The 54,984-nt window shown below is 43.9% G+C and carries 52 protein-coding genes and 1 pseudogene; 27 read left to right on the top strand and 26 right to left on the bottom strand.

Features of this window, described 5'->3' with window-relative positions:
* Positions 1-156: pseudogene (locus tag C4S61_RS18165) on the top strand (IS5/IS1182 family transposase); the annotation flags it as partial.
* Between the two features lie 214 nt (positions 157-370).
* Here C4S61_RS18165 and C4S61_RS18160 read toward each other — a convergent pair.
* The 3 genes from C4S61_RS18160 to C4S61_RS18150 form a co-directional block, all read right to left on the bottom strand.
* Positions 371-1,351, bottom strand: a complete 981-nt coding sequence (locus tag C4S61_RS18160; RefSeq protein ID WP_103926219.1) for a pyruvate dehydrogenase complex E1 component subunit beta — start codon at positions 1,349-1,351, stop codon at positions 371-373.
* An 85-nt stretch (positions 1,352-1,436) separates the two neighbouring features.
* Positions 1,437-2,807, bottom strand: coding sequence for an NAD-dependent succinate-semialdehyde dehydrogenase (locus C4S61_RS18155; RefSeq protein ID WP_103926218.1), 1,371 nt, complete (start codon positions 2,805-2,807; stop codon positions 1,437-1,439).
* Positions 2,804-3,199, bottom strand: a complete 396-nt coding sequence (locus tag C4S61_RS18150; protein WP_103926217.1) for a rhodanese-like domain-containing protein — start codon at positions 3,197-3,199, stop codon at positions 2,804-2,806. The genes C4S61_RS18155 and C4S61_RS18150 overlap by 4 nt, the downstream gene beginning before the upstream one ends.
* A 69-nt stretch (positions 3,200-3,268) precedes the next feature.
* Between C4S61_RS18150 and C4S61_RS18145 the strand changes: the two genes are divergently transcribed.
* Positions 3,269-3,775 carry a metallophosphoesterase family protein gene (locus C4S61_RS18145; RefSeq protein WP_103926216.1) on the top strand — a complete coding sequence of 169 codons (507 nt, stop codon included), beginning with the start codon at positions 3,269-3,271 and terminating at the stop codon, positions 3,773-3,775.
* Positions 3,776-4,071: 296 nt separating this feature from the next.
* Entirely contained in the window at positions 4,072-5,175 is a 1,104-nt protein-coding gene (locus C4S61_RS18140) for a Gfo/Idh/MocA family protein (protein WP_103926215.1), read from the top strand.
* A 32-nt stretch (positions 5,176-5,207) separates the two neighbouring features.
* Here C4S61_RS18140 and C4S61_RS18135 read toward each other — a convergent pair whose 3' ends face one another.
* Complete coding sequence (locus tag C4S61_RS18135) at positions 5,208-5,432, bottom strand: DUF3820 family protein (protein WP_103926214.1); 225 nt, start codon at positions 5,430-5,432, stop codon at positions 5,208-5,210.
* A gap of 180 nt (positions 5,433-5,612) precedes the next feature.
* On the opposite strand from C4S61_RS18135, the gene C4S61_RS18130 reads away from it, so the two are divergent.
* A complete protein-coding gene (locus C4S61_RS18130; protein ID WP_103926213.1) occupies positions 5,613-6,641 on the top strand; it encodes an LLM class flavin-dependent oxidoreductase in 1,029 nt (342 codons plus the stop codon).
* Between the two features lie 54 nt (positions 6,642-6,695).
* Here C4S61_RS18130 and C4S61_RS18125 read toward each other — a convergent pair whose 3' ends face one another.
* The 4 genes from C4S61_RS18125 to C4S61_RS18110 form a co-directional block, all read right to left on the bottom strand.
* Positions 6,696-7,118: a rhodanese-like domain-containing protein gene (locus C4S61_RS18125; protein ID WP_103926212.1), complete on the bottom strand. Its 423-nt coding sequence runs from the start codon at positions 7,116-7,118 to the stop codon at positions 6,696-6,698.
* Between the two features lie 155 nt (positions 7,119-7,273).
* Positions 7,274-8,512, bottom strand: coding sequence for a glutamate-5-semialdehyde dehydrogenase (locus tag C4S61_RS18120; protein WP_103926211.1), 1,239 nt, complete (start codon positions 8,510-8,512; stop codon positions 7,274-7,276).
* The gene (gene proB / locus C4S61_RS18115) at positions 8,505-9,587 is read right to left on the bottom strand and encodes a glutamate 5-kinase (RefSeq protein ID WP_103926210.1); all 1,083 of its coding nucleotides are present in this window, start codon (positions 9,585-9,587) and stop codon (positions 8,505-8,507) included. Before proB ends, C4S61_RS18120 begins: the two co-directional genes overlap by 8 nt.
* A 231-nt stretch (positions 9,588-9,818) precedes the next feature.
* On the bottom strand, positions 9,819-10,691 hold the full coding sequence (locus C4S61_RS18110) for a geranylgeranylglycerol-phosphate geranylgeranyltransferase (RefSeq protein WP_103926209.1): 873 nt from the start codon (positions 10,689-10,691) through the stop codon (positions 9,819-9,821).
* Between the two features lie 228 nt (positions 10,692-10,919).
* On the opposite strand from C4S61_RS18110, the gene C4S61_RS18105 reads away from it, so the two are divergent.
* Positions 10,920-12,290, top strand: coding sequence for a Gfo/Idh/MocA family protein (locus tag C4S61_RS18105; protein ID WP_103926208.1), 1,371 nt, complete (start codon positions 10,920-10,922; stop codon positions 12,288-12,290).
* A 220-nt stretch (positions 12,291-12,510) separates the two neighbouring features.
* Here the strand turns inward: C4S61_RS18105 and C4S61_RS18100 are convergent, their stop codons facing one another.
* From C4S61_RS18100 to sucD, 6 genes are all read right to left on the bottom strand, one after another.
* On the bottom strand, positions 12,511-13,125 hold the full coding sequence (locus C4S61_RS18100) for a DUF4230 domain-containing protein (RefSeq protein WP_103926207.1): 615 nt from the start codon (positions 13,123-13,125) through the stop codon (positions 12,511-12,513).
* Positions 13,126-13,206: 81 nt separating this feature from the next.
* On the bottom strand, positions 13,207-14,157 hold the full coding sequence (locus C4S61_RS18095; RefSeq protein ID WP_103926206.1) for a carbon-nitrogen hydrolase family protein: 951 nt from the start codon (positions 14,155-14,157) through the stop codon (positions 13,207-13,209).
* Between the two features lie 168 nt (positions 14,158-14,325).
* Positions 14,326-15,186 carry an ROK family protein gene (locus C4S61_RS18090; protein ID WP_103926205.1) on the bottom strand — a complete coding sequence of 287 codons (861 nt, stop codon included), beginning with the start codon at positions 15,184-15,186 and terminating at the stop codon, positions 14,326-14,328.
* Between the two features lie 102 nt (positions 15,187-15,288).
* Positions 15,289-17,616, bottom strand: a complete 2,328-nt coding sequence (locus C4S61_RS18085) for a PIG-L family deacetylase (RefSeq protein WP_103926204.1) — start codon at positions 17,614-17,616, stop codon at positions 15,289-15,291.
* A gap of 244 nt (positions 17,617-17,860) precedes the next feature.
* The gene (locus C4S61_RS18080; protein ID WP_103926203.1) at positions 17,861-19,315 is read right to left on the bottom strand and encodes a DUF294 nucleotidyltransferase-like domain-containing protein; all 1,455 of its coding nucleotides are present in this window, start codon (positions 19,313-19,315) and stop codon (positions 17,861-17,863) included.
* Positions 19,316-19,436: 121 nt separating this feature from the next.
* On the bottom strand, positions 19,437-20,318 hold the full coding sequence (gene sucD, locus C4S61_RS18075; RefSeq protein ID WP_103926202.1) for a succinate--CoA ligase subunit alpha: 882 nt from the start codon (positions 20,316-20,318) through the stop codon (positions 19,437-19,439).
* A 113-nt stretch (positions 20,319-20,431) separates the two neighbouring features.
* Between sucD and C4S61_RS18070 the strand changes: the two genes are divergently transcribed.
* The 5 genes from C4S61_RS18070 to C4S61_RS18050 are packed head-to-tail and all read left to right on the top strand — an operon-like array spanning position 20,432 to position 27,532.
* Positions 20,432-23,890: a sensor histidine kinase gene (locus C4S61_RS18070; protein WP_146064438.1), complete on the top strand. Its 3,459-nt coding sequence runs from the start codon at positions 20,432-20,434 to the stop codon at positions 23,888-23,890.
* A gap of 50 nt (positions 23,891-23,940) precedes the next feature.
* On the top strand, positions 23,941-25,116 hold the full coding sequence (locus C4S61_RS18065; RefSeq protein WP_103926200.1) for a hybrid sensor histidine kinase/response regulator: 1,176 nt from the start codon (positions 23,941-23,943) through the stop codon (positions 25,114-25,116).
* 2 nt (positions 25,117-25,118) lie between these two features.
* The gene (locus C4S61_RS18060) at positions 25,119-25,751 is read left to right on the top strand and encodes an ATP-binding cassette domain-containing protein (RefSeq protein WP_103926199.1); all 633 of its coding nucleotides are present in this window, start codon (positions 25,119-25,121) and stop codon (positions 25,749-25,751) included.
* Complete coding sequence (locus C4S61_RS18055) at positions 25,748-27,067, top strand: ABC transporter permease (protein ID WP_103926198.1); 1,320 nt, start codon at positions 25,748-25,750, stop codon at positions 27,065-27,067. The genes C4S61_RS18060 and C4S61_RS18055 overlap by 4 nt, the downstream gene beginning before the upstream one ends.
* 27 nt (positions 27,068-27,094) lie before the next feature.
* Complete coding sequence (locus tag C4S61_RS18050) at positions 27,095-27,532, top strand: hypothetical protein (protein ID WP_103926197.1); 438 nt, start codon at positions 27,095-27,097, stop codon at positions 27,530-27,532.
* A 526-nt stretch (positions 27,533-28,058) separates the two neighbouring features.
* Here the strand turns inward: C4S61_RS18050 and C4S61_RS18045 are convergent.
* Positions 28,059-28,880: an aminotransferase class IV gene (locus C4S61_RS18045; protein ID WP_103926196.1), complete on the bottom strand. Its 822-nt coding sequence runs from the start codon at positions 28,878-28,880 to the stop codon at positions 28,059-28,061.
* Positions 28,881-29,122: 242 nt separating this feature from the next.
* On the opposite strand from C4S61_RS18045, the gene C4S61_RS18040 reads away from it, so the two are divergent.
* Positions 29,123-29,545, top strand: coding sequence for a hypothetical protein (locus C4S61_RS18040; RefSeq protein ID WP_146064437.1), 423 nt, complete (start codon positions 29,123-29,125; stop codon positions 29,543-29,545).
* On the opposite strand, the gene C4S61_RS18035 is transcribed toward C4S61_RS18040, so the two are convergent.
* The 3 genes from C4S61_RS18035 to C4S61_RS18025 are packed head-to-tail and all read right to left on the bottom strand — an operon-like array spanning position 29,542 to position 31,156.
* On the bottom strand, positions 29,542-29,991 hold the full coding sequence (locus tag C4S61_RS18035) for a c-type cytochrome (protein WP_103926194.1): 450 nt from the start codon (positions 29,989-29,991) through the stop codon (positions 29,542-29,544). The two genes, C4S61_RS18040 and C4S61_RS18035, sit on opposite strands and share 4 nt — an antisense overlap.
* A complete protein-coding gene (locus C4S61_RS18030; RefSeq protein ID WP_103926193.1) occupies positions 29,988-30,617 on the bottom strand; it encodes an SCO family protein in 630 nt (209 codons plus the stop codon). The genes C4S61_RS18035 and C4S61_RS18030 overlap by 4 nt, the downstream gene beginning before the upstream one ends.
* Positions 30,618-30,622: 5 nt before the next feature.
* A complete protein-coding gene (locus C4S61_RS18025) occupies positions 30,623-31,156 on the bottom strand; it encodes a CopD family protein (RefSeq protein ID WP_103926192.1) in 534 nt (177 codons plus the stop codon).
* Between the two features lie 54 nt (positions 31,157-31,210).
* On the opposite strand from C4S61_RS18025, the gene C4S61_RS18020 reads away from it, so the two are divergent.
* From C4S61_RS18020 to C4S61_RS17985, 8 genes are all read left to right on the top strand, one after another.
* Entirely contained in the window at positions 31,211-31,615 is a 405-nt protein-coding gene (locus C4S61_RS18020) for a hypothetical protein (protein WP_103926191.1), read from the top strand.
* A complete protein-coding gene (meaB, locus tag C4S61_RS18015; RefSeq protein ID WP_103926190.1) occupies positions 31,612-32,598 on the top strand; it encodes a methylmalonyl Co-A mutase-associated GTPase MeaB in 987 nt (328 codons plus the stop codon). The genes C4S61_RS18020 and meaB overlap by 4 nt, the downstream gene beginning before the upstream one ends.
* 3 nt (positions 32,599-32,601) lie before the next feature.
* Positions 32,602-33,354 (top strand): DUF3298 and DUF4163 domain-containing protein, encoded by a 753-nt coding sequence (locus tag C4S61_RS18010; protein ID WP_103926189.1) that lies wholly within the window; start codon positions 32,602-32,604, stop codon positions 33,352-33,354.
* Between the two features lie 136 nt (positions 33,355-33,490).
* On the top strand, positions 33,491-34,591 hold the full coding sequence (locus tag C4S61_RS18005; RefSeq protein WP_103926188.1) for an endo-1,4-beta-xylanase: 1,101 nt from the start codon (positions 33,491-33,493) through the stop codon (positions 34,589-34,591).
* A gap of 508 nt (positions 34,592-35,099) precedes the next feature.
* Complete coding sequence (locus C4S61_RS18000; protein WP_103926187.1) at positions 35,100-35,828, top strand: class I SAM-dependent methyltransferase; 729 nt, start codon at positions 35,100-35,102, stop codon at positions 35,826-35,828.
* Positions 35,829-36,162: 334 nt separating this feature from the next.
* Positions 36,163-36,741, top strand: coding sequence for a YceI family protein (locus tag C4S61_RS17995; RefSeq protein ID WP_103926186.1), 579 nt, complete (start codon positions 36,163-36,165; stop codon positions 36,739-36,741).
* An 11-nt stretch (positions 36,742-36,752) separates the two neighbouring features.
* The gene (locus tag C4S61_RS17990; protein WP_103926185.1) at positions 36,753-38,042 is read left to right on the top strand and encodes a hypothetical protein; all 1,290 of its coding nucleotides are present in this window, start codon (positions 36,753-36,755) and stop codon (positions 38,040-38,042) included.
* Between the two features lie 12 nt (positions 38,043-38,054).
* Positions 38,055-38,579, top strand: a complete 525-nt coding sequence (locus C4S61_RS17985) for a hypothetical protein (RefSeq protein WP_103926184.1) — start codon at positions 38,055-38,057, stop codon at positions 38,577-38,579.
* Between the two features lie 239 nt (positions 38,580-38,818).
* Here the strand turns inward: C4S61_RS17985 and C4S61_RS17980 are convergent, their stop codons facing one another.
* The gene (locus C4S61_RS17980; protein ID WP_103926183.1) at positions 38,819-39,631 is read right to left on the bottom strand and encodes an alkaline phosphatase; all 813 of its coding nucleotides are present in this window, start codon (positions 39,629-39,631) and stop codon (positions 38,819-38,821) included.
* A 698-nt stretch (positions 39,632-40,329) separates the two neighbouring features.
* Here C4S61_RS17980 and C4S61_RS17975 point away from each other — a divergent pair.
* On the top strand, positions 40,330-41,220 hold the full coding sequence (locus C4S61_RS17975; RefSeq protein WP_103926182.1) for an alpha/beta fold hydrolase: 891 nt from the start codon (positions 40,330-40,332) through the stop codon (positions 41,218-41,220).
* A gap of 204 nt (positions 41,221-41,424) precedes the next feature.
* Positions 41,425-42,627, top strand: coding sequence for an NAD(P)/FAD-dependent oxidoreductase (locus C4S61_RS17970; protein ID WP_103926181.1), 1,203 nt, complete (start codon positions 41,425-41,427; stop codon positions 42,625-42,627).
* 98 nt (positions 42,628-42,725) lie between these two features.
* Here C4S61_RS17970 and C4S61_RS17965 read toward each other — a convergent pair whose 3' ends face one another.
* Positions 42,726-43,112, bottom strand: a complete 387-nt coding sequence (locus C4S61_RS17965; protein ID WP_103926180.1) for a type II toxin-antitoxin system VapC family toxin — start codon at positions 43,110-43,112, stop codon at positions 42,726-42,728.
* On the bottom strand, positions 43,112-43,315 hold the full coding sequence (gene vapB, locus C4S61_RS17960) for a type II toxin-antitoxin system VapB family antitoxin (RefSeq protein WP_103926179.1): 204 nt from the start codon (positions 43,313-43,315) through the stop codon (positions 43,112-43,114). Before vapB ends, C4S61_RS17965 begins: the two co-directional genes overlap by 1 nt.
* 672 nt (positions 43,316-43,987) lie before the next feature.
* Between vapB and C4S61_RS17950 the strand changes: the two genes are divergently transcribed.
* Positions 43,988-44,392, top strand: a complete 405-nt coding sequence (locus C4S61_RS17950; RefSeq protein ID WP_103926177.1) for a helix-turn-helix domain-containing protein — start codon at positions 43,988-43,990, stop codon at positions 44,390-44,392.
* 130 nt (positions 44,393-44,522) lie between these two features.
* Positions 44,523-45,107, top strand: a complete 585-nt coding sequence (locus C4S61_RS17945) for a hypothetical protein (RefSeq protein ID WP_103926176.1) — start codon at positions 44,523-44,525, stop codon at positions 45,105-45,107.
* Positions 45,108-45,403: 296 nt separating this feature from the next.
* Here the strand turns inward: C4S61_RS17945 and C4S61_RS17940 are convergent, their stop codons facing one another.
* Positions 45,404-45,952, bottom strand: coding sequence for a gliding motility protein GldB-related protein (locus C4S61_RS17940; RefSeq protein ID WP_103926175.1), 549 nt, complete (start codon positions 45,950-45,952; stop codon positions 45,404-45,406).
* Positions 45,953-45,980: 28 nt separating this feature from the next.
* The gene (locus tag C4S61_RS17935) at positions 45,981-46,313 is read right to left on the bottom strand and encodes a hypothetical protein (RefSeq protein WP_103926174.1); all 333 of its coding nucleotides are present in this window, start codon (positions 46,311-46,313) and stop codon (positions 45,981-45,983) included.
* Positions 46,314-46,833: 520 nt separating this feature from the next.
* Between C4S61_RS17935 and C4S61_RS17930 the strand changes: the two genes are divergently transcribed.
* Complete coding sequence (locus C4S61_RS17930; RefSeq protein WP_235010091.1) at positions 46,834-47,799, top strand: DUF1593 domain-containing protein; 966 nt, start codon at positions 46,834-46,836, stop codon at positions 47,797-47,799.
* 90 nt (positions 47,800-47,889) lie between these two features.
* Entirely contained in the window at positions 47,890-48,249 is a 360-nt protein-coding gene (locus C4S61_RS22375) for a hypothetical protein (RefSeq protein ID WP_235010089.1), read from the top strand.
* Between the two features lie 160 nt (positions 48,250-48,409).
* On the opposite strand, the gene C4S61_RS17925 is transcribed toward C4S61_RS22375, so the two are convergent.
* Positions 48,410-49,471 carry a serine hydrolase domain-containing protein gene (locus tag C4S61_RS17925; RefSeq protein WP_200820618.1) on the bottom strand — a complete coding sequence of 354 codons (1,062 nt, stop codon included), beginning with the start codon at positions 49,469-49,471 and terminating at the stop codon, positions 48,410-48,412.
* A gap of 285 nt (positions 49,472-49,756) precedes the next feature.
* On the opposite strand from C4S61_RS17925, the gene C4S61_RS17920 reads away from it, so the two are divergent.
* On the top strand, positions 49,757-50,374 hold the full coding sequence (locus tag C4S61_RS17920; RefSeq protein WP_103926173.1) for a Crp/Fnr family transcriptional regulator: 618 nt from the start codon (positions 49,757-49,759) through the stop codon (positions 50,372-50,374).
* A 46-nt stretch (positions 50,375-50,420) separates the two neighbouring features.
* Here C4S61_RS17920 and C4S61_RS17915 read toward each other — a convergent pair whose 3' ends face one another.
* Both C4S61_RS17915 and C4S61_RS17910 read right to left on the bottom strand, forming a co-directional pair.
* Positions 50,421-51,791, bottom strand: coding sequence for an alkaline phosphatase family protein (locus tag C4S61_RS17915; RefSeq protein WP_103926172.1), 1,371 nt, complete (start codon positions 51,789-51,791; stop codon positions 50,421-50,423).
* 76 nt (positions 51,792-51,867) lie between these two features.
* Positions 51,868-54,657, bottom strand: a complete 2,790-nt coding sequence (locus C4S61_RS17910; protein WP_200820617.1) for an outer membrane beta-barrel protein — start codon at positions 54,655-54,657, stop codon at positions 51,868-51,870.
* A 152-nt stretch (positions 54,658-54,809) separates the two neighbouring features.
* Between C4S61_RS17910 and C4S61_RS17905 the strand changes: the two genes are divergently transcribed.
* Positions 54,810-54,984: DUF4372 domain-containing protein (locus C4S61_RS17905; protein WP_146064379.1), on the top strand; the 175-nt coding region annotated here is incomplete at its 3' end.

Below are 54,984 nucleotides of genomic sequence, written 5' to 3'. Positions count from 1 at the left end.
GAACGGTATAAAATTGAAGCCAAAAACGGAGAGTTAAAAAACGCACATGGATTTGGAAGGGCAATAGCTTACGGGATAAATAACATGGAAATGCAAGCCGCCATAGCTTTATTCACCGTCAATGTTAAAAGAATCTTAAAACTAGCCCAGTTATAATCAAAAAATAGTTTACAATCGCTGAAAATCATCAAAATTAGCTCAGTATAGGCTTTTTATAGAGAAAATTTAAAAGCAAGCGGCGAAAAAAAAGAAAGCGACTAAGTCACTCTTGTCCGTGACCTAATCGCTCTCAAAATTTTACCTTCAATTTTAGCTACTTTTTCAGTGGCCTCCAAAGATGAGTCGGGATTTTTAAGTTTTTAAGGGTGTATTAAGACTTATAGGTTACTTTTTTAATTGCTTCAATGGTTCGCCTCACGTTTGGAATCGTTGCTTCTATATAGCTAGGTGAATAACTCAACGGAACATCCATTGAATTGACTCGAATGATCGGAGCGTCCAAGTGATCAAATGCATGGCGCTGGAAATGATAGGTCAATTCAGAGGAAATGGCAGCGAGCGGATTGGCTTCTTCTACCACTACCACTCGATTCGTTTTCTTCAATGACTCAACACAGGTGGCATAATCGATAGGACGGACAGATCTCAAGTCGATTACTTCGCATTCTACACCTTGTTTGGACATTTCTTCAGCGGCTTCCAAGGCAACTTTCATCATTTTTCCAAATGAAATCAACGTCACGTCTTTTCCTTTGCGTTTGATGTCTGCCACACCGATCGGGAGGAGGTATTCACCTTCCGGCACTTCCCCTTTGTCAGAATACATCAACTCAGATTCCATGAAAATCACCGGATCCGGGTCGCGGATAGCCGCTTTGAGTAGTCCTTTGGCATCGTAGGGATTGGATGGGACGATGACCTTCAAGCCTGGAGTATTGGCAAACCAATTTTCAAAGTTAGAAGAGTGCGTAGCACCAAGTTGGCCTGCATTTCCTGTAGGTCCTCGGAAGACAATCGGAACTGAATAGGCTCCGCCTGACATCGCGTACATTTTTGCGGCGCAGTTGATGATTTGATCGATCGCAACGAGAGAAAAGTTAAACGTCATGAATTCGATGATCGGACGAAGACCACTCATGGCTGCACCGACTCCCAAACCTGAAAATCCCAATTCGGAAATTGGAGTGTCATAGATTCGTTCGGGACCAAATTCATCAAGCATACCTTGTGAAACTTTGTAAGCCCCGTTGTATTCGGCGACTTCTTCTCCCATCAAAAATACGTTCTTATCACGTCTCATTTCTTCGGACATCGCTTCTCTCAAAGCTTCCCGAAATTGTATTTCTCTCATTTGTAATGACAAATTTTTGGAGCGTAAAAATAGAAAGGAATCGGGCAAAAGCAAAGGTTGACTTTACCTTTATCCCGATTGGTTTTTAGCCCAGATAGACGGTTTTAGCATTGACAAACTCCAAAATCCCCTGACGTCCCAGCTCGCGGCCGAATCCGGATTTCTTAATTCCTCCAAAGGGAAGAGCCGGCTGGGATGCCACCATAGCATTGAGGAAAACTGCCCCACTTTCGATTTCCCCTGCCAGTGTTTCCCCTTTTTTCAAGTCACTGGTCCAAATGGAAGCTGCCAATCCAAATTCCGTCGCATTGGCTATTCTGATTGCTTCAGTGGCATTTTTTACTTTGAAAAAAGTAGCTACCGGACCAAAGAGTTCCTCTGAATATGCAGGTGAACCTTCCGGGATGTCGGAGAGAATAGTCGGAATAAATTCGGCACTTCCTTTAATGGGTTTTTGACCTCCAAGGTGGATTTTGGCCCCCAATTCTACTGATTTTTCGATCTGTTCATAGAGTTCCGAGGCTAGGTCCGGCCTTGCCATACAGGCATAATCCGAAGATTCCTCCATTGGATCTCCGGATTTGAGTTGGATGATATTTTCTGTAAAAAGTTTCAAAAACTCCTCATAGACCGATTCTTCGATTATAAATCGTTTGGCCGCAATGCAGCTTTGACCAAAATTTACCATCCGGGCTTTGACCGCGGTCTCGGCAGCTAATGGGATATCCGCATCTGCCAATACGATGAAGGGATCACTTCCTCCAAGTTCCAACAAAGACTTTTTGATGTTTTTTCCGGCTGAGCCTGAGACTGCGGCGCCGGCCTTTTCACTTCCTGTCAGTGAGACCGCCTTGACCCGATCATCTTCTAATAGTGACAAAGTAGCCTTAGAATCGATCAAAAAGCTTTGGAAAACCCCCTCAGGAAATCCTGCTTCGCGAAAAATCGATTCGATTGCCAGGGCACACTGCGGGACATTTGAGGCATGTTTTAGGATACCGACATTCCCCGCCGTCAGCGTCGGTGCCGCAAATCTGAAAACCTGCCAAAACGGAAAATTCCAAGGCATTACGGCCAGAATTGCTCCTAAGGGCTGATGAATGATTTTGGCTTTTTTTCCGTCAGGAAGTTTTATTCTTTCAGGAGAAAGGAATTCTTCGGCATGCTCGGCATAGTAGTCACACGCCCAGGCACATTTCTCTACCTCGGCCCTTGATTCCCGGATAATCTTCCCCATTTCTAAGGTGATCAGCCGGGCATATTCCTCTTTGTTTTTGCGCAGAATTTCTCCGGCCCTTTTTATTAGACTCGCTCTTTCAGAAACCGGAATCCTTTTCCAGGATTGAAAAGTGCTTTCTGAAAGTTCCAATTTGGTTTCTATTTCTCCTGGGGAAAGTGGGGCAAACTCTTTAATCACTTTACCATTCCAAGGATTTATCGATTGGATTTTACTCATTTTTCTACGGGTTTTCCTGCTGCATTCCACGCGGTAATACCACCTTCGAGCATGTAAACTTTCTTAAATCCTGCCTTTTGCATCTGATCAGCGGCTTTTCTGGTTCTGGAACCTGATCTGCAATAGAGAAGGTAGGTTTTGTTTTTATTTAGTGCTTCGATTTCCTGCGAAAAGTTTTCTCCAAGAAAATTGATGTTCAAGGCACCGGGCAGCTGTCCCTCTGAAACTTCCTCAGGCGTACGGACATCGATCAGCATATTCTTTTTCTTCGTGGTCATTTTTTCAAATTCCTCAATGGAAATAACTTTGATTGAGTCCTTTTCAACAGTTTGTGCTAAAGAAACAAAACCTATAAGTAGGAAGGTAAATAGAAGGATGATTTTGGTTTGCATATGTTTTTGTTGAATTAGTGAATAAGGTCTACCATATTGAACCGAAAAACTACTCGCTTTCGTTTCAAAATGCCTATAAAGATCGGATTGATTTCAGACTCCCACAGTTACATTGATCACAAAACGCTGACTTATTTGCAGGATGTCGACGAAATCTGGCACGCAGGAGATATCGGATCTTTGGATGTGATGGAGGCTTTGCCTCAAGGGAAACCCGTTCGTGGGGTCTTTGGCAACATCGATGATCAATCCATCCAAGAACGCTATCCGGAATGGCAGCGGTTTGAGTTGGGAGGGGTGAAGATCCTGATGACACATATCGGTGGCAAACCGCCCCGCTATGCGAAAGGTGTCAAGCAGAAAATCAAGGAATCAGAGGCACAGCTATTCATCTGTGGGCATTCGCACATCTGCAAGGTTGAATTTGATTCTACTGTCAACTGTCTCTACATGAATCCCGGTGCGATGGGGCGACATGGATTTCACATCATGCGTACAATGCTGCTTTTTGAATTGGAAGCAGGCAAAATCCAGAATTTACGGGTTGTGGAGCTGGGAAAAAGGGGAGGGATTTAAGTTGTGAAAGTGATTATGAGTAATTTAAAGTGTTAGCAGACGATAATTAGTTACACCTCGACTTCGCCCGGAGTCCGGTAGATTAGATTAGAGTTGAGGGAAAGGACATGAGGCGAAGCCGCATTTCCCCTCCCTAATACCTAAAATTGGTGGCCGGGCGAAGTCGAGGCCATTTTTCAACTAGTCCTTCGTGAGAAAGTGACTATTCGGAACCCAAAAAGTCAATAAAATTTCCCAGTTTTCTGATCATCAAAAAGTCCTAAATACAACCCTCAATTTTAACTACATCCCCTTTTATGAAGCCAATATTCCTACTCTTCTTCTTATTCTTTGCTATCAATCAAATAAACGCCCAAGACAAACCGCTGAAAATCGGAGTTGCAGGGCTGAATCACGGCCACGTAGGTTGGGTTTTCACCGCCAACAAGAGAGCCGATATTGAAATCGTGGGCATCGCCGAGCCCAATCGGGAACTGGCGGAGCGCTACATGAAGCAGCACGGATTATCGATGGACATGGTGTTTGATACCCTGGAGGAAATGCTGGAAAAGACCCAGCCTGAAGCAGTGACGGGGTTCGGATCAACCTTCGCACACTTGGAAATCGTGCAGAAATGTGCGCCCAGAGGGATTCATGTGATGGTAGAGAAGCCTTTAGCAGTAAGTTTGGAACATGCCTTGGAAATGAAAGCTTTGGCTGAAAAGCACAACATTCACCTCTTGACCAATTACGAGACGACTTGGTATCCCAGTAATGAAAAGGCTTATGAAATCCTCCATTCCGGACAAATCGGGGAAGCGCGGAAAATCGTCGTGCGTGACGGGCATCGTGGCCCAAAGAAGATAGGAGTTGGACCGGAATTTTTGGAATGGCTGACAGATCCGGAGCTAAATGGAGGAGGAGCTTTGATGGATTTCGGGTGCTATGGAGCAAATCTCAGCACTTGGCTGATGAATGGCGAACGGCCGATTTCAGTCACTGCTGTGACTCAGCAACTCAATCCTGCTGATAATCCCAAAGTGGATGATGAAGCGACCATTATTCTAACCTATCCTGATTCTCAAACTATCGTTGAAGCCTCCTGGAATTGGCCTATCGGCCGCAAGGACATGGAAATTTATGGATTGACGGGAGCAGTATTTGCGGATAATGGAAGTCAACTTAGACTTCGAATTGCCGAGGGATATGATGGGTTTTCGGAGGAAAAGTTTGATTTGGAACCTCGAAAGTCGCCTTTTGATGATCCGTTTATGATGCTGCTTTCAGTAGTGAGGGGAAAAGTAAAGTTGGACAACTTTGATCTGAGCAGCTTAGAAAACAATATGATCGTGATGGAAATCCTGCAGGCAGCAAAAGAAAGTGCGGAGGGCGGAAGAACTGTTTATTTATCCAAAAAATAAATCTGAAAGTGATTTGCCCCTGTAATCTCAAATTATACGCGGCCATATCGCTGCTTTAACTCAGCCAAAATCCCCTCCAATCCATTCAGGCGAATTTCATAGAGTGTACTTAACCACATGCCAAGTTTTCCATCGGGAAATCCTTTTTGGTGCAACCAAACCAAGTAGTACTCCGGAATATCACAAAGAAGTCTGCCTTTGTATTTGCCAAAGGGCATGGTCTTGGTCACAATATCGATTAGGATTTCTCTGTCCATGATGTAAAAGTAATGTGATTTACTTCAGGATTTTAATTTTTAGAATTGCGCTCTTTTGGATTCCAATCCATCTTCTGGCTCTGATTTTAGATGTTTTTTGTAAATAACCTGCCTTACCAAAGATGAATTTTTTCAATTCCTTATTAGTTACTGTTCCAAATAAAAGAAAGGAATAATTCCATGGAAATTGGAATAGACAGTTTTGCTGCGTTTCCCACAGACGGAAATGGGACTATAAAAGGCACTGCGCAGGAAGCGATCATGGCTTTACTTGCCAGAATCAAACTTGCGGATGAAGTAGGTCTGGATGTCTTCGGAATCGGAGAGCACCACCGCAAAGAGTTTTTGGACTCTGCCACAGCCATTATTTTGGCTGCGGCAGCTGCGCAAACCCATAAAATCAAACTGACCAGTGCGGTTGCTGTCCTGAGTGCAGCAGATCCGGTACGGATTTTTCAGGAATTTGCCACTTTGGATCTGGTATCAAATGGCCGGGCAGAGCTTGTGGTCGGAAGGGGTTCATTTACCGAAGCTTTTCCGCTTTTCGGACTAAGATTGGAGGATTATGACAAGCTTTTTGCCGAAAAACTGGGTTTATTGCTTCAGATCAACGAAAATGAGGTGGTAAACTGGTCGGGGAAATTTCGGCCTGCTCTTAACGATCAGCCTATTTACCCTCGGCCACTTCAGAAGCAACTGCCGATTTGGTTAGGGGTCGGAGGAACGCCGGGTTCATTTGTCCGGGCAGGTTCGCTTGGACTTCCGTTGATGGTGGCTGTGATCGGTGGGGAAACTCACCGGTTTCGTCCTTTGATTGACCTCTATCGGGAAGCGGGTGAAAAGGCCGGACATCCAAAGGAAAAGCTTAAAGTTGGCCTGCATTCGCTTGGGTTTGTTGGCAAATCTCATGAAGAAGCAGTCGAAACCTACTATCCAGGCTATGCTGAGACGTTTACCCGCATTGGAAAAGAGCGAGGCTGGCCGCCAGTGACCCGTGGACAGTTTGAGGCTCAGAATTCCAGAAGGGGGGCTTATTTAGTCGGCGAACCCGTGGAAGTAGCTGAAAAAATCCTTCGCCACAGTGAGGCTTTGGGTGGGATTGACCGATTCACCTTTCAGATGGACAATGCAGGACTAAGCCACGAACAGCTTAGCGAATCGATTGAATTGATCGGGAAAGAAGTGTCTCCTTTGGTGAAAAAGGGATAAGAATCAGGCGTTAATAACGATGAGAATCTAATTCAAGGCTTGCCAGTTGTTGGGTTATTCCTGCACAATCGGCAAGCCTTTTTGTGCCCAAGCCTGAATCCCTCCACTGAGGTGATAGACTTTGGTAAAGCCTTGTTGTAGTAGCATTTCAGCGGCTTCTCTGCTTCTTGATCCTACTGCGCAATAAATAAAGATTTCTTTATCCATTGGAAGTTCGTCCACTTGAGACTGGAAGCTCGGCAGGAAATAGTCCATTTCCAGCGCTCCGGCAATTTTCCCCGCTGCAATTTCCTCCGGAGTACGTACATCTATGATGATTCCCTGAGCGCTTTTTGACTGAAATTCAGTAGGATTCAAGTTAACAACCGTAGTAGTTGTCAATTCCTGAGGGGATGATGTCTCTGGACTGGCTTTTTTTGATTCACAGGAAGAAAATGCCAGAATTCCAACAGAAAGAATGAAGAGAGTCTTATTCATAGTGCTTTGGTTTGAAGCAAAAATGAGAAATCAGCATGATAGTAAATGTGAGTTTTGATACTTTGGAGAAGTTTTAGCTCGATATTGTCCTGGCTAGCCGACAAAAATCGGTAGAAATTGATCTGTACTCAGAACAATTTCAAATTTGACTCATTTTACCTAATGTGCCCATTTCCCCGCACCACCCACTTGTAGCTCGTGAGTTCGCGGAGTGCCATCGGGCCTCGGGCGTGAAGTTTTTGAGTGCTGATGCCGATTTCGGCACCCAGGCCAAATTGATTTCCGTCCGTAAAAGCCGTGGATGCATTGGCATAGACTGCCGCAGCATCCACTTCCATCAGGAAGCGCTCGATGTTTTCCTGACTTTCAGAAATGATGGCCTCGGAGTGCTTCGAAGAATAACTGGCTATGTGGTCTAAGGCTTCATTCAAACTCCCCACTGTTTTGATCGCCATTTTCAGACTGAGAAATTCTGTTCCGAAATGGCTTTCATCCGCTTTCTGAATCAATTCGTGCCGCTGAAGGTGTGCAAAAGCCCTGTCATCCGCAAAGATTTTCACGTTGTCCAGCATCAGCGGATGAACCAATTCCCCTAATTCGTCTAGCAGTTCTTCATGGATAATCAGGCAGTCGAGTGAATTGCAGACGCTGGGACGTCTGGTTTTGGCATTGTGGATGATTTTTTTTGCTTTGGCCAAGTCAGCCGATTCATCTACATAGGTGTGCACGATTCCTGCTCCTGTTTCTATGACCGGAACTTTGGCATTTTCCCGTACAAAGTTGATCAAGCCCTGAGATCCACGGGGAATAATCACATCCACATAACCCACTGCTTCCAGTAGCGCTTTGGTTGCTGACCGATCAGGAGGGAGCAACTGAAAGGCAGAAACAGGCAATGCATGCTTGGTCAGCACCTGATGAATCAAATTCAGGATTGCCCGATTTGAAAAGTCTGCATCTGAACCGCCTTTAAGCACCAATCCATTTCCCGATTTGATCGCAAGGGAAAAAACATCGAAAGTCACATTTGGTCGGGCCTCGTAGATAATTCCAATGACTCCAAGTGGAACGGTAGTTTTGGTGAGTAGAAGACCATTCTCCAACTTATTTTCTTCCAAAATCCGGTGAAGTGGACTGGGAAGCGATTTTACCTGTCTGATTTCGGAGGCAATTCCTTTGATTCGGGCATCAGTAAGTAGGAGTCTGTCATACATCGGGTGGGAGGGGTCCATGCGCTCCAGATCTTTCTTGTTTTCTTCCAAAAGAAAATCCACCTCTCGCACAGCTAGGGTCGCCAGATCTTCGAGGATCAGATTGACCAAGTCGTCACTGGTTCCAGTCAGTCTGCGGCTGTTTTTTTGTACTTGTTCAAAAACCGAAGTGTACTCATTCATGATCGAAAAGGTAGAGGTAGTCGTAGTGAATCAAGGCTTTTTGATTCTTGAGTCCCAATCGCTCCAACGCACTTTTGGAGGAATATTCTGCTCTTCCAAGCCCGATTTTTTTACCCAATTCATCACAGATCAAGAGAATGTCTCCTTTTGAAAATTCCCCTGCTATTTTGGTGATACCGACAGGTAAAAGACTCCGAATCACAGCTGAAGTTAAGGAATTCTTGGCGCCTTCACTGATGGTGACTTCGCCTTTGTAATATTGAGCGCCATGTGCCAGCCATTTTTTTGGTGCATTTTTGACCTTCTGCGGTTCAAACCACGTGCAGCGTAGTGTCTTGGTGGTAAATTGATCCAACACTCCGTCACGCTTTCCGTTGGCAATAATGACCTGAATTCCCAGGTCTGCGGACTTTTTTGCCATCGTATACTTGGTCAGCATACCGCCTCGGCCAAAAGATGATTTGGTCGCCGAGATGTAATTTGAGACCTCCGGCATCTGGAAGACGACTTTTTCAACCAGCTCCGAACCGGGTTCGGCCGGGTTTCCGGTGAAAATTCCATCCACATTTGTCAATAACATCAAGGTATCCGCATTGATCATCGCAGCAGTCAGGCTCGCCAATTCGTCGTTGTCAGTAAACATCAATTCGGTGATCGTCACGGTGTCATTCTCGTTGAGGATTGGCAAAATCCCCTGCTGGAGCAGCACTTCGATGCAGTTCTTCATATTCAGGTAATGCTTCCGGTCTCGGAAATCTTCCTTGGTCACGAGAATCTGAGCGATGGGCTGATTCAGGATTTCAAATAATTGCTGGTATTGATTGATCAGCCGGATCTGTCCCGTTGAGGCCCATATTTGCTTTTTAAAGACCGGATTGAGCTTTTCCGGAAGCGGAAGAGCCTGCCTGCCAAAGGCGACTGCTCCTGAGCTTACCAGGACTACTTTTTTGCCCGCGGAAATGAGCCCTTGGATTTGGTTGACCAGGTGCTGCATCCTGTCCAAGTCCGGTAGCCCGTTGGACTGGGTGAGTACATTTGAGCCGATTTTTATGACCAGTACCTTACTTTCCAGCATTTGTTAGAAAATTTGTATTAAAGTTAGGTGTTAGCTAGATTTTATTGAGTAAAAGGTTTAAAAAATTGGAAAATTGGAAAATTGGAAAATTGGAAAATTGGAAAATTGGAAAATTGGAAAATTGCATTTGGATGTGCCTTGCTCAGATTTGGGAGAAACGCCTAACACTACTTTACTCCCTCGTAAATCGTGAACTTGTGCTGAGCGCAGTCGAAGCATCGTAAATCAAACTTACAAAAAGCCCATACTTAGTGTGCCCACCAGCATCAGGATTTTGGCGATGGTGCTGAGCTGTGTGAAATGATCTTTGCGATCCGCAAAATAGATTTTTCGCATAAACCACATAAAAACAACTCCCAAGATCCCGAAATAGATGAAAAGGATCGGATTGTTGATCTTAAAAGTGACGATCAAAATCGAGCAGATAAATGCAAGGGCAATGACAAAAATCACCTGCTTGGTCTTTCTAAATCCAATCACAATGGGCAGGGTTCGGCAGCCATGCTTCCGATCTCCCGGTCGGTCTTCGATGTCCTTGATGATCTCCCGAATGAGATTAAGGAAAAATGCGAAAATGGCATAGGTCAGCACCAAAAGTTCAGCCTTTCGGTAGTAATAACTCACCAAATAGATCGATAATCCTGTCAGAAACGCCACTGTCAGATTTCCAATAAAGGGGCCTCTCTTCAGTCGGTTACTGTAAAGCCACAGAAGAAACGCCGCCAGAAAATTAATCACGGCAATGCGTGGAGAGACTAAATATCCCAGTCCAATCGCAGTGAAATTAAGTAGACTATGTAGAAAAATAACAACCCTACGCTTGATCCCTTTGCCGACCACTACCTCACTTGGACGATTGACATAGTCGATTTTGACATCATAGTAATCGTTGATCATGTATCCCGCAGCCGTGATCATCACAGTGGATAACACCAAAAGATACAGGCGGTAATCCTGCAGAACCGGCAGTCCGGTGCGGGTAGTCTCTACCAGAAAAAATGCGGTCATCAATTGGGCAAAAGCCACCAACAGCAAATTGATAGGTCTACTGATGCGGAATAGACCGCTAATTGATATGCTTCGCTCCACACTGTTGGTGTTCATGCTTTAAAATTAGCCTAATTCAATTTCCTTTCTCAGGATATTTCCTTCTACCCAGGAATAAAATCGATTCCGTAATTTTAACTATGCTTTTTTTGAGTTTTCCCTAACTTCCTATTCGTTAAATCGAATCAACCCAAAGAATTATGAAATGTCTGCCTTAATAAATCCACACACTGGAAGAATAATTTTGTCAGACCCACATGACCGCTAAAAAACAACTACAAGGCTATGAATAAAGCAGAAAATCAATCCAGAAGGGACTTTATTGCCAAAACCGGAGGATTACTGGCAGGATCGATTTTGATTCATCCAGTTGCGGAAGCACTTTCAATTTTTAACCGGCCAGGAGAAAAAATGAAACTTGCCATGGTAGGTACCGGAGTTAGAGGACTTGCCATGTGGGGTCGGGACGTAATCCGATCCTACCAAAATCAAGTGGAATTTGTCGGGCTTTCGGATATAAATGAGGGACGCTTGAAGTATGGACAAACGTACATGGGCTTGGATTGCCCACTTTTCCTGAATGCAGATGAAATGCTCAGTAAGGCTAAGCCGGATGTACTGATTGTCACTACCATGGACAGTACGCATCATGAATTCATCGTCAAAGGACTGATGGCAGGAATGAACGTGATATCAGAGAAGCCAATGACTACAGATGAGGTGAAAATGCAGGCGATTTTGGATGCTGAGCGTCAATCCGGTAAAAAATTGATTGTCACATTCAATTACCGCTATTCTCCACACCGTCAGAAACTCTATGAATTGCTCCGGGCAGGAGAGATTGGTACCATCACTTCGGTGGATTTTCATTGGTATCTGGATACTTCCCATGGGGCGGACTATTTCCGTCGTTGGCATGGGAAGCGTGAATTTGGAGGAACACTCCTTGTCCACAAGTCAACACACCATTTTGACCTACTCAATTGGTGGCTGGATTCTGATCCCGAGGAAGTTCACGCCTTTGGGGCCTTGGAATTTTATGGAAAAAACGGTCCTTTCCGATCCACGACTTGCCGTGGTTGTCCACATGCCTCGAAATGCGACTTCTATTGGGATATCACCAAGAGCGAACACCTCACCAAACTCTATGTGGATAATGAAAAATACGATGGCTACCATCGGGATGGCTGTGTATTCCGTGAGGAAATCGACATCTACGATAAGATGGCGGTGCAAATCCGATACAAAAACAAGGTTCAGGTCAGCTATTCTCTGACGACTTATTCCCCCTATGAAGGCTACCGTATTGCCTTCAATGGAACCAAAGGTCGACTGGAGGCCTGGATCAAAGAAAGTCAGCCTTGGGATGAAAAAAATGAAGATGAATTGGTATTGGTGAAAAACTTCGGGGAGCGCTACATCATCACAGTACCTCAAGGAGGTGGTGGACATGGAGGAGGAGATACTCGGCTAAAAGACAAACTATTCCTCGATACCAATGCTCCGGATCCATGGAGACAGTCAGCCGGAAGCCGTGATGGCGCGATGTCCTGTCTGGTAGGAATTGCTGCCCGCAAGTCAATTGAGGAGGGTAGGCCGATCAAAGTACAGGATCTGACAGATATTCCGCTTCAGGTGAGTGGGAGAGGAGCTTAGCGATTTCGGATTGCAGATAGTTGATTTAGGATTTATCCCGTGGGGCTCAGACTTCGCGGGATTCATTTGGCAGGGTTTTCCAAATCGGTCAGTCGACTCCAGTCAGCCTTCCGTCACCGGTCTCCTGTCCTTTCAAATATCGAATGACGAACACTGAATATCGAATGTTGAAGATAAGCCTTCACATCGGTCATCGGTCATCCAACACCGGAATAGAACCCTATCTTTTAATCAACTCTAACTCCTCCTGATCTTCAATAATCTCTCCCTGATACATCAGCGTCCATTCCATGGACTTGGTGAGGACCAAGAGGTTGGTCAACTCTACCATCAGCCGCTCGCGTGAATTTTCCATCAGGTCAGATTTTTCAATTTGTGCCCGGATTTGGGCGCTAACGGAGTTTTTGATTTTGTTGTAATCTTTGGCCTCGAATGAATTGAAGTAATCCTGGGTCACATCGTAATATTCGATGTCCGGGTAGATGTTGAGTACCGGATCGGGGATTTTTTTCAGGATCAGCGTTTTATTTTCTTGGTCAATTTCCACTTCCAGCTGTCTTAAATCATATTCAACCGTTGCTTTAGCATTGACCACGACCAAGGCTTTTTTATCTGATGTCCAGAGATTTAAAAATAAATTTTGGGAATTTTTGAAGGTAAATACTTTGGAATAGTAACCTTCGGTGACAATCAGTTTGCCCACTTGGTTCACTTGCTTTTGGATTAGCTCAGAGCTAGCACGAAGCTCTTCCCGCTCTTGTTTGCCTTGGTAGAAAAACCAAAATCCGACAAATAAAATCAGGGCAATAAGAAAACCGAATCCAAATCTATTCATAGTGAACCATAAAAATTGAATCTTGAAGTTGTAGTATTTTCAGGGGTCATCCAACTAATTTACTTTAGAAGGGAATTTGATTTATTCAAAATCCACACTGCTTTGACGTTCCCGATTCACTTTAAGTTGCAAGACATCCGGTCTGGAATAGTGCCCGACGGGATCAAAATTTTGTCTTTCTTCCAAAACCCGATTAAAATCTAAAGTTTGATAGAAAATCTCTTCCTGATCTGCCACAGGTTCCAAAATCCACTTTCCGTCCGGACCTGCAATACAGCTTCCGCCATTTCCGAGTGTCTCCGGACAGTTTTCCAAAATCAGATCCAAATGAGGCGTATTGGCTGGAAAGTCACTTTTTCGCATCAAACTCGATACAGAGATCACAAATGAACGACCTTCTTGTGCGATCATTCGGGTGATATTTTCCGTGTTTCTCACAGCACCCGGCCACACGCCGATGTGGAGATTTTCACCCAAACCGTAGAGTGCCGTTCTGGCCAAAGGCATCCAATTTTCCCAGCAGTTCAATCCCCCGACGGTGAAGCTTTTGAGCGGATGAACCCGTAGTCCGTTACCATCTCCGGGTGACCAGGTGAGTCGCTCGTCATAAGTGGGCTGGAGTTTGCGGTGCACGGAGCAGATTTCTCCCAGCTGATTGATGTAGACCAAGGAACAGTACAGACTGTGTCCACCACGATCCTGTGGTCGCTCGATGATTCCCAGGTAAATGGCGATGCCGTGTTTTTTTGCCAAACCCTGAATTCCCTTCAAGTCACCGGATTCGATTTGAACTGCATTTCTGACATAATGGGCGTGGATTTCTTTTTGGACTTTGTTGTCCCAGGCTGCGGAATGGGTGATCGAAAGCCACCAGGGATAACCCGGGATGAGACCTTCGCCGAATACAATCATTTCGGCTCCATTTCCAGCTGCCTCTGAAATCGATAGGTTGACTTTTTCTAAAGTGGCAGTTTTATCAAGCCAAACTGGGGATATTTGGGCGATGGCAACTTTCAGTAGGGGATCAGTCATAGCTATTGGTTTATGATCTGAAAATAAGTTGAAAATTGGAAAGTGGCTCACTGTTCAAATTAGTGTCTCTGATTTTCTTGGACTTATTTTGGGGTTAGGTAGCGAAAGTAAAAAAAGCGATCTCCTGAGAAACCGCCTTTTTGAATAATTAAACCAAATTTTATGTTTTTAAATGCTGACCATGTCTTCTTCGACGTCGACTAGGGCCACTGCCCCATGGATGGCGGTTTCGTCCAGTTCAGAGATTAAGATTTTCAGATTAGCCAAGACTGATGGGTAAGCAAAAGTTTCGAGGGACTTCAAAAGTGATTTTTTGAAAAGTGGATAGGTCTTGCGTATCGATCCTCCGAGGACAATGGCTTCGGGTGCCAACGAATACATGATCACCTTGAACAATTCTCCCAAGTGATGACCAAACTCATCGTAAGCCTTCATGGCTATGGGGTCACCGTACAAGGCAAGTTTTGCAAGGGCTTTTGGCTTTGAATTGTAGAAGTGGTGAAAGAATTTCCCGGAGCAATAGTATTCGTAGTTGTGATCTAAATAAGGCGCACTGCACCATTCGCCTGCTGCTGAAAAAAGCCCGGAATAGAGGTGTCCATTGATGACTATCCCACCCCCAGTGCCTGTCCCCAGGGTGATACCAACCAGATTCTTAAACGGCTTGCCTACACCGTATTTATGTACTCCGATGGCAAAACAGTTGGCATCATTATTTACAAACACGGGCTTGGAAAAGCGCTCGGTCAGAAATTTTTTCAATTCTACATGCTGAAAGGAGGGAATATTAGCCAAACCCAAAACAATTCCTTTCGGTGTGTCCACAAGTCCGGGTATGCCGATCCCAATGCCTACAAAATCATAATGGGAATAGGTATCTATAAAGTCTGCAATTGTTTCAAGGATAAACTCTTTACTTTCTAAAGCTGGGGTGGGAATGCTTCGAATGTCCTCAAGATGTCCTTTGATCCGAATACCACCTTTGATGCCGGTGCCTCCGATATCTAATCCTAAAATGGCTTTTTCCATTCGTTTTGGGCAATTGTGTGGTTGACTATAGGTTTAATGCAGAAAGCCGCCAAGAAAAATCCCGACCGCTCTCAAATTTAGGTATGTGGCTTTTTTATATACTTAAAGCATGCCTTCTATGGATTTCTCCAATTCTCTGGCGGTAGCTAAAAACTCATCCACATTCATATCACGAAAGAAAATGAGTCCATGACTGGCCCTTACTTTGGCCCTTTCATGCAGATAGAAGTAGTTTTTGCCCAGCAAAAGCTGAATGTCATTTAACTGTCTCACCCATATTCGTTTCGCTACTGTACTAAACTTCCCATTGTGAGAATAGCTTGGAAAAGACGCATTCACCTGACTCAGGTAGCAATTGGAAAATGAGTCTTCCATTACTGACATGTCTCCGAGGGAAACCGGGACGATTACATTTGCCTCATGGGGTTCAAACTTGAACCAGACATTTCTGTACCCCAGAATTCTCAGGTTACTGGTGTCGTGTTCTTCTCCCCATTTTTTTACCGCTTCGGCCGTTGCCTGAAGCACTTTATAATGAGTATCCGGACCGGAACCCTCCGGATCAAGGGTTAAACTAATCTTGGTAGGTTTAATTTTCCGCAACATTTCCACGATCGGTTCCACATCGCGTGTTTTGTCTGGCTGTTCGGTGAAAATATCTCCGGTGTAGAATCCAAGTCGGAGGTGGTGGACATTTTTCACTTGAACACCGAAGTGAGCCCAAACCAGTTCTTCTTCAAACTCCCGGATCATACCTTTCAGCTTTTGAATTTTTGCCGGGTTTTTTTCTCCATCGTAGGAATTTTTGAGAATGCTAATTACCTCGTTGATTATATCCCGAAGTTGGGTTTTATTTTGTACTCCATAGGTGGTGACCAAGGCTCGCACCACACGATGACAAAGTCCGCGCATACGTGCATCGAGATTTTCTGAGGCAACATTGGTTAAAAAGTGGTAGACGTCTTTGTCTGTCTTTAGACTGTAGCCCACCTCGAAGAAGTCCTCGTAGTTGACCATCTGAATTTTTCCCTCATCCAGTAATTTTTTGGTGTGCTGAAGTGTATCAATCACAAATGTGTTTGTCACCGCTGTAAAACCCGAGGTTAATACCGAAAAGTGAACCTCATTGGTTGCTTCACTTAGCTGATTGGTGACATGCGGAAGGATTCCCAGCGAAATGTCATCATGATGAGGCCCTGTATGAAGTAAAACTTCATCAGTTTCCTTTTCCAGCCCTTTTTCCAGTTTGGCTTCTATACTTCTCATGACTTGAATGACGGTGTCTTCAGAAAGTCCTGGAATCTGTTTGGTGTATTTGTCCGCTTTCAGATCCTCTAAGTTGATCCGGTGACCGTATTTGTTCAATTTTTTGCAAAGCCCAATGATTGCGCGCTCTGTTTTTTCAAAGGTCCATTCCCCTTTTTGGAAATAGGCATCCATCGAGTCAGTCAGCTTCACCGCTGCACCTTTGGTGAGGTAGAAACGCCCATTTTTCAATTTCTGAAGGACTGTGGCAGGATAGATATTGGTCATTTTAGTCTCCAGCGAATCTCGGACGATACCTGCCTTAGCTTCTCCTGCTGCAATGATGATTCCCACCGCCTCATGATTGTAAACGATGGTTTCCAACCCGATGGTGATGACCAGTCGATTGGAAGAAACCTCGATTCCACCCAAATCTCCCGCTGCCACAGCTTGAGTTTCAAAGTTGGTATCGGTCAGTCGGGTCACCGAAAAGAGGTGCGAGCCTCGGGTATTGAACGCAATGTGGCCGTCAGGCCCGATGCCTCCCAAGAAAAATCCGATTCCGCCCTTGTCCCGAATCCGTTGTTCATACTCTCCGCACCACTGATCGATCATGTAAACGGACTGTTGTTGGAGCTTCTCCAGATCATTGACCGGATCCCGGAATCTTAGAGACAGATCTACTTTGAGATCGGGGAATACTTCTTTGAAATGCAGTCCATTGGCCAACGGGATTTCATCGGAATTGATCAGGATTGCCTTTTCTTTGGAAAGTCCAAAGCCATTGATGTAGAACTTATTGACGTAGTCGTAAAAGCTGTTATGCTGCTTGGATGAAATCGGGTAAAATTCATCGATTTGGACGAACGTGAGATCTTTCAAAATCGGCTTTTTGGTTGCACTTAGACCATATTTTTCACGGATATCCTTTCCTTTTTTGCTTTCCCAGTTTTCAAGTAAAAATTGAGTCCACTTGATGAAAAACTCGGGAGTTTTCCCCGTTGGCAAGCTGATGACACCGTCAGGATTGGCTGCTGCCCATTCCAAAAATCGGCAGGCCGTGAGCAATCCAAGTTTGGGAAAGTTGTCTACGGTCAGGTAAGGAATCAGGGTCGAGATTTTTTCAACTCCAGATTCAGCCAAAAAGGCTTTTTCTACTTCGGAGAAGGGATGCTTATTGAGCATGCTGATGGGACGGTTTAGTGGGTGTGAGATTTATTGTTTTTACTTTTCTGAATTTCAAACGATTCTTGCCATTAGAATCGACTTCTTGCCAAATTAAAATTTCGAAATTAATTTTTCACGAAACTTTAGTGAGATTTTCAAGACTTGATTTACAATTTATTCTTCCAGACAAAATTAAAAAACTTCGGTAAATAAAAAATAACTTTTATAAAAAATTTATAAAAGTATTTCTGAAAGTAAGAAATTATAGACTTCGGGTGAAGGATAATTTGATTCGGGCCTGGAATTCTTTGATAACTTTAAAAATCTCAATCAGGGTTACTTGTTGCACTTTCGTCAGTTCTTTGATCCTTAAATAATTTTTGGGTTTGAGCTTTTTATCCAATATGGATCGTGCCTGGTTCTCCAATCTCAGGTTCATGAGGTATTCGAAGGCATGGGTAAGTTCTAGGGCTTCTTTTTCGGTAAATACGCCTCTTTCTTGTAATACCTCAAGTCGACTGGTGGTGTTTGTTTCAAAAATGCGGTGCTTCAGCGCATACACCCGAGCGAGATCAACAATCGGTCGCATGGTTTGCTTGAGATTAAGCTGCTTTTCCCCGTCGATTTCTTCGGTTTTGATTTTTCTAAAAAAGGTCAGTGGGGGTTCGTATTGTAGGGCGTTATGGCCCAGATTGATGAAAAATCGCTCCGGAGCTTTTTCGAGCAATTCGCCCATATAGCTTTTCAATTCATCCAAAAGAGAAAACTCGCCATAAATAGCTCTGCAATCAAAGAAAGTGGAATAGTTCATGGCTGTCTCCTGGGAGGCATCAGAAATCCAGGAATCGTAATTTCTTTTCCAATGTGAAAGTGAATGGGTCCACTTTGGGTTCATTGCCATGAGTTCGCCCTCGCAAAATACAATCCCGATCTGATCCAATGCAGTCGAGACCCGGGTGGCAAAGTCCAGAAAATAGGCCCGAACTTCCTCACGGTGTTCATTGGCTTTATCTTCATAGATAATGGCGTTATCTTGATCGGTCTTCAGTGTGAGCTCTCCGCGTCCTTCACTGCCCAATACAAAAAACACAAACTTTGCCGGAGCCGAACCTATTTCTTTGAACACCCGCTCTATGACTCGCTGGGTAACGGTGTCAGCTACCGTGGTGATGATCTGATTGATGAGGCTTGCTTTCATCCCCCTGGAGCTCAATAAGTGGATGATTTCTGGCATCCGCGCCCATTTGTGCTCTAATTCTGTGATCTGTCTGGCCTCTTTGACTGATTGGATAAACATAAAAGGACCCTGACTTTGCTCGGTGAGTATCTTAGTTCGGCTGATCCATCCGATATAGTCCTCCCCCTCCTTTACCAACAGATAGCGAGACTTGGTCTGAAACATCAGGATAAGTGCTTCCACTAAGCTCGTGTCGGGATGGATGCTGACCATGTCGAATTCCATGATCTGCGAAACCGGAATTTCGGATGGTAATCGCTGCGCTAGCAATCGATCTCGAAGGGTAATATCGGTGATGTACCCAACGATCTCCTGGGGGGAATTGCCTATAAAAAGGCAGCTTACCTTTTCTTTTGCCATCAAGGCTGCACAATGATAGACAGGATCACCAGGCGATGCCAATCTTAAGTGTCGAACCTGGAGGTCTCGGACATTTTTGGAATAAAACTGATCGGATATAAAACTGGCTGGATGGTGCATTCAATGAAAATACAAAAAGTGGACAGCTTTATCGCTGTTGAAAAACAAAACCGCCTCGAATTTTATAATCCGAGGCGGTTTCTGTTTTTATTTTCCGAGTCAAACCCCGGTCATTTTATCCTTAGACCGTAACTCCTAGCACCTTAGCCATAACGGCTCCGATTTCCGCTGGAGATTCTGCTACATGGATTCCGTTTTCTCTCATAATTCTGATTTTGGCGGCTGCCGTATCATCCGCTCCACCAATGATTGCACCGGCATGTCCCATTCTACGGCCTGGAGGTGCTGTCTGTCCTGCAATGAATCCCACGACTGGCTTTTTGTTTCCATTTTTGCGGATCCATTTTGCAGCTTCTGCTTCGTAGTTTCCACCAATTTCTCCAATCATGACAATCGCATCAGTCTCAGGATCATTCATCAGCATTTCTACGGCTTGCTTGGTGGAAGTGCCAATGATCGGATCACCTCCGATACCAATTGCAGTAGATACACCCAAGCCGGCTTTAGCCACTTGATCTGCAGCTTCGTAGGTCAAAGTTCCGGATTTGGACACGATCCCGATTCTACCTGCTTTGAACACAAAGCCAGGCATGATGCCCACTTTGGCTTCTCCCGGAGTGATGACACCCGGACAATTAGGGCCGATCAGCACGCAACCTCTTTCCTTGATGTAAGGCTTGGCAATCATCATGTCGGCTACCGGAATTCCTTCCGTGATGGTGATGATTACATTGATTCCTGCGTCAGCGGCTTCCATGATGGCATCGGCTGCAAATGCAGGGGGTACAAAAATTATGGAAACATCTGCACCTGTCTTTTCAACTGCTTCCTCTACTGAATTGAAAACAGGTCTTTCCAAATGAGTCGATCCGCCTTTGCCGGGAGTCACACCGCCTACCACGTTGGTTCCGTATTCGATCATTTGTTGTGCGTGGAAGGAGCCTTCAGACCCGGTGAATCCCTGAACGATCACCTTGGAATTTTTATTGACAAGTACACTCATGCTTCGATTTTTTAAGTTTGGCACAAAATTAAGAGAAACCACCCGCTGACAAAAGAAAAGCGAAACAATCTCAGCGGAATTTGGTGACCGGAATCTTTTCCTATTTTCGTTTTATGCTTTACCGGTTTACAACAGCCTTACTTTTGACATTGGGTTTTTTCCTGATTCAAGGAGGTCTTTTTGCCCAAAGTTTCAAATTTAATACCCAGCCTCGAGGGGTAAAGCTCAATGTCCAAAATGTAATTCAAATCGAACAGGATACGCTGGGCAGGATGTGGTTTTCCACCAGTCGAGGGATACTTTATTCAGATGGTATTGAAACCTACGAATTGCCGGATACGCTGACCCGACGATTTGTTTACAGGATAGCCCTTCTCAAGGATGAAGATGGGATTTTGTGGATTTATAGTGCCAACGGAGTGCCCACCATTCTGGAGAATAGCCACGGGGGTTGGTCTGAGTTATCCATTTCTAAGGATTTGAAAAGATACTTTTCTTCCAAAATTCAATTTTTTAGTATTGGGAAGTCTTCAGAAAAATTCTTTTTTCTAGAGACGGGTAGAGACCTTTTGTATTGGAAATATGGTGAGAAAATTGAACGAAAAATAGAACGGGATTATTCAGTGACCGGCTCCCTTCTTGAAGTGTCCCAAGTTTCGGACAAAATTTTGATGATTTTCAAAAAGGGAGCGTTTGAGCTGAAGGATGGTCAATTAATTCCTTATCAGTTTCGCGGGATCCCGCTTCCTTCATTTCCTGTTCTTGTTAAAAAGTCTCCAACAGGGGAATATTATTTTTTAGGAAAAAACTACCTGGCAAGCGGCCCTGCGGCGGAATTTCCGACTACTATCATTGACGAGGATTTTTCTACCATCGATTTTGCAGAGGATGATTTCTTCTCCCTGGACTTTTCAGGTGAAAATGTCTTTTATCATTACAACTCCCACCTCAGAAAGTATAATGGAAAGCGTCAAAAACCGGTCCTGATTGATCTGTCCAGTCTTTTTAGGTCTGTCTACATTCAAACTGCATTTGTAGATCGGGAGGGATTACTTTGGGTAGGAACCAGTCGGGGTATTGGGGTCAATAATTCGCAGGTTTTCCAAAACTATGGCGTGGATCTGGGGGTCTTCATCGGAGAGGAGATTACTGCAAGTGTCGAGGCAAGTCCTGGTGAGTTTATTTTTGGTTTCAACAATGGGATACAAAAAATGACCCGTTATGAGGTAGAGACCCTCTATCAGGGCGAGGGAAATCCACAAATCCCAAACGAAAGGATCATTAATTTTTCGAAAGACAAGAATGGGGTGATTTGGATTTCAGCAAATTTCAAGGGGCTGGGTAAGATTAGGCCCGGAAGTAAGAAAGTCCACTTCAATCCTGCTCCGCAGGGAGTCAACGTGGTGTCTGTTCAGGCGGTTGAGGACAGTTTGTTGATCACTTCTCCCAGGCGGATATTTATCGCGCCTATTGGTGCTGACGATTCAAGAATTTTTGAAAGGGAATTGACAGGAGAGATATTCGGCTTGATCAAAGACATTCAGCCCTATTTTAGAAAAGCTGGCAAGCTCTCCAACGGCAAAGTGGTAATCATCCGGGCCAGCAAGCTGGAAAATCAATATCCGATTATCGAAACTCCCCGGTATTTCCTTGCAGAGGGGTATGATTTTTTGGAGTTGGAGGACGGCAGTATTCTGCTGGGTACGGAATACGGCTTGAAAATATACAAAGCAGGATATGTAGGCTACTACCTCTATGGAGGGAGATCGGTCACCCGGCCGGTGTATGCGCTGATGAAGGATAGCGAAGGGAAGATCTGGGCAGGTACTGATAATGGAGTGGTCGTACTCGGAGGAGACCAGGTCACTCATTACAATGAGTCCAACGGGCTGGTAGGTGATGAAGTGAATAGAGGGGCATTGATGCAGGCATCATCTGGTAGAGTGATGATTGGTACTATGAAAGGATTGTCAATTTATTTTCCCGAAGAAACATTTTTTGCCAAAGGTGCCCCAAATGCCTTTGTTAAATACATGAAGCTCGGGAATGAATTGGTAGTGGGTTCAGATAAGGCAAAGGTACCCCATGATCAAAATTCTCTCGAAGTGGAATTTTTAACACCAGGATTCAATGATTCTCGGGAGCTTTGGGTACATCATAGATTGGTTAGCGAAAATGGAACTGGAGACTGGGAAATCATCAAGGATCCTCAGTCCAATAAACTGTTCTTCTCTAACCTTCCTTCAGGAAATTATCAGCTTGAACTCAAGAGTTCGTATGATGGGATCGAGTTTTCAGACACATTTAAGTCGGCCGAATTTCAGATTTTAAGGCCTTTCTACCTCCGTGGGTGGTTTTTGATGCTGGCAGTATTGTTTCTGGTGGCATTGGGGATTTTGATCAATATGTTTTTCCGACAGTTGCAAAATGTCGGAATACTTCAAACTGCCGTAAACCTCGAAAGCAAAAACAAAGTGATCGCCGAACAGCAGTTTAAAAATGTCTGGAACAGCTCCCAGGATGGAATGCTCCTGACACTGGAAGATGAAAAGATCTTAACTGTCAATCCCGCTTTCGCCAAAATGATGAAGACTGAAATTCTGGAACTGGAGGATCAATCTCTTTCAGTTCTGTTTGATTCGGAGGATACGCAACGGTTTTATTTGGACACACTGCACAATCGGGTGAGGAAAACACCCGGAAAAGGCGTCTCAATCGAGACACTGATCAATTGGAAAACCGGCTCATTGGAGATGGAGGTTTTTTCTGTCATGCTGGATCAGGATGAGCAAGGGAAAAGTTTGGTCCTCTCAGTATTCAAAGATATTTCAGCGCAGAAGGGTGTTCAAAACAAGCTGAAGGAAGCCAAAGAGAAAGCAGAGCAGGCTAATCGATTCAAGTCAAGCCTGCTGTCCAATGTAAGCCATGAAATCAGAACCCCACTTAATGGAATCATAGGCGGTGCAGAGCACATCATGATGACAAGGAAAGAGGACACGGAGCTGGTTTCCCAATTGGATATTATTCTGCAAAGTGGTGAACGTCTGCTGGGTACCATCACATCACTCTTGGATTTGGCCAAGATTGAAGCCAATAAATTACCGGTGGAATACATTGAAACTGATGTGAAAGACTTTTTTGAAACGATTATAAAGCCGCTAATGGCAGCAGCGGAGCGAAAAGGGCTCGGGATGGTTTTTAATTTTAATGCCCCTTCCTTTCATGCCAAGCTAGATAGAAGGTTTGTAGAGATGATCGTGAATAATGTGGTGAGCAATTCCATCAAATACACCGAGAAAGGTCGCATCACGGTCACCTGTGGTCACGTGGCAAATCAAATTTCACTGGAAGTGACAGATACAGGGGTGGGGATGTCCAAGGAATTTCAGAGCAAAATGTTTGATCCTTTCGAGCAGGAAAGTAAGGGTAACGATCGCCTTTTTGAAGGGACTGGACTTGGGCTAAGTATCACCCGCAATTTGGTTCATCTGTTGGGAGGAGAGATTCAAATTCAGAGTATAAAAAATTCTGGCACGAGCGTCTTAGTCAAAATCCCTTTGCCTGATGGTTAATTTTTGTATTTTCAAACACCCAAACACCATATCCAACCTAGATTCAACGCATGTTTACACTCAAAATTCTCATTGTCGAGGACGATTCTGTCTCGGCACTCTTGCTGCAGCGCGCCCTTGAGAAAAACGCTCATTATATTATCGGAATAGCCGACACTGGGGAAAAAGCGATTGAAATACTGGAGGAAAGCATGGCAGACATTGTCATGATGGATATCAATCTGGCCGGAGAATTGGACGGGATCAAAACTACCGAAATCATCAACGAAAGGTATGACATTCCGGTAGTCTATCTCAGCGCAAGTTCTGATGCTGAGACACTCAATAAGGTGGTAGGCACCAATCCCAGCGCCTATGTGATTAAACCATTCAACATCAGGGAGTTGAATATGGTGATTGAATTGGCCATTTTCAAGGACAGAAAAGAAAAAGAACTTCAAAAGCTAAACAATGAACTGGAGGAAAAGGTGAAACAGCGGACGGCTGAACTTTATGAAGCCAACGAAGAACTCACCAAAGCCCTGGAAAAGGAGCGGGAAATCAATGAACTGAAATCAAGAATTGTACTCAATGTCTCCCACGGATTCAAAACGCCACTCACCTCTATCCTCAGCTCTGCTCAGCTGCTTCAGATCTATGCGGAGAAGGATCATCCTTTCAAGCAAAAAATCACTAAGCATGCCTTCAAAATCGAAAACTCGGTCAGAGCGCTTAACAACCTCCTGACGAGTGTGCTTTTCTTTGGGAAATCAGATGAAAATAAACTGGAATTTAAGCCCAAAAAGATTTTTTCATCAGCCTTTGTCAAGGAACTTTTGGATACCGTTAAAGCAGGAATAGAAAATGACGTGGTTATTAAATCTGAAATCGGCGATCTGCCAAAGACCATCACTTCTGATCCTGAGTTGCTTTATCAAGTTTTAGAAAATCTGCTTTCCAATGCTGTGAAATATTCAAAGGATGGAAAACAGGTAGTCTTCAGGTTGTCTTTTGAGGATAATAAGCTACATGCTACCATTTCAGATAAAGGAATCGGGATTCCAAAAACTGAACAGGGAAAACTATTTGAGCGGTTTTTTCGTGCGAAAAATGTCGGCATCGTGGAGGGTTCCGGACTGGGGCTTTCGATTGTGAAAAAATGCCTGGAAGTATTGCAGGGCGATATCTCCTTTGTAAGTGAAATGGATAAAGGAACCACTTTTCACGTGACTATTCCTGTCAAATAGCTATGTTATTAAAAGTAAACGAATTACAATTTGCTCATCCTGGACAATCCACACTAACTTTTAAAAACTTTCAGGTTAATTCAGGGGAATCCTTGTTGATTTTGGGAAAATCCGGAAGCGGGAAGACCACACTCCTGAATCTCCTGGCAGGTCTCCTGAAGTCCAAGCAGGGCGAGGTTGTCCTGGACGGAGTGAACATTTGCTCGATTTCTGAACAGGAAATGGACTTGTTTCGAGGCAAAAATATAGGAATCGTATTCCAAAAGCCCCATTTGATTGCGGCGCTCAATGTGCGTCAAAACCTAGAACTCGCTCATTTTTTCAGTAAAAAGAAAGGGCAAGATATCCTCCGGTTGCTTTCTGATCTCGGAATCAGTGCCAAGTCGAATTCATCCGTTTTGACCCTGAGTGAAGGAGAGGCTCAGCGTGTTTCTATAGCAAGAGCATTGGCGAGCTGTCCCAAGTTGATTTTGGCGGATGAACCCACCTCTAGCTTAGATGATGAGAATACCGAAAAGGTCATCCAACTGCTGAAAACACAAGCTACCAGGATCGGCGCTGCCCTGATCATCGTCACTCACGATCAGCGCGTCAAAAATCATGTTTCAAATTTTATTGAAGTCACTAACTCATGAATCTGTTCAAGATCAGTTGGAAATACCTCACTTTTCGCCCGCTCTCCACGGGACTGAATGTCTTTTTGCTCGCTTTGGGCTTAGCCATCATCACTGTTTTACTTTTGATTCAAGACCAGTTTGAGAAAAAAATGAATCAAGATGCAGCAGGGATTGATCTGGTCGTCGGAGCCAAAGGGAGCCCACTTCAATTGATTCTTTCCTCTGTGTATCATGTGGATTTTCCGACAGGCAATATCAAGATGGAAGAAGCTCAAAAACTTTCGCGAAATCGCCTGGTGAAAAATATCATTCCACTCGCGCTGGGCGATAATTTCGAAGGATTCAGAATCGTGGGAACCAATCATGATTACCTCGAACTCTATTCCGCCGAGTTTGCTGAAGGAAAGCCATGGGAGGTTCCTTTTGAGGTGGTCATCGGTTCTGAAATCGCAGCAAAACTAAATCTAAAACCCGGGGCTGAATTCACTTCAAGTCACGGGATCAGTGTAGGAAGTCATGATCACGATGAACATAAATTTGTCGTATCGGGAATTTTAAAACCCAATGGAAATGTGGTGGACCGCTTGATCCTGACCAGTGTTGAGTCGGTCTGGTATGCGCACGATGAAGCGCCTGAGGCCGTTGAATTGGAAGCAAGTGAAACGACTGGTCCCAATCAGGAAATGCCTGAAGTCGAGGAGCAAAATCCTCAGAATGAAGCCCGTGAGGATGGTCATTCAAAATTTCATTCCCCGATAGCCAAGACCGGTTTTCCACTGACCGACGAGGATCGGGAAGTGACGACACTGCTGCTTCAATACCGCAATCCTATTGCGGCAGTCCAACTTCCTCGGATGATTAACTCCGGTACTTCCATGCAGGCCGCATCGCCCTCCTTTGAGATGTCCCGGTTATTTGAGTTGCTGGGAGTAGGAATCAGTCTTCTTCAAGGTTTGGCTTTCGTTTTGATAGCCATTGCCGGTCTTGGGATTTTCATCGCGTTGTACAACTCATTAAAAGAGCGAAAGTATGATTTGGCAATTTTGAGAGCAATTGGAGCCTCCCGTAACCAACTGCTGGCTCTGATTTTTTTGGAAGGTTCGATGTTGACTTTGCTTGGAGCCATTTTGGGCATTGGGTTAGGACATGTTTTTCTCTGGTTGTTGGTCAGTCAAGGCGATCAAAACGTAGTAGCAGCACTTCAGCCATGGATTTTCTTAAAACAAGAACTTTGGATCGTTGCTTATGCGTTAGGGGTAGGAGTGGTGGCATCGATTATTCCTGCCGTATCAGCTTATCAAACAAGCATTGCAAAGCAGCTGACAAAGGCGTAATTAGCGGAAATTTTAGAAATTGGAATTATGAAAAAGTCAGGTTTTATTCTGGTAGCAGTTCTGGTTTTCACATTTGTGACAGCAGAATCCAAGGCTCAGGGAGTTTGGAAAAGCTTGGCAGAGGTTTCTTATAAGATCAGTGAAGATCAATTCGGGGAATTGTATGTGCCGGTTTTCTCCGACCAAATCAAAAAACTGGAAGGAAAAGAAGTCGAGGCAGATGGTTATATCATTCCTTTTGAAGGGATGTTTAAGCCTGAGCACATCATACTTTCCAGCCTTCCTTTGGCTGAATGTTTCTTCTGTGGCTCGGGAGGACCGGAGACCGTGATGGAAGTGATGATGGCCAGTCCTATTAAATACACCTCCAAGCGCGTAAAGGTCCGGGGAAAGCTCACCCTGAATGCAACGGATCCTGAGAAGTTGATGTACATTCTCAAAGACGCCCAATTGATAGTGGAATAAAAAATAAGAGGCTGTCTCATAAGTACCGATTGTCACATTTGGCGTAGTCGGTATGTGTCCCCATTAACAGGAAATGGCCTTCGTACTGATCAACTTTCGTTTTCCAAGCGTTACCAAAGACGATGTGTATAGTATTTTGAAAATATTGAAATTTCCATAGTTTATTCTGAAAATGACGGGTCGATTTCCAGAGGTTAACTTATTATTCTCTGATTTAATAATAGTTTAGGTTATCCTTTATTGTTTGTTCTTTTGGCTTGATCCAAAAGAACCAAAATTCCGATAACTATCTGGAAAAGATTTGCCAAAGCTACCACCGCACGAGTTCGAACGCTTGCTCGCTGGCAAATCCTCCCACCGCGCCCTTCCGATCAATGTTTTGTCTAAGCAGCTAAACTTCAATTGTAAATCAAGAATTTTATGGCTTTGGGCATCAAAAAACCTGTCATTTCTATTTTGTATGTTCCCAGAATATTTAAGATTCAGGCTGACACCATTAAGCCTTTTGAGACGGCCTCTTTAATGCTTAGGCCACGATTTCTTTTTCCAGTTTTCTGAATCGCTCCAGAATTTCCATCGTCACAGGTCCCGGTTTGCCGTTGCCGATTTTACGCTCGTCCAGCTGGGTGACAGGAAGGAGGACTTTGGTCGTGCTGCTGATAAATGCCTCGTCTGCATCCCAAACCTCTTCCAATGAAATCGGCCTGATCACCGCATTTTTGACCATGTCCAAAATGTGTTTTCGAGTGATTCCGAGTAAAATATGCTGATTTGGAGTATGAAGGACACCATTTTTTACAATAAAGAAATTACTTCGGGAGCTTTCGCTTACCCATCCGTTCCAGTGATAGAGAACGTCTTCAGCGCCGAGTCTTTTCCAGTTGACGCTGTGCCAGACGGGTAGCGTGTAGTTGGTGGTTTTGATATCGGCTATGGGCCGGACATATTCCAACGTGAGGAGTTTGATGCCTTCCCGGTATTTTTCCTCAGAGGGCAAGGAAAGAGATTCTGCGAAAATGAACAGCTTTCCTGCCGCAGGGGAAAAGTGATTTTCGGAGATTCCTCCACTCAAAACCATTCTAAGGCCTCCTTTTTCAAGGTTGTTTTTCTCGATCAGCAAATGGATGATTTCACTGAGTTGCGCACGGGAATAAGGAAGGGGCAAAAAGGTCTTTTCGGCCGAGGTAATAAACCTGTCAAGGTAATTTTCCAGAAAAAGCGGAGTATAATTGACCGTCCGGAAGAAGTCAAAAATTCCGTATCCCCGAATCAATCCCAAATCCATGGGATGAAGTGTAGCGGACTCAGTGGGGACGATAGTGCCGTCCGCGAAGCAAAATGGTTTCATCAGTATTTATCAAATTTTATTGGTCATATAGAATACTCCCAGTTAATCATGCTCCCCCTGATCCAATGCAGCGGATAGGGACAAGTCGAGTGTCGATATTTCGACAGGGTATTTCACAATGAATTAAATTATGTCTTAAAATTAGCACCAATTATTATAATTTTACGCCATTAAATATTTGCCTCTATTTTTTAACTAAACAAAGAAAAAATTGTATCTTAAAAGTGTGAAAAATGAATTCAATGAAAATTGATCGTATTAGTTTGATTTTTAGTTTGCTACTTGTTTTGCAGGCATGTGGAACAAGCCAAAAGGAATTGAATGCGGAAAAAAGGGCCGAAGTTATCGCTGTCCATGATGAGGTGATGCCGAAGATGGGGCAGCTTAAGTCATTTGAAAAAAGGGCCCTGCAACGGGCTGATGAATTAACCGCAATGGACCCAATAGATTCCGTCAAAGTTCAGGAAATGAAAAACTTGGCGCTGGAATTAGATCAGGCGTATGAAGCGATGTTTACCTGGATGCGGCAATATGATTCGGAGGATGGAGAGCGAACCCCGGAAGAGGTGAAGGCTTATTTGGACGAACAAATGGTTTCGGTAAGTGAAGTCAATCGACTGATGAAAGCAACTCTGACTAAGGCAGATTCTCTTTTGAAGAATTAATAGTTTTCAGGTTTATTTTTCAAATACCCTTCCACATCCGAGGAGGTGATCACCCCCTCATTCATTCCCCAGATGTTGTATAGATAGGTTGCAATCTGGGCGATTTCCAATGGCTTTAAATTTGGATTTGCGGGCATAGCCTGATTGTATTTTTGCCCTTTGACGGTAATTTCGCCGTTTTGGCCGTGCCTCATGATCCAGATGGACCGGTGCACACTCTCCTTGAAGTAATCCGCATCCCGCAGCGGTGGAATGAGTTTGCCCAGCCCTTTGCCATCTGACTGATGACAATTGCCACAATAATTTTCGTAAAGTGTTTTGCCCGAAATCGCAAATTTCATCACTTCAGGATCACTTATTTGGGCGAGTGTATTTTCTTCATTGCTTGATTTGGGCGCGCAGCCAAAAGCCAAAATGAAGAAACCAACTAGGGCAAGTTTCCTCATTGATTCAGCAGTTTTGGGATGTCCGAAATCAGTCGATCGACTTGGTCTGATTTGGTTCCGTCATAGACTCCTCTGATTCTTCCATTCCCATCGATCAAAAGGAATGCCCCACTGTGTAGGAATCCTCCCGGTTCGGCTTGATCTTCCATTGCTGTGGTCAGGTAGCTGGTTTGCCCGATTTCGAAGATTTTTTCCTGATCACCTGTCAGAAAATTCCAAGTTGAGGCATCTTCTATACCCAGCTTTTCCGCATAGTCTTTCAGTACAGTTTGTGTGTCGTGTGTCGGATCGATGGAGTGGCTTAGAATCCTGAAATTGGGCTCGTCCCGGTATTTTTCATAGACCCGAAGCATCTCCTTTTTCATGATTGGGCAGATAGTAGGGCAGGTCGTGAAGAAGAAGTCAGCAACATAGATTTTGCCTGCCACATCCGCATTGGTGACGGTGTCACCGACTTGGTTGACAAAAGCAAAGTCTGCGATCTGATGGTAGACAGTGTCCTGATTTTCATCTACGTACCGTTCGCCAAGGATCGGTAGCACTGCGGTGGAGTTATTTCCGGTTTCGGATTTACAGGAAAATCCGAGGATCAAGGCATATAACAGCAGCATGTTGGTCGTCTTCATTTTTGTTATTTGAGTCTATATTTTTTGTAAAGCCGAATGGCAAGCATGAGTGTCACTGATAATCCGATTAATCCCAAGATTCCCCACACCATGCTTAAGGTGCTTTTCAGTACGATGAGGAATACAATTGCAAAAAGCAAAATCGTCGATGCTTCGTTCCAAATTCGCAATTGAGTTGAAGTCCATCGGCTTTTTCCGGATTGCAATTCCTTGAAAAGTACATGGCAAAAGCCGTGATAGATATAAAGCAAAGCCACAAAACCAAGCTTCGCGTGCATGAATCCCAATTCCATATATCCCCAGCGGTAGCTCAATACCCAGGTCCCGAAAATCAGAGTCAAGACCGCCGATGGCCAAGTGATGATGTACCAAAGACGACTGGCCATCAGATCGAGCTGTGGTTTTAGAATGCTCCGTTCCAGTTCGGGCTTTTGAAGCGCCTCAGTTTGGTAGATGAATAAGCGAACGATATAGAAAAGCCCTGCAAACCAAGTGACTACGAAAATGATATGAAGAGCCTTGACGTACTCGAAAGTCATTGTCAGAATTTTGGGCTAAATTAAGGTCTAAACCTCGTAAACCCTCCAAAGTTTGTGAAAAGGAATAAAGTCATCCTGTATGCCATCGGTAGTATCGTCGGAATCCTCATTTATCAAATTATAAATACCAGTCTTTCCCAACCTGGCCTGGAGCAATATGAAGGTAAATATGAGGAAATCGGATATTTCCGAAATGAAAACAACACCGGCCCGGTAGTGAGAGTGCTTGCCATTCGGGTGTTAGATGAAAATCCTGCCTGGATGAAGGAATTTGCCGACATCCAACCTCATTCCAAATACGGAAAGACGCACGTGTTTTTCTTTTCCAGTGACCTTACCGAAAAAGTGGAACTTAGCCCCAAGGAACCTTTTTTTGACGTGAAATACCGGACTTTCTTACTTGCCGAGTACGAAAAGACTCCGATGGGTGAAAGCAGATTTTCCTATGCCAATCCATGAGAAAGCGACTATCACTCCAAGCTTATGCCGATGGCATCCGATCTGGTAATCGGGTGATTCTCAGTCAGGCGATCACTTTGGTGGAAAGTACCCTGGAATCTGATCAGGATTTGGCGTCCGAACTCGTCCAATCCCTAATCACAGAAACCGGAAAGTCCATCCGCATTGGCATTACCGGGGTGCCGGGAGTGGGTAAAAGTACTTTTATCGAAGCTTTTGGTAAGTTGCTTTTGGACAATGGAAAAAAAGTAGCGGTGCTGGCGATTGATCCCAGCAGTCAGTTGAACAGAGGAAGCATTTTGGGCGACAAGACTCGGATGGAAGAACTGTCCGCTGATAAGCGCGCGTTCATTCGGCCGACCCCCTCAGGCACGGCCTTAGGCGGTGTCAGTGGCAAAACCCGCGAGGCGATGTTGCTTTGCGAAGCTGCGGGATTTGATGTGATTCTCGTGGAGACTGTGGGAGTGGGCCAAAGCGAAACTGCCGTGAAAAATATGGTCGATTTCTTTTTGCTGCTGATGCTTGCAGGTGCGGGAGATGAGCTTCAGGGGATCAAAAAAGGAATCATGGAAATGGCCGATGCCTTGATTATCAATAAGGCCGATGGCACCAACCTGGCAATGGCTAAAAAGGCCAAAATAGCGTATGAAAGTGCGCTTCACCTGTTTCCTTTGGCCGAAAAAAACTGGTCACCCAGTGTTAAGCTAGCTTCATCTACGACAGGATTTGGCCTGGAAGAGATTTGGGAATTAGTCAGTAGCTATGAGCGGCAAATGAGGCAAAACGGTTTTTGGGAATCAAATCGGGCGAATCAGCGATTGAATTGGCTGGAGGATCAGATTCAGTTTCTCCTTGGACAGGCATTTCTGAAGGATCCTGTCATCCAAAAAATGCTGACTGATCGAAAGCCAAAAGTCCAAAACGGTGAGCTCAATCCCAGCAAACTTGCAAAGTCTTTGATCCAATTTTTCTTTCAGAAATAAAACATGCGAATTCTAGCCTTTTTCGTCTACCTCATTTTGACTTCATGCGCTTCCAAGCCTTCAAGTCAGGAAATCGAAAATGAAACACCCCTGACTTTTCGCACGGAAACGCTGGAAAAAGAATCCTGCGTAGGTGAAAACTGTGCAAAGTTGAGGCTTTCCTGGCCTATGGCTAGCGGTGGGGAAGCAGCAGCTAAAATCAATCCGGCGATTGATGAGATGATGGGTTTTTTGGTACAGACAGGGGAGGCTATTGCACCTTTGGATTCGATGGTAGCCCAATATTTCAGCTCTTTTGAAGCCTTCAAGAGTGAGTTTCCGGATTCATACGGAGGCTGGGAGATCGAAGCCGCTGGTACGGTATCGTATGAGTCAGACAGTACTTTGAGTATTTATTTTACGCAGTTCAGTTTTTTGGGAGGCGCACATCCTACTAGTCTTGTCACCTTTTTGAATTTTGATCCCCGTACCGGAGAAGCCTTGCCTGTGGATCGCGTAATTTTGAATGAAACTGAATTTTTTAAGCTGACTGAACAAAAATTCGCTGAATATCATGAAGTGGAAAAAGGCGTGAGTCTCGTCGATGATGGTCGTTTTTTCCTTCCCGAGACTGGTTTTTTCCTTGCCAATGCGATAGGGTTCAAGGAGGATAAATTTTGGGTGATCTACGTTCCTTATGAGATCGGACCTTATGCCATGGGCTACACGGAATTGGAATTTTCCAAAGAAGAACTGGGCGAGATGGTCCGATGGTAAAACCTACTATTGAATCCGAACCTTGATTCGCATTCGATAAGAAAGATAACTATGTCATCCTATTTAGGATCATCTGATTATATAAATAATCGGATTGAATTCTTCTGTTTTAGCTGAAAAGCGGTTAAGTTGAGGTATGAGAAAATATAGTTTGCTTTTCCTGGCCTTTCCCCTTTTCCTGGCTTGCAAAAGTCAGGAGTCCACAGGGCTTAAAAATCACTTCAATGATTCGTTTTATATCGGTGCCGCTTTGAATTTGGGACAGGTCACCGGGAAAGAATTGGGGGCAGATTCCCTTTTGAATTTACACTTCAGTTCGATCAGTCCTGAGAATGGATTGAAATGGGGTCCGGTTCATCCCAAAGAGGGGGAGTATAATTTCGAATTTGGCGATGCATACGTGGCGCTAGGCGAAAAAATCGGCTCTTTCACCATCGGTCATACCTTGGTTTGGCATCAGCAGACTCCCGCATGGGTTTTTCAGAATGGGGAAGGGCAATTTCTCAATCAAGCGGACTTGATCAAACGGATGGAAGATCACATCTCCACTGTAGTGGGCCGATACAAGGGAAAAATTGACGGTTGGGATGTAGTCAATGAAGCGTTTGAAGATGACGGGACCTGGCGCAAAACGCATTGGTATACCATCACAGGAAGTGAATTTATCAAAGCCGCCTTCCGAAAGGCCAATGAAGCCGATCCCGATGTGGCCCTTTATTACAATGACTACAACGTCTGGAAACCTGAAAAGCGAAAGGCAATATTGGATTTAGCAACCGAACTTCGGGCCGAAGGAATCCGCATTGACGGCATCGGAATGCAGGGCCATTACCGATTGAATTCTCCATCCTTGGATCAAATCGAGCAGGCAATCCTGGATATACATGCCGCAGGATTTGAAGTGCATGTCACAGAACTGGACGTGGATGTTTTGCCCCGGCCGAGTGATTCGGATGGAGCAGATCTCAATATCAACTATGCCGAATCGGATGAATGGAATCCCTACAAAAACGGACTCCCTGCGGAAGTTGAAAAACAACTCATCGATCGCTACGTTTCCATTTTTCAATTGTTCAGAAAGCATCAGGACAAGATTACCCGAGTGACTTTCTGGGGCCTTCATGATGGCAGAAGTTGGCTCAATAATTGGCCTGTGAGAGGGAGGACAAACTATGCGTTGCTCTTTGATCGGGAGATGAAATTAAAGCCAGGATTTTTGGAAGCGATAGCCAATTAGCCCTGAATTTTATAATTTAGACTAATCTAAAAATCCAATTATCGCTTTGGAATCTGTGGTTTTTTGAAGCAGATTTCAAAACCGGGATTTTCCGGGATTTTGTAGGGTAGAAGAAGCCGGGATTTTACAGACCAAATATTATTCTGCTTTTCAAAAAATCAAAAAATCTACACTTAATTCATGAAGTGATCGATTTTAAATTACTATAAATCAGACTCTTAATAAAAGTTTATCGCGTTGGTTTGAGTGGCTTTTATTGATGGTTTTATCCAATATTCAATCCAAAAAGTGAAGAGGGACAACTTCGGGTTTGACTGGAATTGAACGTTAAACAAAACTGAAAAATCTCATTTCTCATTTGCCTTTTGCCAAACAACTCTAAGTCAGGATTCATTTATTGAGACTGAATTTCTGGAGAGGAGCGATTTGGAAATTTCCTTCCAAATGATTGGGAAAAGAATTCAAAAACATGTCCCTCAAGTCCGGGGTTTAATTAAAAAACGATACCATGAGAACTCTCGCAATTGCTGTCGTGATAGGGTTGAGTTTGGGCGTGACCACTTCATGCCAAGCTCAGCAAAAGTCCAAAATCGGTGACTCCCCCTACACATACAAAACCGCCTCGATGGACGGAATCGGAAAGGTGTATATGGGAAGGGAGATTTCTTTTGTGATGGGTTTTCAGGGCAAAGATTGGCTGGAGCGAAGAAGCAGAGAGCAGGAAGAAAGTGTCTCCCTGGCGATCGAAAATCTGCCGGTTGACGCGGGAAGTGTTGTCGCGGATTTGGGTGCCGGTTCAGGTTATTACACTTTCCGGATTGCTCCCAAAGTACCTGAGGGAAAAGTCTACGCGGTGGAGATTCAGGATGAGGCTATTCAATATTTGCAAAGGCGAAGTAAGGAACTTGGCTTCGATCATGTCGTTGCGGTCAAAGGGTCTGAAACATCCCCAAATCTTCCTGAAAATTCGATAGATCTTATCATCATGGTAGACGTGTATCATGAGCTTGAGTATCCTGTGGAGATGCTTGCCGCCATTCGAAAATCACTTAAAGCCGATGGAAAACTATTGCTGATTGAATATCGGGGCGAAGATCCGGAGGTTGCGATCAAGCCGCTTCATAAAATGACGGTCAAGCAGGTCGAGAAGGAACTTTCTGCAAATGGGTTTAAACTGGTACAAAATGGTCAGTTCATGAAAATCCAGCACTTTTTGGTTTTTGGGAAGGCAGAGTGAAGCGGGTGCTTTAAACCGTTCCATTTCATTTTCTGATCGGAAATGTAGGCGTTAGCTGTCAGTAAAGCTTTTTTGAAATCCATCGTTTGACGCTTTAAATTTTTGTTTTATCCCATCCTATTGGGTGAAGTAGACGGATTATGATTTTTTATTCTGTTTTATTGGATATAATAGTTTTTTAATTTTGAATTAATTGAAAAATATAATACAAATAGAAATAATGTTCTGAAAATCGGTAACTGAGCTGTGATCAATCATACTGTTTACTGACTTTCATCAGCTTTTCTGCGGGTTACTATGTGGAGCTTTGTTGCATCAAAAACTCCAAAAAGCGATGAAGCGATTTACTTATTTCCGATTCTTTTTCCTCTTGTCTGCCATCTTATTGATAGGTGGAAACAGTGCCTTCTCCCAGACCAACTATGTTCTTTCCGGGACACCTCTTTTCAAAGTAGCGGGTGGATCCACACTTCATGATTGGGAAATGGTCTCAGAGAGCGGCGTGGGGCAAGGGATATTTGTACTGGAAAACGGGCAGTTTAAAACTGTCCAAAGCTTGACAGTGAGTTTTCAGGCAGAAACATTGAAAAGCGGTACGCGAGGCCTAGACTCCAATGCTTACAAAGCGCTTAAGACAGATAAATACAAAGAAGTGCGATTTGTTCTGAAAGAATTGACCGGTCAAGGATCATCAATGACAGCAAAAGGTGATTTGACCATCGCCGGAGTGACCAAGCTGGTCAGCTTTCCGGTCAAAGTGAGTGCTGTGGGCAATAAACTGACTTTTGAAGGCAGCCTGGAGACGCGCCTGACTAACTTCTCGATAACTCCTCCTACTGCACTGATGGGCACTGTGAAAACCGAGGATGAGATCAAGCTTTCGTTTAAATCTACATTTCAACCTACCCTATAATCCAAAACACAATGAAAAAGTACCTAATGTCCGCAGTAATGGCTGCGGGGATCTCTGCCACAGGCTTGGCTCAGGGATTACAGCGAGATGTCCAATATTGGAGACCCTACGATCAGCGAGGTGTTACTGTTTTTGAGACAGGCAAAGTGGATACCGTCGGATTTGAAGGCGTTAAAGTAAGAATTGGTGGACACTTTGCACAGCAACTCCAAAGCCTCAGTCATGAAAATACAGCGGCTGCCAATCTCAATGCCTCTGGAGTGAATCTCAATCAGCTCGTAGAAATCGGTGCAGGAAGTAACTTGGCCACTGCCAACCTCAATATCGATGTGGAATTGATGGATGGAGTGAGATTAAATTTGATTACCTATTTATCCTCCAGACACCACCCCGAGTCTTGGGTGAAAGGCGGATACCTTCAGTTTGACAAGCTTCCATTTCTTGGAAATCCGGAATGGTTTTCCAAATACCTCACACTCCGGGTTGGTCACATGGAGATCAACTATGGTGATGCACACTATCGACGAACAGACAACGGCAATGCGATGTACAATCCTTTCGTAGGAAATTACATCATGGATGCCTTCACCACTGAAGTTGGGGGTGACTTGACCTTCCAAAGTAACGGTTTCCTGATCGTAGGCGGATTGACAGGCGGAGAAATCCAAGGTGGAGTGACCAATCCTGACAAGCGGAAAATCTCCCTTTTGGGAAAAGTAGGATATGATAAGCAGGTTTCTGATGATTTGCGGGTGAGATTGACCGGATCGATCTACACCACTTCCGGTTCTGCCAGAAACACCCTCTATGGAGGTGACAGAGCAGGTTCTCGTTATTACATGGTCATGGAAAACACACTGGCCTCCACCTCTGCTAATTTTACCTCAGGAAGAATTAATCCTGGCCAGACCGACAATATCACCGCTACAGTTCTCAATCCATTTATCAAATTCAAAGGATTGGAGTTCTTCGGAAACTTTGAGCAATCCAAAGGCAAAGCCGCAAATGAAACCGAGGAAAGAACCTGGAGTCAAGTTGGGGCCGATCTGGTCTATAGATTTGGACCGGGTGAAAAATTCTACTTTGCGGGCCGTTACAATCAGGTAGATGGCACATTGGCCGGAAGTGGCTTGGATATCAGCATTGACCGTACCCAAATCGGCGGAGGTTGGTTTATCTCCAAAAATATCCTCGCCAAACTGGAATATGTAACGCAGAATTACAAAGGCTTTGCCAGCAGTGACATCAGAAACGGCGGTAAATTCAATGGCCTGATGATCGAAGGGGTAATCGGTTTCTAAACCAAAAAAGTCATGCAAGTCCTCATCCTAATGATCTTTATTTTCTTTGCTGCATTGACACAGCAGCAGCGTGAACTGGTCATTACCGATCAGAGAGTCAAGGTCAGTGGATATACCTCATTGGGTAAATTCAACTGTGATTTCTCAAGGGTAGGGATGAAGGATAAGCTCCAATTAAATTCCACAGGGGATCTCAGCACACTGGAGTTTAAAATCCCGGTAAAAAGCTTCTCCTGTGGAAATTTCCTTCTCAACAATGATTTCAGATCCACACTCAAAGCCAATGAATATCCCTATGCCTTGGTAACTGTGTCAAACTTCAGACTGAAATCGGGAAATGTCTATTGCAGCATGGTCTTAGACCTGGTCGGGCAAAAACTGAATTTCCCGGATATCTTGCTGGAACGAAACAAGGAAGGCATGAGTGCAAATCTGATTCTCAATTTTGAAATGCTCAACTTATCTCCTCCGAGTAAATTCGGTGGACTCGTCAAGGTCGAAAACCAGTTGGATTTGGAGTTTCACCTGGGGATGTAAAGTCATCTTATTCTCCACAATTGTACCACCAAACTAATTTTCTATGCTTTTTGGGCTGGAAGACCGATGACCTAAGAGGTGGAACTTTAGCCTTGTAAGGTAGATTTTAGGTTTCTATCCTTACTGCAACAAATAATGTAAAAAGCCTCGTTTCGGAAGAGACGAGGCTTTTTTGTGTGCCATTGAAAAGATAGGGTTTCCAACTACTCTTTGATTTCTTTAACAGATTATCCGTCTTCCTACCAGTCCAAATGAAAGAGAGATTTTAGTCCAAATGCATAGCTGTTGGCATGTCCTCCCCAGTCAATCTGAGAGCCTTCGATCATCAAAAACATCCCTTTTTTGTTCGTTTGGAGAATGTTTAGTGCGGTTTCGGTGGATTTGACCAGCTCATCACCACGTCCTTCCGAGAATTTTGCCTGCTGTTCCTCCGCAAGGAATGCCGCAAGTTTTCCGGATTTGATTTGCTGAACTTCCCCGATCGTATTGGCGATTTGATAGCTTCTGTTTTTGAGGGAGTCGATTAAGTTCAATCCGTCTGTTCGGTTGCCGAAAAACTTCCTTCCTCCTCCGATAAAGACATCAATGTCCGTGTTAAGGAAATCCAAGGCAATGTTTTCGTCCAAAGATCTGGAAGCTTGATGGGAGATGAAACTGGCCGGCGTGGCGTGCGTGATGGAGCAAGTCGCAACTATGCCGGTGGCAAGTCCTTTTTCCTCCGCAATTTCGAGAATCGAGGGTACTGCTTCACCATTGGCATCTACACCGATTGCTCCGTTATAGGTTTTTACCCCGCAGGAAAAAGCCATAGCACCTGCCGCAGAATCCGTTACGAAATTGTTGGATGCTTGATTTTTATGAAATCCCACCACAGGGAATTTTTCCAGATTGAGTTGTCCGTGATTGGTGACCATACCGGCATAAATCTGGGAGACACCCATCCCGTCTCCGATCATCAGAATGATATTTTTAGGGCTTTTGGCTTTTTTCTGGGCCAAAGCGGGTCCAAAAACACTGAAGAGGGCAAGTACTAGAATCGATTTTCTAAGCATGAGGGGTGGAGAGTTTAAGCTAAAATTTGGTCTAAAATAGCCGAGATTGATCTGAAATCATCAAAAAAGTAGGATTCTTAATTCAGAGTTGATCTTTAGGGAATTTATGCACGTAGAACTTGGACTCATTTAAGTATCCAAACTTTGAATCCTTCGATGTAAAGGAGTAGCCTGCAGTAGAGCCCGTGGTAATCAGCTCTTCCATTTTATTGGGAATGCCGCACCGTGGCCCGCGAGTTTGACTGTGAGTTTGATAGACAAATTGGGAGATTTTAACCCGATTTCGGAGTATTTATAGATTTGGATGAACTTATTAAATCGACTCTTCTGGAAAGTTTTTTACTCAAATCCTGATTTTCAATTTCAATCAGTGATTCATTTCAATTCACTTAGGCCGAGTACGCTATTTTTGAATTTTGACAAAATCCTCCTTTCTGTCCAAGAAAGAGCATTTTTTTGAAATTAAGTTGTTCTCAAATTCCTTGATTCGGCCTTTTGGGTTTTTTAGTTTTTCAGCAGAGCAAGTTTCAGATCTCCCAGAATTGAGGCGCGTTTCAAATTGATTTGCCCGAATACTTTATTCGGCTTGAATTCTGTGACCAGTCCTGCTGAAAGTTCAGTCTTTCAAAGTTACTAAATGGCGTTCAGGATTTTAAGATCGTGAACTCCCCTCCAAATACAACTTAAACTCACAAACTATGGAAACTGCAAATAAAGGATACAATTTGTCCATCCCTGTCAACAATTTTAACCTTTCCTATGATGACTTGGGGAAAGGGGACATTCCCATTATCTTTCTTCATGGATTTCCTTTTGATAAACAAATGTGGAAAAGCCAACTTGAGTTTTTATCAGATACTTATCGGGTGATCGCCTGTGATGTCAGAGGCTTTGGTAAGTCTTCCGATGAGGAAACGAACCTGAGTATTGATTTATTCGGCAGTGATCTGATCTACTTCATGGATACTTTAGGATTTCAAAGGGCGGTTGTCTGTGGATTGTCCATGGGAGGATATATTGCCTTAAATGCCCAAGCACGATTCCCAGAGCGGTTTGAGGCAATGATTTTGGCGGATACACGGTGCATCTACGATTCCAATGAAGTCAAAGACAAACGAATGGAAGTGATCAAGAAAATCGAAGCGGAAGGGCCAAATGAATTCAATGAAGCGTTTGTGAAAAGTGTTTTTCACAAGGATTCATTAGCAGAAAAGAAAGCATTGGTTCAGGAATTAAAAGATGTGGTCTTTGGGAATTCAGAACGAATCATTACGGAAGGGTTGAGAGCACTTTCGGGACGTTCGGAAACCTGCTCATCGCTGGCTAATGTCGAGATTCCCACCCTTATTATTTGCGGAAAAGAAGATACTGTCACTCCGTTGGATCAATCCAAAACGATGCATGAAGCTATCGAAGGTTCAATGCTTCATATCATCGAAAAAGCGGGGCATGTCTCCAATCTGGAGCAACTAGAGGCGTTCAACAGTATTTTGAAGGAGTTTCTATCCGGACTTCCACTGGATGGATCAGATGAAGAAAGCCCGAAGAAGGCATTGGATTCGGAGTATTATGGACATAAAAGCCAATAAGCATCACCTGCAATTTTTAAAAATTAGCACCTCAAGGAGTTAAGGTTCCTTGAGGTTTTTTTTATAAATAATTTCCTGGCTGTTGTTAGTTTATCTTTGAAACAACCCCAATTGGGAGTTGGGTAAATTGAAAGCTGATTAACTTATCTTTCTCAACCGTCAAACAAATTTTGGTTCTGAAAATCATTTCTAAATAGAAATTAAATGCGCTTAAGAACTTTTGAATCATTCTGGCTGGTAAAAAACGGCATTATTTACAGCTATCCATCGCTGCAGTCGGATTCCAAAACTGAAATTCTGGTAATCGGGGGAGGCATCACCGGGGCTTTGATCAGTCATGCGCTGATGGAAGCGGGGCACCAGGTCATGTTGATCGACCGTCGGGATATTGCCATGGGTAGCAGTTCTGCCACCACCAGCATGCTGCAATATGAAATAGACGTGCCAATGTATCGCCTGAGTGAAATGATCGGTGAAGAGGCAGCGTCAATCTGCTATCAGGCCGGGATTGAGGCGATTTTGGAGATGAAAAAGTTAATTGAAAATACTAAGATCGACTGTGGCTTTGAGATGAAGGAAAGTCTGTACCTCGCTCACTCGAAGAAGGCTTCGGTTTGGCTTAAGCGGGAGTTTGAAATTCGAAACAAATACAAGCTGGGAGTGAAGTGGCTTAGCGCGTCAGAAGTGAAAGCCAAGTACGGGTTGATTTGCCATGGGGCCATTTTGTCCGAAGTAGCTGCAAGTGTGGATGCTTACCGACTGGCTCACGAACTCATCCAACTGAATGTAAAGCGCGGGATGAAGGTCTACGATCAGACGGACATCGATCAGATTGAAACTTCGGGCAAGAACCCCAGGGTGATTCTGAAAACCGGACATAGCATCGAAGCCAAAAAGATCGTGTGCTGTACCGGATTTGAAAGTACCAAGTTGCTCAAAGAAAAAATAGCCGATCTGTTTTACACCTATGCAACGGTCAGCGAGCAGGGAATTAAGCTCAATAAAAACATCCAAAACACCCTGATTTGGAACACCGGTGATCCATACCTCTACATGCGAACGACAGACGACGGACGATTCCTCATTGGCGGAGAGGATTCTTCTGTCAACCTCCAGTTTTTCCAGCAAAAAATCAAAGAGCGAAAAGCGGAAAAGCTCGTAAATAAACTGGAAGAAATCATGCCTGAAGTCAATTTCATCGAGGATTTCAGTTGGGGCGGGACTTTTGGTACGACCAAAGATGGGCTTCCCTACATTGGCAAGAGTCCGGAATTTGAAAACACGCTATTCGTGTTGGGTTTTGGAGGAAATGGAATCACGTTCTCTGTTCAGGGAATGGAGATGATTAAGAACTTTCTCCAGGGAAAAGTTCATAAACTGGCCGAGTATTATCGGTTCGGGCGGTGAGTTTGGGGATAGGAGAAAAGGGAGTAGTGAAGGGGAATTCACACCGCCTCAGTCGAATTTGAAGGCTTGAATAAGTAGATTATATTTAGAAATGTGTTTTAATCCCAAACTAAATTCACCGAGTAATTTTTGAAAATTTTGTCTCTGGAAATCAGTTTTAAATTCTCGGAAATCGCCTGGGCGATAATCAATCTGTCAAACGGGTCATTGTGGTGAGCTGGCAATCTGGATAGTTGAAGGAGGTGGAGGTAGTTTATGGGGATAACCTCAATCTGATTTCTGTCCACAAATTCAAAAAGTTCTTCAAGGGATATTCCCAATTCAAGTTTTTTAATCTGGAGTTTTATGGTGATTTCCCAAAGACTTGCTGCGCTTAAAAAGCAGGATTCATGAATGTCTTTAATGATCATTCTAGAAGATTCAGGTAACTGATTGTCACCTGATACAAACCAAAGAAGGGTATGAGTATCCAATAAATACGCCATCACATATAGTCCTTGAACTCGTCTAGGGGCTCATCAAAATCCGGAGAAAGCTTTATTTTGCCCTTCGCAAATCCAAATTCCCGGGCTTTAAGTTTGGTTTTTGACTTGGATTTTGTTTTGAGAAATTCCACAAAATCCGCAACCTCTGCCCTCATCTCCTTTGGCAAACTGTTGATTTCCAGTTTTAATGTGGTGTCTGTCATAATCTAAATTTAGAGTAATTACGCGATTGATCAAATCAAGATTTGATTTTAAAAATGCTGATTTGGGTATCGAAATAGTTCGAATTGCAAATTCCCAACGAAAGGAAAGTGTAATTGCTCCCGACAGCTGCGGATTACACCCTGCGTCAATTGAACTTCAAAGCTAAAAGAAGAAGATTACTCCGAGTTGAGGAAATAGGTAATGTCATAATTCTACCTTTCTTATTAAAAAGGTATTATTCAGATGGGATTTAAATAGACTCTATATAGGGTTTATATAGGATTAGGTTATATTAACGCTAAATTAACCCTAAATAAACCCTATACTTACCATAAATAAAAATGGCATTTGGAACCAAATATTATCCAGTTTGAATGCGGATTCATCAGACTTGGGATAGCCTCTGGAATCGGAGGTTTATATCCAGGATGGGATTGGGTTGAGTATAGGGAATTCGGGATGGTAGATTTCGATCTGTTGGCGAAAATCGGATTTAAGAGGTCGGAAATCAGCCGCTTGGAAATCGGAATATGACTCAAATCCGACATTTTCCGTCGTGAAAAAATGCGCATTTTCTAAGATGCCTTGCCAGAGTCGCAGAATTGGAATAATTTAGTTTTACGAGCAAGGCAAAAAAGCCTTATTTTTCCAATAGCAAAACCTCAAAGACCATGAACGAAAAGATCCACCACGGCCGGAATATCAAGCGCTTCAGAGAGTTGATGGGCATCAAGCAGGAATCCCTTGCCTTCGAACTCGGTGCTGACTGGTCTCAGAAGAAGATCAGTCTGCTGGAGCAAAAGGAAGAAGTGGAGGAGGAGCTGCTCAGTCAGGTCGGCGAGATATTGCGGATTCCTGTGGAGGCTTTTAAGAATTTTGATGAGGAGCAGGCGATTAATATAATCTCAAATACCTTTGAACATTGTAATCAACCTGCATCTGTTTTCTACAATTCTTCTATCAATCCTTTAGATCAAATAGTTAGACTTCACGAAGAAAAAATCGCTCTTTATGAGCGGATGCTCAAAGAAAAGGATGAAATGATGGCAAGATTGGAAAAGCTGTTTAGTAAATAGCTACTGTATTTTGACCATTTTTTAATATCCAAAAATAGTTTTGGATATTAATAATTAGCAATCATCATTTTGTTTAAAATGATGGAGTGTTTGTTTGAATGCTAAGAAAGTTAGGAGCCAAATTGTAAATATGGATCGATGGAAAGAATTAATTAACTATTTAGATATGAGTGCAGAATGGGTACAAGTTATATTAGCAGGGTTTGCTTTGTATTTGGCTTGGAACTATTTAGGGCAGCATGATGAAAAGGTTCGGGTGGAGTTTCGCTTGCAGCTTATAAAAGATACAATGGCTAATGTTATTAAATTTCAAGATAACTATAATAAAATTTTTCGTGTAGAACCTGAAATCCTAAATTCGAATAAGTTTTTTCTTACTGTAGTAGCAGATGTTGTTCGAGATTACGAAAATAAAATTAGTTATTATCCCGAAGTTGATTCCAAATATTTTGAGATTGATCTCAATGTAAAATTGATAAACTCAAGTGAATTAACACAGGCGCATCAAGTCTACAAATCTACTTTTATTTTATACAAAGAAATATTTGAGAAATTGAAAGAAAGAAAGGTGCAAGGAGAAGATTTGAAAAATTTACTTAAAAAAATACCTTTGAGTCCCTATTCCAAGGATAATGATTTGTCTCTAAAAATGACAGAATCTTATCGAAATCTTATGGATGCCTTATTGTTTGAATTCAATAAAAGACCAATTTAAAATGGTCCTGGACTAAGAATTTATGAAAGGATAGTACTCAGGTCTAGGCCAGCGCTCATTTGGTCACAGATCGAGAAAAGGTAGACTACGCTCAGGTGGGTTTCCCAAAAAGCTTGTGAGAATCATGGCTCTGAAGGAACCAAACCAATCATGACCCTGTACGAAGTGCAGGGTAGTAGTTGAAATTCCTTTGTTATTTATGATCCTTCGGATCTTAGGCTACCAATTCCCAAATATTAGAATCAATTAGAAATATGCTAGATCCCTACTGGCAACGAAGCAGGTAATCAGATTTTTTAATACTTGGATCCATAAGCACTATCCTTCAAAAACTTTTCAAAATCCCTGATTTCGAGCATTTCTTTGATTGCAGATTTTTTATCCACCGCTTGATGGTAATAGCTTTCGCAAATTCGGAAACCGATAAAATATCCAAGATTTCCGGGGTAACCAGTTTCTGGATTGTCGGTATTGAAAAGCCAATCATCGGTATTTTCACCATTCATCTGCGTTTCGAATTGTACCCAAAGTTTTTCTTCATTAGCAACTCCAAAATCGAAAACACGTGGGTCAGTAGGTTGACCGAGAATCAAATGGGTGATAAAATCAGCTGCCCCTTCCATGATAGCCAAATCCAATAAGGTGGATTCAGATGCGTTTTTTTGCTGTAAATGCACATACTCATGTACGATAATGGGTACAGTCTGATCAAAATCGAAAATGATCTTCTGCTCCCATTCAGAAAGCGAATCCAAATTACTATTCGGGTCTTTGCTCAAGTGCTCGGCACCGATCAACATACCTGCCCAGCCATCTGGAGTGCCAACATTGGATAAACTGCCCATCAAAAAATAAATGGGAGGGAAAATGGCTTCAGGGTAGAGTTCCTTTAATTTTTGTTTCTACCCTTAGTTTGGAAGGATCTGATAGCTGCAAGCGGTTTTGGGAGATTCCTTGCATCAACTCCCTGCCTCTGATATCATGGGTTAGAAAAGAAAGTGCTTTGCTGTTGGTAATCGCTTGTGGATCAAATAAACCCAATTGAATGGCCTGATGTAAATCGGCTATTCCCTGAAGAGTGTCGTTGGCTAAAATAGCAGTTCTCGCTTTTGCCAACCAAAAATGGGGCGTGTCTTCCTGTGCAAAACTCAGGTGTGTGAGAGTAACAAAAATCAGGAAAAATGTAAATCTTAGAATCTTCATCATATAGGTGAAGATGGCTAAAGCTGGGTAAGGGTTGCTTGCAAGATTTAAAAAAATAGAAACATGCTCGTTTTTTACCAGTCAGAAGCCTATGGACAATCTATACTTGATCAAAAGCAAAACTGCATTAATTGCACTTGGCAATCTATTCGATTATGAAAGTGTCTCCTAAGATCAATGCTTTGGCATGTCTTCTTTTCAAATTGTAAAGGATGCTATTGGTTTTTCCTTTGAAGTTCCTCCAGACGCTGGGTGAGTTTGCAACTACACCCTAATATTATTTCCAATTTTCAATTGGCTAGAAATGCTTTGATTTATTATTTCGAGCGAATTGCAAATTCGTTTTGATATAAAGGCGTTTTGCAAACTACGCCTAGGCCAGCGTTCAAATGGTCAATGGTCGGCAATTAGATAAAAACACTCAGAAGGGTACTCCCTTTCATTTTTGCTTGATTGTCCTTTTAAGATAGATAGGATTTTCCCCAAAAGACCTAACTTAAATGCTACAATAACCCAATTCTCTATGCGAAATCTCCTAATCTTTCTTTTTTGGATAGCCACTTCGATGGCATTTGCCCAGACCCCACTGACTTTTACAGAACCTGTCAAGCAGCGGGTGTTTGTCTTGACAGACATTACCAATGAGCCTGATGATCAGCAGTCTCTTGTGCGGTTTCTGGTGTATGCTAACGAATATGACATTGAAGGAATCGTAGCCACTACTTCCACCCATCTCAGATACCAAGTCAGACAGGATAAAATCGAGGAACTCATTAAAAACTACGGAAAGGTGAAATCCAATCTTGATAAGCATGCTTCGGGTTTCCCCACTACGGAGGATTTGCTAAGTGTGACGACACAGCATTTGCCGCTTTTCAGCATGGAGGGTGTGGGAGAGGACAAGGATTCACCCGGTTCTGAAATGCTGATCCAAGCTGTGGATCGAGCGGATAAGCGACCGCTTTGGGTTTCTGTGTGGGGTGGCGCCAATTGCCTTGCTCAGGCGCTTTGGAAAGTGAAGGAAATCCGATCGGAAGAAGAATTGAAGAAGTTTGTAGCCACACTTCGGGTTTATACCATTTCTGACCAAGATTTTGCCGGACCATGGATTCGACACAATTTTCCGGGGATCTTTTACATCGTGGATGCAAGTGCGGGAGATAATTGGAAGGAATACTACAAAGCCACTTGGACGGGAATCAGTGGTGATCGCTGGTACAAAAATGCTCCGATGTATGAGTTTGACTTAGTGGATAACCCCTGGCTGATGGCAAATATCCGTGATAACCATGGACCTTTAGGTGCTAATTACATTCCACTCGAATATATAATGGAAGGTGACACTCCGTCCTTTATCGGCTTAATTCAAAATGGGTTGGCCTGGGACCAAAGCCCTGCTTGGGGAGGTTGGGCAGGAAGATATGAACTCTGGAAGTCCTACGGAGAAGTGGACAAAATCTGGACTTCCTCGATCAATACCCAAGATTAAGTAATCCTTCCGGATGGGAGAAAGGAAGCTTCGAATCGAGCGACGATTTGGAGATTTCGGGATGCATTTCAGTATGATTTTGCGGCACGAATGGACTGGAATGTGGCAGATTCTTATGACAAAGCAAACCATAATCCCATTGCCGTGCTGAACGGAAACGAAGGGAAAGCCTGGGCAAGTGCCAAAATCAAAGAAGGTGAAGAAGTGGTTCTTTCATCAAAAGGAAGCAAAGATCCCGATGGAGATCAGATTCAGGTGAAGTGGTGGGTCTATCGGGAAGCGGGGAATTTTATCGGGAATTTGGAGCTTTTTAATCCCTATGGCGAGGAAGTCAAATTTCAGATGCCAAAGCTCGAATCAGGGCAATCACTGCACGTGATCTTGGAAGTGCGAGACTCAGGGACTCCTTCCTTGACCACTTATCGGCGGATCGTATTGACTAATCCTTAATCCGGGTCATTGCCGGAGGGCTTATTCCCTCCATTTTAGCTGCTTAAATACCAATTGACGGTAATTATCGCGCTCATATAGGATTCCGAGTGTGTTTTCATCGATTTTCACCAGATCTGAATAGGCTGTCCAAGCTTGATTTCTACAAGGTATTCCCCCTTCAGCGTATCACGGCATTGATTTTGGTCCAAAGGGCCTCGTCAAAGCCGGAAAGTGCAAAGTTTGGATTCAACGGGTTGGAAGCTTTTCCCATGCGGATGATTACCATTTTTTTACTTGGGATGACGTAGAGGCGCTGATCCTCTGCACCCATTGCCGCATACAGGTCTGCCGGGGCGGCAGGGATCAAAGGTCCGGTAAAGGTGGATTGGCTACCGGGAAGCATGTACCGAGTCTTGCCGTTGAGCCACCAGAGGTAGCCATAGGAAGGGTTGAGATTCTGAGAGCTACCGATGCTTTCAGTGAAAAATTCTTCATCGATCACTTGGTCCTCTTCCCACTTGCCTTTATTCAGGGCAAGTATCCCAAATCTTGCCATGCTCCGTGCCGTGCTGTGGTAGACTTTGAAGATGAGTCCATTGTTCCAAAACCCGTCCATTCCGATTTTATTTTTCAGTTTGGTGTCAAAATAAACGTCGAATAGCCGGCCACTGGCTGCGGAAACGACATCAGTCAGTTTTTGAAAAATATTGTGATAGGACCACCGCGCGCCTGCATCTGCCAAATAAGTGAAATTAGGTTTGATGACCAGTTGACTCTCATCGTTGATGCCCGAGGTCATGGTCAGTAAATGTCTGGATGTGATAAGGCCTTCTTTTTCAAGAGGTAGCAAGGTCCAACCCGTACCAAAGTAGTCGGAAATTGGAGCATGGATATCCAGAATTCCTTCTTGCTGGGCAATGCCAGTAGTAGCAGTCACCAAGGTTTTGCCTGCACTGTTCCATTGCCAGGGAGTTTCGGGGGAATGCCCATCGAAATATTCTTCGAGGACGATCCGCCCGTTGACTAAGATCAGGAAGGATTTGGTGTTTCTGCTTTCCAAGAAATCCAACAGGTCAGGTAGTTTACTTTCATCCCAATTCAAGCTTGAAATCGAGGTCTTTTCCCAATCTGAACCCGAACTAGGTGGAAAATACATAGACTCGTTTGGCCTGGGATCTTCCCCGGTACAGGCTGAAAACACAAAAAGGATCAAGCTTAAAATTGGAAAAATCGTTCTCATGGACGGAATTTTAGTGTTAAGACTCGATTGAAATTATAAGGTTTAAAAATCTGGATTGCGAATATTAAGAATTGCTCGGTACTTCACAGGTTGAGCGTTTGATGCAGCTCGAGTTCCCGATCTATAATTTCAAAGAAATGTAAATAAATCTTTATGAAAAATATAAGAATTAGTTCTTAAAAGGCTGAAAAAGAAGTTACGGGGAATTTAAAATTAACATCCTGTTAAGTTTTATTATCGAATTGATTTCCAGCTAAATATGATCCAAATTCAATAAAAAAAACCATGGACTTTGGCCCTTTTAGTTTTCTGGCAGAGAGGAAGATTGAGGTAAGTGGAAAGCTGCTGGAGACTGTCCAGTTGGAAAAAGGTCATTTGATCTATCAGCCGCCTAATCGGATCACGCCCATCTTTGAGATCGCCTCCGGTGCCGTGAAAATAGGCTCCTACACCCCTGATGGAGAGGAGGTCTGTTATGATATTCTTAGACCGGGTGATTATTTTGGAAATTTCCAGTACCTAAACGGTCAATTTTCCGAGTTTGCCAAGAGTCTAACACCTGTAGAACTTAGGGTGTATGACGTGGATTTTTTCAAGCAATTGGTCACAAATACGCCAACGCTCGCAGGGTGGTTTTTCAAAGTGCTTGTGAGTCGATGGTGTCGGGTGGAAGAGCGACTTTTTGCGATTAGAAGCCTTACTCCTCAGGAGAAAGTGAGAAAGATCCTGCCTTACTTTCAGGTTCAAATTCTGGATGCTTCAGGAAAACGTTTTTCCTTACGTGAGGTGGTGACCCTTCAGGATATTGCAGACCTCACAGGACTTACCCGACAGACTGTTTCCAAAGTGATGCGGGAAGATATCGGGAGAATGACAAAATCTCCCAACGGAATCCTGAATTGAAAAAGCCTAATGAACCGGTAAATTCTGATTCATTAGGCCTTTAGACTTACTTTTTGATCCCGGGGTAAAGGTTACTCTCGGGAAGGTCCATTTTCAGATTTAATAAATAATCGACCACGGCGGCGACATCGACCAATCCCATTTTCTGGATTTCGACATTTTCACGGATTCCCGCTCCCCAGGCAATGAACCCCGTTTCGATTTCTTTGAAATCCGGAAAGTACCCATGCGTGCCACCTTTGGCAGGCTTAAGGACGGAGCCTTGACTCGATGGAGAAAAGGAAATGCCCTGAATCGGAGCCAATGCCAAGGCTGCATTTGGATCCGCGCCTACCTCATTCAATGCGGTGCGATCCAACACCCGAAAGAGTTTCTTTTGGCTTTCAGGAAGAGTCTCCAAAATACGCTTCACTTTTTCAAGGGTGACTTTGTCGTTAGGATCTTTTAAGTGCAGAAATGCCGAAGCTCCACTTGTATGGAACGCTGCTTTCCAATTTCCCCGGTCAGGCTGATTTTCCATCAACCCAGCTTCTACCAGCCATACATTTGGGCTGATCGAACTGTGGATATTCACAAAACCATGATCACCGGTCACAATGAAGGTGGTTTGATCCAGAACTCCCGCACGCTCCGCGGCTTCAATGATTTTACCGATCGCTCGGTCAGTAGCAGCCAGAGACTTTCTGACCATCGGTCCGTCTCTCCCTTCCACATGCTGAAAATGATCTGTGGCAATCAAATGAAGTGTGATCAGATTTGGCTTGTAGGTTTCCAGGATATAACCCGCCATTTCCCCGATTCGGTCTTCCCGATTGAGAAAATCTCCGTTGAAGGTCCGCTCATTCAGCTTTCCCAGTACTTGTTCCTCCATCTCTGCGAGAAGTCCCGATGGGGTTTCCTTCTCCCGCATGGGCTCTATTCCGCCAAAGCCTTCCTCCAAACTCCAAAATTCGGGGAGATTGTAATCAATGGGAGCATTCACAGAAACCGGCCAGATGAAGCTGGCGCTTTTCATACCTGCCGCTTTTACCCCATCCCAAAGCGTCGGAACCTTGATCAATTCACTTTCCCAATACCATCTACCCGTCTGACCGGTAGGCTCAAACGGTGAATTGTAGAAAATTCCGTGATGCAGGGGGGTTCGGCCTGTGATAATGGTCGTGTGAGAAGAATACGTGACAGAAGGGAAAACGCCGGTCACCCCCAAGGATCTGGCACCTGATCGGGCCATTTCCTGAAGGTTTGGTGAGGGCCATTTTTCTTCCAAATAAAAGTCCGGGCGAAAGCCATCGATGGAAATTAAGACTACATGCTGTGCAGGCCGGGATTCCTGAGCATTCGAAACGAAAGGAAGGCAAAGTGCTGTCCAAAGGCCAAGAGTAAGTATCGAGGATTTGATCCTTGATGGATTGTTCATAGTTCTGGTGGTGTTATGTATTGGAAATGAAAATCCGGCAAAACGATGCTTGCCGGATTCTGCTGTTTAGAATAGATTAAAAGAAAACTCTCCCGGAGATCTGAACTTGAAACGGTGTTCCTCCAGGGTTCACTACCCCTACATTTGGATTGACTTCGTAAATGTATTGTCTAGTGACCGGATCAAAGTTTCGAAGGGTCATCAGATTCTGGTTTCCAAGGTTTTTGGAGGTTCCCCATTCCTTGTTGAGCATGTTTGCGACATTGAAAATATCTGCGCCAAGCTCAAATCCGGATTTTCTGTCCTTATTCAGGAAGAATTTTTTGGTCATTCGGATGTCCCAGAAACCGAAGTACCCATTCTCCCCGCCGTTTCTCGCTGCTACTTGTCCCAAGCTATTTTGAAGGTAACTTTTCGCTAAGTTGTCAGGGTTATTTAGGACATTCTGCATAGCTTCTCGCATGGTTTCCGATACGCCTGGAGCATTGGGGTCAAAAACGAATGCCAGGTCATTGCTATTTACAAAGTCACCGTTGACATTTCCATTGACTCTTAAAGAATAGCGCGTTCCACCAATGCCTGAGTACCTAACGCCAACTGTAATACCCTTAAAAGTTGGAAGTGTACCATACATAACTACTTTCTTTCGGAATTGACCGTTTGAATAGCTCATAGTCGAAAGATCCCTAGGATCATCCACTACCATTTGGAAGAGGGTCGCACTGTTAGCGACGTTACCATTGAAGGAAGTATTGTCTTTGGAATCATTCCAAGTGTAGCTGGCTGTGATTTGACCGTCTTTAAAGTACCGGTAAGAAGCATCCACTACAGCCGTGAAGGTGTTGTTTCTTCCCTCGCTGACCAATTCCAACACCCGACCAATTTCAGTGGTCTTTCTTCCTCTTGTCCAATCCGCATTACCATTGGTGGTACTGATCGTTTCAGCCGGGACAAATACGCCTCTATTGCCTTCATTTGCCAATCTGAAATAAGGCTCATCCACCATATTTCGATCCAAGTACATGTAATTGTTTCTGGCTAGGGATGCGATGAAGTTGACGCCTACACGAAGTCTGTTGTTGATGATTTTGTTGTACATCACATTGCCTTTGTAGACCGTAGGTACCTTGAGGTCTTCACTGTTCATATTGATGGTTGTGACTGGAGAGACTCCGGGTAGATTCAGGAGCTCAACTCCCGGTGCAGTGGAGGGGTCATTTCTGTAGGATACAAAATCCGGAGTAGGTACTGCAGCACCTGTTATGTCTACAGCTACGATTTTGGTGCCGTCAAACTGAAGGTTGTTTACGTCTGTGTAATTATTCAGAGCAGATCCAAATACACCGGCCCCTATTCTGATTACATCGGTCTGTCGCTCGTTGATATCCCAGGTAAATTGTACTCTGGGTTGAATCTGAAAGCCCCCGGTTTTCACGTCTGTTCCTAGACCCAACTCATCAAAAACTGTCTGATTAAAATTGGGGGCATTTTGGTAGGTCGTGTAGTCACCTCTCAGTCCCAAAATCAAACTCATACCGCTACCTAAGTCAGAATCAGCTTGCGCGTAAATTCCACCACCAAAGATGTTTTGCTTCACCGTAGGGTCTACCACCGCAACTTCTCTTGCGTAGCGAAAAGGACGGAGGTTGTCGAAGTTGTCCAGGCCGGTAAAGAAAAATCTACCATTGAACTCACTGGTGGCGAGTGAAGTCAACTTATTCAACAATAAATCTGCTCCGAAGGTGTAATTGGTCTTGCCTTTATTGTAATAAAGATTGTTGACCAACTGGTACACGTGGGATTCAAATCGCTCAGGCAAATAGCGCTGACCTCCCAATTGGATGTTAGTGTTTGCAACCCGTCCGTCCAATTCGGATCGAACGTTTTGTACGATTGCTCTGGGAATATTTTCGCTGGGAAGTTGGTTGCTCGGACGGCCGTCGTCCAATACGTAGAGGTACTGAAGTTTGACTTCGTTAGTCAGGTTTGGGGCAAGCACCGTACGAAGCGAAGCCATCAGACTGTTTGCTTTTGAGAGGTGGTCGCCATAGACTTCATACAGGTTGATTGAGGTATTGTCATTTACCCCTTGACTATTCAAATCCCAAGAAAAGTTATTTCTGACGGTAAGAAGGTTTGAAGGATTAATCTGATAATCCAATCGTGCAAAAGCGGTGTGAGTGTACCGGAGTTTATCAAAACTGCCTGTCTGCGGCGAATCGGCTACCCCGTACTTTGAGCGGGAGATCTGAAGATATCGGTCAAGAGATTCACGAGAAATATTGAATCTCGCTTCGTCTTGTGGGGTTTGGATGTCCGCAATGAACAAAGGCTGTGCATCCCGCTGTCCATCGTAAGCGATGAAGTAATGAAGTTTATCCTTGATGATAGGCCCACCAAGGGTTACACCGTATTGTTGGATGGCAAATTCATTGTTTCGCAGATTGCCTCGGATGTCGTATTTACTGGCCAACCAATCGGCACGGTTAAAAAGAAATGCCGAGCCTGAAACTTCATTGGTGCCGGTTTTGGTCACAGCACTGATGATCCCACCACCACTTCTTCCATTGGCTACATCGTAGTCATTTGTCAACACTTCAAACTCCCGAATCGCTTCCATGGAGATCGAAAAAGGGCCTCTGTTGGTTGCTCCACTGGATAGGGGACTCCGGTTGGTCATCCCGTCGATTGTGTAGTTTGTTGATGAAAAAAGCTGTCCCAAAAGGCTGTTCCCGTTTGAAACGGGTGAAAGGTCAACCAGGGAATTGAAGTTTCGTCCATTCACAGGCAAGGTCGACATGTCTCTGGCGGATATAGCCGTGGAACTGCCCAGTCGCTCGATGCTGTTGGCAATGGAATTGGCCATCACACTGACTTCTCCGAGTTCCTGGGTTTGCTCGCTAAGTACGATATCCAGTTTAATGACATTGCCTCAATAGCGTCCTAAATAAAAAATGAGAGGTCCTATTTTTTGACCAAAATAGTTACTTTGGTTTGCACCAAAACCTCAGACCTCTCATGGGTAATATTACGCTGTTTTCTCAGATTATTAAAAAGATTGACCGCCCGATTTTCAAGAAGCTGGTCAAAGAAAAACAAACAGATAAAGGCTGTAAGGGATTCGACAGTTGGACACATTTGGTCTCCATGCTTTTCTGCCATTTTGCCAAGAGTACCTCGGTAAGGGATATTT

This window comes from Algoriphagus boritolerans DSM 17298 = JCM 18970, assembly GCF_900108085.1.
GTDB classification, from domain to species: domain Bacteria; phylum Bacteroidota; class Bacteroidia; order Cytophagales; family Cyclobacteriaceae; genus Algoriphagus; species Algoriphagus boritolerans.
Note: the sequence above shows the minus strand (reverse complement) of the source record. Positions and strands in the feature narration are given on the sequence as shown.

Bases quoted from the DNA above. Each gene is read 5' to 3' on its own strand.
- C4S61_RS18160 (WP_103926219.1), bottom strand. From the start codon at position 1,351: ATGAGAGAAATACAATTTCGGGAAGCTTTGAGAGAAGCGATGTCCGAA.
- C4S61_RS18155 (WP_103926218.1), bottom strand. From the start codon at position 2,807: ATGAGTAAAATCCAATCGATAAATCCTTGGAATGGTAAAGTGATTAAA.
- C4S61_RS18150 (WP_103926217.1), bottom strand. From the start codon at position 3,199: ATGCAAACCAAAATCATCCTTCTATTTACCTTCCTACTTATAGGTTTT.
- C4S61_RS18145 (WP_103926216.1), top strand. From the start codon at position 3,269: ATGCCTATAAAGATCGGATTGATTTCAGACTCCCACAGTTACATTGAT.
- C4S61_RS18140 (WP_103926215.1), top strand. From the start codon at position 4,072: ATGAAGCCAATATTCCTACTCTTCTTCTTATTCTTTGCTATCAATCAA.
- C4S61_RS18135 (WP_103926214.1), bottom strand. From the start codon at position 5,432: ATGGACAGAGAAATCCTAATCGATATTGTGACCAAGACCATGCCCTTT.
- C4S61_RS18130 (WP_103926213.1), top strand. From the start codon at position 5,613: ATGGAAATTGGAATAGACAGTTTTGCTGCGTTTCCCACAGACGGAAAT.
- C4S61_RS18125 (WP_103926212.1), bottom strand. From the start codon at position 7,118: ATGAATAAGACTCTCTTCATTCTTTCTGTTGGAATTCTGGCATTTTCT.
- C4S61_RS18120 (WP_103926211.1), bottom strand. From the start codon at position 8,512: ATGAATGAGTACACTTCGGTTTTTGAACAAGTACAAAAAAACAGCCGC.
- proB (WP_103926210.1), bottom strand. From the start codon at position 9,587: ATGCTGGAAAGTAAGGTACTGGTCATAAAAATCGGCTCAAATGTACTC.
- C4S61_RS18110 (WP_103926209.1), bottom strand. From the start codon at position 10,691: ATGAACACCAACAGTGTGGAGCGAAGCATATCAATTAGCGGTCTATTC.
- C4S61_RS18105 (WP_103926208.1), top strand. From the start codon at position 10,920: ATGAATAAAGCAGAAAATCAATCCAGAAGGGACTTTATTGCCAAAACC.
- C4S61_RS18100 (WP_103926207.1), bottom strand. From the start codon at position 13,125: ATGAATAGATTTGGATTCGGTTTTCTTATTGCCCTGATTTTATTTGTC.
- C4S61_RS18095 (WP_103926206.1), bottom strand. From the start codon at position 14,157: ATGACTGATCCCCTACTGAAAGTTGCCATCGCCCAAATATCCCCAGTT.
- C4S61_RS18090 (WP_103926205.1), bottom strand. From the start codon at position 15,186: ATGGAAAAAGCCATTTTAGGATTAGATATCGGAGGCACCGGCATCAAA.
- C4S61_RS18085 (WP_103926204.1), bottom strand. From the start codon at position 17,616: ATGCTCAATAAGCATCCCTTCTCCGAAGTAGAAAAAGCCTTTTTGGCT.
- C4S61_RS18080 (WP_103926203.1), bottom strand. From the start codon at position 19,315: ATGCACCATCCAGCCAGTTTTATATCCGATCAGTTTTATTCCAAAAAT.
- sucD (WP_103926202.1), bottom strand. From the start codon at position 20,318: ATGAGTGTACTTGTCAATAAAAATTCCAAGGTGATCGTTCAGGGATTC.
- C4S61_RS18070 (WP_146064438.1), top strand. From the start codon at position 20,432: ATGCTTTACCGGTTTACAACAGCCTTACTTTTGACATTGGGTTTTTTC.
- C4S61_RS18065 (WP_103926200.1), top strand. From the start codon at position 23,941: ATGTTTACACTCAAAATTCTCATTGTCGAGGACGATTCTGTCTCGGCA.
- C4S61_RS18060 (WP_103926199.1), top strand. From the start codon at position 25,119: ATGTTATTAAAAGTAAACGAATTACAATTTGCTCATCCTGGACAATCC.
- C4S61_RS18055 (WP_103926198.1), top strand. From the start codon at position 25,748: ATGAATCTGTTCAAGATCAGTTGGAAATACCTCACTTTTCGCCCGCTC.
- C4S61_RS18050 (WP_103926197.1), top strand. From the start codon at position 27,095: ATGAAAAAGTCAGGTTTTATTCTGGTAGCAGTTCTGGTTTTCACATTT.
- C4S61_RS18045 (WP_103926196.1), bottom strand. From the start codon at position 28,880: ATGAAACCATTTTGCTTCGCGGACGGCACTATCGTCCCCACTGAGTCC.
- C4S61_RS18040 (WP_146064437.1), top strand. From the start codon at position 29,123: ATGAAAATTGATCGTATTAGTTTGATTTTTAGTTTGCTACTTGTTTTG.
- C4S61_RS18035 (WP_103926194.1), bottom strand. From the start codon at position 29,991: ATGAGGAAACTTGCCCTAGTTGGTTTCTTCATTTTGGCTTTTGGCTGC.
- C4S61_RS18030 (WP_103926193.1), bottom strand. From the start codon at position 30,617: ATGAAGACGACCAACATGCTGCTGTTATATGCCTTGATCCTCGGATTT.
- C4S61_RS18025 (WP_103926192.1), bottom strand. From the start codon at position 31,156: ATGACTTTCGAGTACGTCAAGGCTCTTCATATCATTTTCGTAGTCACT.
- meaB (WP_103926190.1), top strand. From the start codon at position 31,612: ATGAGAAAGCGACTATCACTCCAAGCTTATGCCGATGGCATCCGATCT.
- C4S61_RS18010 (WP_103926189.1), top strand. From the start codon at position 32,602: ATGCGAATTCTAGCCTTTTTCGTCTACCTCATTTTGACTTCATGCGCT.
- C4S61_RS18005 (WP_103926188.1), top strand. From the start codon at position 33,491: ATGAGAAAATATAGTTTGCTTTTCCTGGCCTTTCCCCTTTTCCTGGCT.
- C4S61_RS18000 (WP_103926187.1), top strand. From the start codon at position 35,100: ATGAGAACTCTCGCAATTGCTGTCGTGATAGGGTTGAGTTTGGGCGTG.
- C4S61_RS17995 (WP_103926186.1), top strand. From the start codon at position 36,163: ATGAAGCGATTTACTTATTTCCGATTCTTTTTCCTCTTGTCTGCCATC.
- C4S61_RS17990 (WP_103926185.1), top strand. From the start codon at position 36,753: ATGAAAAAGTACCTAATGTCCGCAGTAATGGCTGCGGGGATCTCTGCC.
- C4S61_RS17985 (WP_103926184.1), top strand. From the start codon at position 38,055: ATGCAAGTCCTCATCCTAATGATCTTTATTTTCTTTGCTGCATTGACA.
- C4S61_RS17980 (WP_103926183.1), bottom strand. From the start codon at position 39,631: ATGCTTAGAAAATCGATTCTAGTACTTGCCCTCTTCAGTGTTTTTGGA.
- C4S61_RS17975 (WP_103926182.1), top strand. From the start codon at position 40,330: ATGGAAACTGCAAATAAAGGATACAATTTGTCCATCCCTGTCAACAAT.
- C4S61_RS17970 (WP_103926181.1), top strand. From the start codon at position 41,425: ATGCGCTTAAGAACTTTTGAATCATTCTGGCTGGTAAAAAACGGCATT.
- C4S61_RS17965 (WP_103926180.1), bottom strand. From the start codon at position 43,112: ATGGCGTATTTATTGGATACTCATACCCTTCTTTGGTTTGTATCAGGT.
- vapB (WP_103926179.1), bottom strand. From the start codon at position 43,315: ATGACAGACACCACATTAAAACTGGAAATCAACAGTTTGCCAAAGGAG.
- C4S61_RS17950 (WP_103926177.1), top strand. From the start codon at position 43,988: ATGAACGAAAAGATCCACCACGGCCGGAATATCAAGCGCTTCAGAGAG.
- C4S61_RS17945 (WP_103926176.1), top strand. From the start codon at position 44,523: ATGGATCGATGGAAAGAATTAATTAACTATTTAGATATGAGTGCAGAA.
- C4S61_RS17940 (WP_103926175.1), bottom strand. From the start codon at position 45,952: ATGGGCAGTTTATCCAATGTTGGCACTCCAGATGGCTGGGCAGGTATG.
- C4S61_RS17935 (WP_103926174.1), bottom strand. From the start codon at position 46,313: ATGATGAAGATTCTAAGATTTACATTTTTCCTGATTTTTGTTACTCTC.
- C4S61_RS17930 (WP_235010091.1), top strand. From the start codon at position 46,834: ATGCGAAATCTCCTAATCTTTCTTTTTTGGATAGCCACTTCGATGGCA.
- C4S61_RS22375 (WP_235010089.1), top strand. From the start codon at position 47,890: ATGGACTGGAATGTGGCAGATTCTTATGACAAAGCAAACCATAATCCC.
- C4S61_RS17925 (WP_200820618.1), bottom strand. From the start codon at position 49,471: ATGAGAACGATTTTTCCAATTTTAAGCTTGATCCTTTTTGTGTTTTCA.
- C4S61_RS17920 (WP_103926173.1), top strand. From the start codon at position 49,757: ATGGACTTTGGCCCTTTTAGTTTTCTGGCAGAGAGGAAGATTGAGGTA.
- C4S61_RS17915 (WP_103926172.1), bottom strand. From the start codon at position 51,791: ATGAACAATCCATCAAGGATCAAATCCTCGATACTTACTCTTGGCCTT.
- C4S61_RS17910 (WP_200820617.1), bottom strand. From the start codon at position 54,657: ATGGCCAATTCCATTGCCAACAGCATCGAGCGACTGGGCAGTTCCACG.